Annotated in this window: 52 protein-coding genes and 1 tRNA gene (2 of these 53 running past the window's edge); 19 read left to right on the top strand and 34 right to left on the bottom strand. The window is 71.3% G+C overall.

All coding sequences use genetic code 11. The annotated features are described in order from the left end of the window. From AC07BS_RS16255 to AC07BS_RS16150, 22 genes are all read right to left on the bottom strand, one after another. On the bottom strand, positions 1–96 hold the 5' portion of the coding sequence (locus AC07BS_RS16255; protein ID WP_478642451.1) for a F0F1 ATP synthase subunit gamma. Its footprint begins 825 nt before the window's first position; only the first 96 of its 921 coding nucleotides appear in the window; its start codon is at positions 94–96; the stop codon falls past the left edge of the window. A gap of 2 nt (positions 97–98) precedes the next feature. Then, positions 99–1,670 carry a F0F1 ATP synthase subunit alpha gene (gene atpA / locus AC07BS_RS16250; RefSeq protein WP_478642453.1) on the bottom strand — a complete coding sequence of 524 codons (1,572 nt, stop codon included), beginning with the start codon at positions 1,668–1,670 and terminating at the stop codon, positions 99–101. A 146-nt stretch (positions 1,671–1,816) separates the two neighbouring features. Next, positions 1,817–2,632, bottom strand: a complete 816-nt coding sequence (locus tag AC07BS_RS16245) for a F0F1 ATP synthase subunit delta (protein WP_478642455.1) — start codon at positions 2,630–2,632, stop codon at positions 1,817–1,819. Beyond that, on the bottom strand, positions 2,629–3,189 hold the full coding sequence (locus AC07BS_RS16240) for a F0F1 ATP synthase subunit B (RefSeq protein ID WP_478642457.1): 561 nt from the start codon (positions 3,187–3,189) through the stop codon (positions 2,629–2,631). The genes AC07BS_RS16245 and AC07BS_RS16240 overlap by 4 nt, the downstream gene beginning before the upstream one ends. A gap of 41 nt (positions 3,190–3,230) precedes the next feature. Further along, positions 3,231–3,482 (bottom strand): ATP synthase F0 subunit C, encoded by a 252-nt coding sequence (gene atpE, locus AC07BS_RS16235; protein WP_030367998.1) that lies wholly within the window; start codon positions 3,480–3,482, stop codon positions 3,231–3,233. Positions 3,483–3,558: 76 nt separating this feature from the next. Next, positions 3,559–4,407: a F0F1 ATP synthase subunit A gene (gene atpB, locus AC07BS_RS16230; protein WP_478642460.1), complete on the bottom strand. Its 849-nt coding sequence runs from the start codon at positions 4,405–4,407 to the stop codon at positions 3,559–3,561. A gap of 228 nt (positions 4,408–4,635) precedes the next feature. After that, the gene (locus AC07BS_RS16225; protein ID WP_478642463.1) at positions 4,636–5,073 is read right to left on the bottom strand and encodes a hypothetical protein; all 438 of its coding nucleotides are present in this window, start codon (positions 5,071–5,073) and stop codon (positions 4,636–4,638) included. A 289-nt stretch (positions 5,074–5,362) separates the two neighbouring features. Next, complete coding sequence (locus tag AC07BS_RS16220; protein ID WP_478643187.1) at positions 5,363–6,700, bottom strand: MraY family glycosyltransferase; 1,338 nt, start codon at positions 6,698–6,700, stop codon at positions 5,363–5,365. Positions 6,701–6,800: 100 nt separating this feature from the next. Then, positions 6,801–8,126: a serine hydroxymethyltransferase gene (locus AC07BS_RS16215; protein WP_478932691.1), complete on the bottom strand. Its 1,326-nt coding sequence runs from the start codon at positions 8,124–8,126 to the stop codon at positions 6,801–6,803. A gap of 89 nt (positions 8,127–8,215) precedes the next feature. Further along, positions 8,216–8,869 (bottom strand): arsenate reductase/protein-tyrosine-phosphatase family protein, encoded by a 654-nt coding sequence (locus AC07BS_RS16210; RefSeq protein WP_478642467.1) that lies wholly within the window; start codon positions 8,867–8,869, stop codon positions 8,216–8,218. Next, a complete protein-coding gene (locus tag AC07BS_RS16205) occupies positions 8,866–9,513 on the bottom strand; it encodes an L-threonylcarbamoyladenylate synthase (RefSeq protein ID WP_478642470.1) in 648 nt (215 codons plus the stop codon). The genes AC07BS_RS16210 and AC07BS_RS16205 overlap by 4 nt, the downstream gene beginning before the upstream one ends. Positions 9,514–9,572: 59 nt before the next feature. Continuing rightward, entirely contained in the window at positions 9,573–10,418 is an 846-nt protein-coding gene (gene prmC, locus AC07BS_RS16200; RefSeq protein ID WP_478642473.1) for a peptide chain release factor N(5)-glutamine methyltransferase, read from the bottom strand. Positions 10,419–10,531: 113 nt separating this feature from the next. Continuing rightward, entirely contained in the window at positions 10,532–11,611 is a 1,080-nt protein-coding gene (prfA, locus tag AC07BS_RS16195; RefSeq protein ID WP_478642475.1) for a peptide chain release factor 1, read from the bottom strand. A 120-nt stretch (positions 11,612–11,731) separates the two neighbouring features. Further along, on the bottom strand, positions 11,732–11,950 hold the full coding sequence (rpmE, locus tag AC07BS_RS16190) for a 50S ribosomal protein L31 (RefSeq protein WP_478642477.1): 219 nt from the start codon (positions 11,948–11,950) through the stop codon (positions 11,732–11,734). 134 nt (positions 11,951–12,084) lie between these two features. After that, positions 12,085–13,194, bottom strand: a complete 1,110-nt coding sequence (locus AC07BS_RS16185) for an LCP family protein (protein ID WP_478932687.1) — start codon at positions 13,192–13,194, stop codon at positions 12,085–12,087. Positions 13,195–13,547: 353 nt separating this feature from the next. Beyond that, positions 13,548–15,530 carry a transcription termination factor Rho gene (rho, locus tag AC07BS_RS16180; protein ID WP_478642481.1) on the bottom strand — a complete coding sequence of 661 codons (1,983 nt, stop codon included), beginning with the start codon at positions 15,528–15,530 and terminating at the stop codon, positions 13,548–13,550. Positions 15,531–15,944: 414 nt separating this feature from the next. Further along, positions 15,945–16,859 (bottom strand): homoserine kinase, encoded by a 915-nt coding sequence (thrB, locus tag AC07BS_RS16175; protein ID WP_478642483.1) that lies wholly within the window; start codon positions 16,857–16,859, stop codon positions 15,945–15,947. 244 nt (positions 16,860–17,103) lie between these two features. Further along, entirely contained in the window at positions 17,104–18,186 is a 1,083-nt protein-coding gene (gene thrC / locus AC07BS_RS16170; protein ID WP_478932685.1) for a threonine synthase, read from the bottom strand. Between the two features lie 25 nt (positions 18,187–18,211). Beyond that, positions 18,212–19,504, bottom strand: a complete 1,293-nt coding sequence (locus AC07BS_RS16165) for a homoserine dehydrogenase (protein ID WP_478932683.1) — start codon at positions 19,502–19,504, stop codon at positions 18,212–18,214. 171 nt (positions 19,505–19,675) lie between these two features. Continuing rightward, the gene (gene lysA, locus AC07BS_RS16160) at positions 19,676–21,067 is read right to left on the bottom strand and encodes a diaminopimelate decarboxylase (protein ID WP_478642488.1); all 1,392 of its coding nucleotides are present in this window, start codon (positions 21,065–21,067) and stop codon (positions 19,676–19,678) included. 13 nt (positions 21,068–21,080) lie between these two features. Next, complete coding sequence (nrtL, locus tag AC07BS_RS16155; protein WP_478932681.1) at positions 21,081–21,902, bottom strand: ArgS-related anticodon-binding protein NrtL; 822 nt, start codon at positions 21,900–21,902, stop codon at positions 21,081–21,083. A gap of 44 nt (positions 21,903–21,946) precedes the next feature. Continuing rightward, on the bottom strand, positions 21,947–22,423 hold the full coding sequence (locus AC07BS_RS16150) for a response regulator (RefSeq protein WP_478643189.1): 477 nt from the start codon (positions 22,421–22,423) through the stop codon (positions 21,947–21,949). 122 nt (positions 22,424–22,545) lie between these two features. On the opposite strand from AC07BS_RS16150, the gene AC07BS_RS16145 reads away from it, so the two are divergent. Beyond that, a tRNA-Arg gene (locus tag AC07BS_RS16145) sits at positions 22,546–22,617 on the top strand. A gap of 100 nt (positions 22,618–22,717) precedes the next feature. Here AC07BS_RS16145 and AC07BS_RS16140 read toward each other — a convergent pair. Together AC07BS_RS16140 and AC07BS_RS16135 are read right to left on the bottom strand one after the other, a co-directional pair. After that, positions 22,718–23,548: a polysaccharide deacetylase family protein gene (locus tag AC07BS_RS16140; RefSeq protein WP_478642512.1), complete on the bottom strand. Its 831-nt coding sequence runs from the start codon at positions 23,546–23,548 to the stop codon at positions 22,718–22,720. Positions 23,549–23,704: 156 nt separating this feature from the next. Beyond that, positions 23,705–24,802, bottom strand: a complete 1,098-nt coding sequence (locus tag AC07BS_RS16135; RefSeq protein WP_478642513.1) for a ferritin-like domain-containing protein — start codon at positions 24,800–24,802, stop codon at positions 23,705–23,707. A 111-nt stretch (positions 24,803–24,913) separates the two neighbouring features. Between AC07BS_RS16135 and AC07BS_RS16130 the strand changes: the two genes are divergently transcribed. Continuing rightward, positions 24,914–25,849, top strand: a complete 936-nt coding sequence (locus tag AC07BS_RS16130) for an AurF N-oxygenase family protein (protein WP_478932678.1) — start codon at positions 24,914–24,916, stop codon at positions 25,847–25,849. A 41-nt stretch (positions 25,850–25,890) separates the two neighbouring features. After that, positions 25,891–26,613, top strand: coding sequence for a TetR/AcrR family transcriptional regulator (locus AC07BS_RS16125; RefSeq protein ID WP_478642515.1), 723 nt, complete (start codon positions 25,891–25,893; stop codon positions 26,611–26,613). A gap of 9 nt (positions 26,614–26,622) precedes the next feature. On the opposite strand, the gene AC07BS_RS16120 is transcribed toward AC07BS_RS16125, so the two are convergent. Then, positions 26,623–27,249 carry a hypothetical protein gene (locus AC07BS_RS16120; protein WP_478932676.1) on the bottom strand — a complete coding sequence of 209 codons (627 nt, stop codon included), beginning with the start codon at positions 27,247–27,249 and terminating at the stop codon, positions 26,623–26,625. 57 nt (positions 27,250–27,306) lie between these two features. Further along, positions 27,307–28,356 carry a transglycosylase SLT domain-containing protein gene (locus AC07BS_RS16115; protein WP_478932674.1) on the bottom strand — a complete coding sequence of 350 codons (1,050 nt, stop codon included), beginning with the start codon at positions 28,354–28,356 and terminating at the stop codon, positions 27,307–27,309. Positions 28,357–28,764: 408 nt separating this feature from the next. Between AC07BS_RS16115 and AC07BS_RS16110 the strand changes: the two genes are divergently transcribed. The 14 genes from AC07BS_RS16110 (at position 28,765) to AC07BS_RS16045 (ending at position 44,270) form a co-directional block, all read left to right on the top strand. After that, on the top strand, positions 28,765–29,601 hold the full coding sequence (locus AC07BS_RS16110) for a hypothetical protein (protein WP_478932752.1): 837 nt from the start codon (positions 28,765–28,767) through the stop codon (positions 29,599–29,601). A 12-nt stretch (positions 29,602–29,613) separates the two neighbouring features. Beyond that, complete coding sequence (locus tag AC07BS_RS16105) at positions 29,614–29,928, top strand: hypothetical protein (protein ID WP_478932672.1); 315 nt, start codon at positions 29,614–29,616, stop codon at positions 29,926–29,928. Positions 29,929–29,935: 7 nt separating this feature from the next. Beyond that, entirely contained in the window at positions 29,936–30,703 is a 768-nt protein-coding gene (locus AC07BS_RS16100) for a hypothetical protein (RefSeq protein WP_478932670.1), read from the top strand. Further along, positions 30,660–32,549: a hypothetical protein gene (locus AC07BS_RS16095; RefSeq protein ID WP_478932668.1), complete on the top strand. Its 1,890-nt coding sequence runs from the start codon at positions 30,660–30,662 to the stop codon at positions 32,547–32,549. Before AC07BS_RS16100 ends, AC07BS_RS16095 begins: the two co-directional genes overlap by 44 nt. 3 nt (positions 32,550–32,552) lie before the next feature. After that, positions 32,553–34,073 (top strand): SCO6880 family protein, encoded by a 1,521-nt coding sequence (locus AC07BS_RS16090; protein WP_478932666.1) that lies wholly within the window; start codon positions 32,553–32,555, stop codon positions 34,071–34,073. After that, positions 34,073–35,623 carry a type VI secretion protein gene (locus AC07BS_RS16085; RefSeq protein ID WP_478932664.1) on the top strand — a complete coding sequence of 517 codons (1,551 nt, stop codon included), beginning with the start codon at positions 34,073–34,075 and terminating at the stop codon, positions 35,621–35,623. Before AC07BS_RS16090 ends, AC07BS_RS16085 begins: the two co-directional genes overlap by 1 nt. Before the next feature lie 2 nt (positions 35,624–35,625). Beyond that, positions 35,626–37,380: a type IV secretory system conjugative DNA transfer family protein gene (locus AC07BS_RS16080; RefSeq protein WP_478932662.1), complete on the top strand. Its 1,755-nt coding sequence runs from the start codon at positions 35,626–35,628 to the stop codon at positions 37,378–37,380. Further along, positions 37,377–37,769: a DUF4913 domain-containing protein gene (locus AC07BS_RS16075; protein ID WP_478932660.1), complete on the top strand. Its 393-nt coding sequence runs from the start codon at positions 37,377–37,379 to the stop codon at positions 37,767–37,769. The genes AC07BS_RS16080 and AC07BS_RS16075 overlap by 4 nt, the downstream gene beginning before the upstream one ends. A 55-nt stretch (positions 37,770–37,824) precedes the next feature. Then, complete coding sequence (locus tag AC07BS_RS16070) at positions 37,825–38,973, top strand: hypothetical protein (protein WP_478932658.1); 1,149 nt, start codon at positions 37,825–37,827, stop codon at positions 38,971–38,973. Between the two features lie 14 nt (positions 38,974–38,987). Continuing rightward, the gene (locus AC07BS_RS16065) at positions 38,988–40,475 is read left to right on the top strand and encodes a glycosyltransferase family 4 protein (protein WP_478932656.1); all 1,488 of its coding nucleotides are present in this window, start codon (positions 38,988–38,990) and stop codon (positions 40,473–40,475) included. Between the two features lie 86 nt (positions 40,476–40,561). Beyond that, on the top strand, positions 40,562–41,704 hold the full coding sequence (locus AC07BS_RS16060; protein WP_478932654.1) for a hypothetical protein: 1,143 nt from the start codon (positions 40,562–40,564) through the stop codon (positions 41,702–41,704). A 10-nt stretch (positions 41,705–41,714) separates the two neighbouring features. After that, a complete protein-coding gene (locus AC07BS_RS16055) occupies positions 41,715–43,208 on the top strand; it encodes a glycosyltransferase family 4 protein (RefSeq protein ID WP_478932652.1) in 1,494 nt (497 codons plus the stop codon). Between the two features lie 65 nt (positions 43,209–43,273). Then, the gene (locus AC07BS_RS16050) at positions 43,274–43,561 is read left to right on the top strand and encodes a hypothetical protein (RefSeq protein ID WP_478932650.1); all 288 of its coding nucleotides are present in this window, start codon (positions 43,274–43,276) and stop codon (positions 43,559–43,561) included. A 64-nt stretch (positions 43,562–43,625) separates the two neighbouring features. Next, positions 43,626–44,270 carry a coiled-coil domain-containing protein gene (locus AC07BS_RS16045; protein WP_478932648.1) on the top strand — a complete coding sequence of 215 codons (645 nt, stop codon included), beginning with the start codon at positions 43,626–43,628 and terminating at the stop codon, positions 44,268–44,270. A gap of 8 nt (positions 44,271–44,278) precedes the next feature. Here AC07BS_RS16045 and AC07BS_RS16040 read toward each other — a convergent pair whose 3' ends face one another. The 5 genes from AC07BS_RS16040 to AC07BS_RS16020 are packed head-to-tail and all read right to left on the bottom strand — an operon-like array spanning position 44,279 to position 50,258. Further along, positions 44,279–45,529 carry a styrene monooxygenase/indole monooxygenase family protein gene (locus AC07BS_RS16040; protein ID WP_478932646.1) on the bottom strand — a complete coding sequence of 417 codons (1,251 nt, stop codon included), beginning with the start codon at positions 45,527–45,529 and terminating at the stop codon, positions 44,279–44,281. Next, a complete protein-coding gene (locus AC07BS_RS16035; RefSeq protein WP_478932644.1) occupies positions 45,511–46,266 on the bottom strand; it encodes a GTP-binding protein in 756 nt (251 codons plus the stop codon). Before AC07BS_RS16035 ends, AC07BS_RS16040 begins: the two co-directional genes overlap by 19 nt. Beyond that, complete coding sequence (locus AC07BS_RS16030; RefSeq protein WP_478932642.1) at positions 46,247–46,732, bottom strand: DUF742 domain-containing protein; 486 nt, start codon at positions 46,730–46,732, stop codon at positions 46,247–46,249. The genes AC07BS_RS16035 and AC07BS_RS16030 overlap by 20 nt, the downstream gene beginning before the upstream one ends. Next, positions 46,729–47,277, bottom strand: coding sequence for a roadblock/LC7 domain-containing protein (locus tag AC07BS_RS16025; protein WP_478932640.1), 549 nt, complete (start codon positions 47,275–47,277; stop codon positions 46,729–46,731). The genes AC07BS_RS16030 and AC07BS_RS16025 overlap by 4 nt, the downstream gene beginning before the upstream one ends. Then, on the bottom strand, positions 47,274–50,258 hold the full coding sequence (locus AC07BS_RS16020; RefSeq protein WP_478932638.1) for a sensor histidine kinase: 2,985 nt from the start codon (positions 50,256–50,258) through the stop codon (positions 47,274–47,276). Before AC07BS_RS16020 ends, AC07BS_RS16025 begins: the two co-directional genes overlap by 4 nt. A gap of 106 nt (positions 50,259–50,364) precedes the next feature. Between AC07BS_RS16020 and AC07BS_RS16015 the strand changes: the two genes are divergently transcribed. Next, positions 50,365–51,138, top strand: coding sequence for a hypothetical protein (locus tag AC07BS_RS16015; RefSeq protein WP_478932636.1), 774 nt, complete (start codon positions 50,365–50,367; stop codon positions 51,136–51,138). Between the two features lie 47 nt (positions 51,139–51,185). Here the strand turns inward: AC07BS_RS16015 and AC07BS_RS16010 are convergent, their stop codons facing one another. Continuing rightward, positions 51,186–51,680 carry a MarR family winged helix-turn-helix transcriptional regulator gene (locus AC07BS_RS16010; RefSeq protein ID WP_478642550.1) on the bottom strand — a complete coding sequence of 165 codons (495 nt, stop codon included), beginning with the start codon at positions 51,678–51,680 and terminating at the stop codon, positions 51,186–51,188. Positions 51,681–51,924: 244 nt separating this feature from the next. On the opposite strand from AC07BS_RS16010, the gene AC07BS_RS16005 reads away from it, so the two are divergent. Beyond that, positions 51,925–52,770, top strand: coding sequence for a lysozyme (locus tag AC07BS_RS16005; RefSeq protein WP_478642552.1), 846 nt, complete (start codon positions 51,925–51,927; stop codon positions 52,768–52,770). A gap of 98 nt (positions 52,771–52,868) precedes the next feature. On the opposite strand, the gene AC07BS_RS16000 is transcribed toward AC07BS_RS16005, so the two are convergent. Continuing rightward, a complete protein-coding gene (locus tag AC07BS_RS16000; protein ID WP_478932633.1) occupies positions 52,869–55,718 on the bottom strand; it encodes a M4 family metallopeptidase in 2,850 nt (949 codons plus the stop codon). Positions 55,719–55,954: 236 nt separating this feature from the next. Continuing rightward, positions 55,955–57,453 carry the 3' end of a multifunctional oxoglutarate decarboxylase/oxoglutarate dehydrogenase thiamine pyrophosphate-binding subunit/dihydrolipoyllysine-residue succinyltransferase subunit gene (locus tag AC07BS_RS15995; protein ID WP_478642558.1) on the bottom strand. The gene runs 2,290 nt beyond the window's last position, so only the last 1,499 of its 3,789 coding nucleotides appear in the window; its start codon lies off the right edge, out of view — the gene reads right to left on this strand; the stop codon is at positions 55,955–55,957.

Raw genomic sequence — 57,453 nt, 5'->3', positions numbered from 1 at the left:
GCGCGAGGCGGCGATCATCTCCATCGCCTTGGTGATCTTCTTGGTCGCAGTGACGGACTTGATCCGTCGCTTGTAGACCCGGAGCTGGGCACCCATGCTCAGCCCTCGCCCAGCAGCTTGCCGTCCGAGGTCTCGAACTGCTGCTTGAAGGACGCGATGGCGTCGCCGGCGGCCTGCAGCGTGTCGTCGGACATCTTGCCGCCCTCGCGGATGCCGGTCATCAGACCCTTGTGCTCGCGGTGGAGGAAGTCGAGCAGCTCGCGCTCGAAGCGGCGGATGTCCTCGACCGGGACGTCGTCCATCTTGCCGGTGGTGCCGGCCCAGATGGAGACGACCTGGTCCTCGGTGGAGTACGGGGCGTACTGCGACTGCTTCAGCAGCTCGACCATGCGCTTACCGCGCTCCAGGGCGGCCTTGGAGGCGGCGTCCAGGTCGGAACCGAAGGCGGCGAACGCCTCGAGCTCACGGAACTGGGCGAGGTCCACGCGGAGGCGGCCGGAGACCTGCTTCATGGCCTTGTGCTGGGCGGAGCCACCGACACGGGAGACCGAGATACCGACGTTCAGCGCGGGGCGCTGACCGGCGTTGAACAGGTCCGACTCCAGGAAGCACTGGCCGTCGGTGATGGAGATGACGTTGGTCGGGATGAACGCCGAGACGTCGTTGGCCTTGGTCTCGACGATCGGCAGACCGGTCATCGAACCGGCACCCATCTCGTCGGAGAGCTTGGCGCAGCGCTCCAGCAGACGCGAGTGCAGGTAGAAGACGTCACCCGGGTAGGCCTCGCGGCCCGGCGGGCGGCGCAGCAGCAGGGAGACGGCGCGGTAGGCGTCGGCCTGCTTCGACAGGTCGTCGAAGACGATCAGGACGTGCTTGCCCTGGTACATCCAGTGCTGGCCGATGGCCGAACCGGTGTACGGGGCGAGGTACTTGAAGCCGGCCGGGTCGGACGCCGGGGCGGCCACGATCGTCGTGTACTCCAGGGCGCCGGCCTCCTCCAGCGCGCCGCGCACGGACGCGATGGTGGAGCCCTTCTGGCCGATGGCGACGTAGATGCAGCGGACCTGCTTCTTCGGGTCGCCCGAGCGCCAGTTGTCGCGCTGGTTGATGATCGTGTCGATGGCCAGCGCGGTCTTGCCGGTCTGACGGTCACCGATGATCAGCTGACGCTGACCGCGGCCGACCGGGGTCATCGCGTCGACGGCCTTGTAGCCGGTCTCCATCGGCTCGTGGACCGACTTACGGACCATGACGCCGGGGGCCTGCAGCTCGAGGGCGCGGCGGCCCTCGGTCGCGATCTCGCCGAGACCGTCGATCGGGTTGCCCAGCGGGTCGACGACGCGGCCGAGGTAACCCTCGCCCACCGCGACGGAGAGCACCTCACCGGTGCGCTGCACCGGCTGACCCTCCTCGATGCCGCTGAACTCGCCGAGGACGACCGCACCGATCTCGCGCTCCTCGAGGTTGAGGGCGAGACCAAGGGTGCCGTCCTCGAACCGCAGCAGCTCGTTCGCCATGGCCGAGGGAAGACCCTCGACCTTCGCGATGCCGTCGCCGGCAAGGCTGACCGTACCGACCTCCTCGCGCGAGGCCGCGTCCGGCTTGTACGCCTGGACAAAGTTCTCCAGTGCGTCCCGGATCTCCTCCGGCCGGATCGTGAGCTCCGCCATTTGGGTTCCCTGCTCTCCTTGTTGGGCCCGAAGTAATTCTGGGGGTCTGGGGAGGTTCTCCCATCGCAGTTCACGCTGCTCTGGGCCCCCAGAGGACACCGTCGACCCAACCCGGGCCGTCAGTTTGCTCTTGAGTTGGTGGCTGGTCAGCCGGCCATACGGCGACTCGCGTCCGCGAGCCGGTCCGCGATGGTCCCGTTGATGACCTCGTCGCCGATCCGCACCTGGATGCCGCCGAGGACCTCGGGGTCGACGTCCAGGTTCAGGTGGACGCGTCGCCCGTACATCTTCGCCAGCGCGTCACCGAGGCGCTGCTTCTGCCGGTCGTCCAGCGGCACCGCCGAGGTGACCTCCGCGACCATGCGGTCCCGGCGGTCGGCGGCCAGCTTGGAGAGGGCGTTCAGCCCGCCTTCCAGGCTACGGCCACGCGGCGCGGAGACCAGCCGGACGACGAGGCGCTCGGTGGCCGGCTTGGCCCGGCCGCCCAGCAGCTCGCGCACCAGGGCCGCCTTGGCGGTCCGGTCGGCGACCTTGTCGGTCAGCGCGGCGCGCAGGTCCGGGTTGGCGGCGACGATCCGACCGAAGCGGAACAGCTCGTCCTCGACGTCGTCGAGGTCGCCGGAGCGCTCGGCGGCGACGAGCTCGGCACCGTCGGCCAGCTCCTCGATCGCGTCCACCAGGTCGCGCGAGCGCGACCAGCGGGAGCGGACCATGCCCGCGACGAGGTCGACGCACTCGTCGCCCACCTGGCCGCCCAGCAGGCGCCGGGCCAGCTCGGCCTTGCCCTCGCCGGACTGCGCCGGGTCGGTCAGGACCCGACGCAGCGACACCTCGCGGTCGAGCAGCGCGGTGACGGCCGCGAGCTCACCGGCGAGCTTCACCGCGTCGACGGACGTACCCGCCGTCAGCGCGTCGAGGCTCTCACGTGCGGAGGCGAAGGCCTCCCGGCTCGCTCCGCTCATCGGTTGGCCTCGGCCTTCGTCGTGTCGACCGACGTGCTCTCGAGCGCGTCGAGGAAGCGGTCGACGGTCCGGCTCTGACGGGCGGAGTCCGCGAGGGACTCGCCGACGATCCGGCCGGCCAGGTCGATGGCCAGCTGGCCGACGTCCTGACGGAGCGCGGCCGCGGCGGCCTTGCGGTCGGCCTCGATCTGGGCGTGACCGGCAGCGATGATCTCCTCGCGCTGCCGCTGACCCTCGGACCGCATGTCGGCGATCAGCGCGACGCCCTGCTCCTGCGCCTCCTGGCGCAGACGCGCGGCCTCGTGGCGGGCGTCGGCCAGCTGTGCCCGGTAGTCCTCGAGCACCTGCTGCGCCTCGGTCTGGGCCGCGGCGGCCTTCTCCATGCCACCCTGGATGGCCGCCCGGCGCTCGTCCAGAACCTTGTTGATGTTCGGGAGGAGCTTCTTGCCGAGGAAGAAGAAGACGATGGCGAAGGCGATCAGACCGATGACAAGCTCTGGGATCGGCGGGAGGAGGGGGCTCTCCAGCTCCCCCTCGGACGCCAGCAGGGCGTTCACATCAGTGCCTTTCGTCGAAACAAGTGGTCGTCAGGCCGGGATCAGGACGACGGGTAGACGAACGGCATGACCAGACCGATCAGGGCGAGCGCCTCACAGAAGGCGAAGCCGAGGATCTGGTTGGCACGGATCAGACCGGCGGCCTCGGGCTGGCGGGCCAGGGCCTGGGTGCCGTTACCGAAGACGATGCCGACGCCGACGCCGGGGCCGATCGCGGCGAGGCCGTAGCCGATCGAGCCCAGGTTGCCCTTGATCTCGACACCAGCGGCGATGGTCTGGAGAGCAGCAGACATGCTCGTTCTTCCTTCTCTTTCACGGACCGGTGGGGGTTGGCCACCGGACGATTGTTGGACTGGGCAGGCGAGGTGCTCAGTGGTGCTCGGCGAGCGCGCCCTGGATGTAGTTCGTGGCCAGCAGGACGAAGACGTACGCCTGGACGGCCTGGATGAAGAGCTCGAAGCCCGTCATGACGATGGTCATCACGAACGAGACACCGGCGTAGGCGATACCGACGCCGTTCAGCAGGTACCAGCTGGCGACGGTGAACATCAGGATCAGCAGGTGACCGGCGAACATGTTCGCGAAGAGCCGGACGGCGTGGGTGAACGGCCGGACCAGCACGTTCGAGAAGAACTCCAGGGTCACGGCCAGCGGGAGAACGCCACCCAGCGACTTGTCGTAGCCGGTGATGTTCTTCAGACCGCCGACGAAACCGTGGCGCTTGAAGGTCAGGTACATCCACATGACGTAGACGATCAGCGCGAGCGCCGCCGGGAAGGCGATGATCGAGGTCACGGGGAACTGGGCGACCGGGATGATCGACCAGAGGTTCATGATCCAGACGAAGAAGAACAGCGAGACCATGAAGGGGACGTACTTCTCGCCCTCCTTCTTGCCCAGCGCCTCGTAGACGATGCCGCGGCGCACGAAGTCGTAACCCGCCTCACCGACCATCTGGAGCTTGCCCGGGACGACCTTGGCCTTGCCGAACGCAGCCCAGAAGAAGCCGATCACGAGGATCGAGGTCAGCACCGCCAGGAGCATCGGCTTGTTGAACTCGATGCCACCGACGGTGAAGAGCGGCTCGAAGAGGAACGAGTGGAGGCCTGGGGCCGGGAAGCCGCACCCATCGAAGATGTGGCAATCGGTCTCGAAGGCGAGCAGCGTCTGGTCAGCACTCACCGCGAGCTCCTTCAGCGTGGCGCATAGGTACGGCAACCTCGTTGTGTCGGCGCGGCGCACAGCCGCGGAACGGCACTGGACTGGTCTTGCGGATGGGGGGGCAGGTGATCGGCGCGTAACCGATCGGCGTAACTGGCATCAGCTGCATGGACCGCCGATCGCGTCCCGGGATTCTCGGGAGTTCAGCCGCCTGCGCCCACTGTGCCTCAGATGGCACCGGACGATAGCAGGTGAGCATGCGAGCGCTTATCCCGGGCCTACCTGTCACGACGTGGACCCGGCGGGCGCGGTCTTCTTCGCGTCGGCGGAATCCGGATCCACATAAAAGATCTTGGCCTTCAGATACGCCCGCGTCTGGGCGGCGGTCCACACGAGGACGGCGGCCAGGAGGGCGAAGGCGAAGGCACGGGTATTGAAGAGCGACGTGTCCCGGAAGACCGCGAGAACGACCGCGGAGATCAGGAACTGGGTCACATAGAGCACCAGGCCCATGGCCTGGAACAGGTGCGGGAACGACTTGGCGGTCCGTTGCAGGACGAACAGGCCCATGGCCATGATCCCGCCGCCCACGGCGGTGCCGACGGCGGCACCGATTCCCCCCTTGCCACCGGCGAGCACCGAGGCGGTGACGACGGCGACCATGCCGGCGACGGCGGTCGGGACGGCGCACTGCAGAAGTGTTCGGGCGTCGTTGGACTGCATGAAGGGTTTCTCCGGCGAAGTCGGAAGCAACGATTCGTCGTGGACGAGCGTATCCCCGGGAATGAGGCGCGGCTCGCCACGAAGGACCGCCGCACCACGGTCCTTCGGCTCTATCACTCGGGTTTCGTGAACGGTATCACAAACTATTTGATGAGGTCTTTACCTACATCGTGTGCCGCACGTCACACGCAGGGGTCAATGCCCTGGTCATGGGGCTGACGGAGCACTTCTTCTCTGCTATGCGGAGGCGCTCCCGAGGCCGCGATCGTGACCGGTCGGAGACCTTGCGTCAGGAGACCTTGCGGGTGTGCGCGAAGCGCGAACGGTCGCCGACGGCCGTCGCGCCGTGGAGGCCCGCCGGCACCGGCTCGCGCTCCTCCCGCTCCCCCGCGACCTCGGCGGACGCGGTGGCTCCGGCGGGCTGCTCCCCCGTCGCGGCCGGCACGGCCCGGCGGCGGTAGCGCGGCGGAACGAACCGCTCCGCCCACCGCGGGGCCCGCGGCGTGAAGCGCGGCATCAGCAGCAGCACCAGTCCGACCGCGCTCAGCACGACGACGAGCAGCAGGATCCAGACACTGGCGGAGTTCACGGAATAGGCCACCGCGCCGAAGGCGATGAGGGCCGACCAGAAGTACATGATCAGCACGGCCCGGCTGTGCGAGTGCCCGATCTCCAGCAGCCGGTGGTGGAGGTGACCGCGGTCCGCCGCGAAGGGCGACTGCCCCTTCCAGGTGCGCCGCACGATGGCCAGCAGCAGGTCCGCCACCGGCACCGCGATCACCGTCAGCGGCAGCAGCAGCGGGATGTAGACCGGCACCGTGGCGTGCACCGCGGCCCGCTCGGAACCCGCCCACAGCTTGAGCGCGTCCGGGTCGACCTGGCCGGTGATGGAGATCGCTCCGGCCGCCAGCACCAGCCCGATGAGCATCGAGCCGGAGTCGCCCATGAAGATCCGCGCCGGGTGCATGTTGTGCGGCAGGAAGCCCAGGCACATGCCCATCAGGACCGCGGCGAACAGGGTCGCGGGCGCGGCCGCCTCCAGCCCGTGGCCGAACCACATCCGGTAGGCGTACATGAAGAACGCGGCCGCCGCGATGCACACCATGCCCGCGGCCAGGCCGTCGAGGCCGTCGACGAAGTTCACCGCGTTGATGGTGATCACCACCAGCGCCACGGTCAGCAGCGTGCCCTGCATCGGGGTGAGCGAGACCGTACCCACGCCCGGGACCGGGATGAAGAGGATCGTCAGGCCTTGGAGGACCATCACGCCGGCGGCGATCATCTGCCCGCCGAGCTTCACCAGCGCGTCGACGCCCCACTTGTCGTCCAGCACGCCCAGCAGCCAGATCAGGCCGGCGCCCGAGAGCAGCGCCCGCGGCTCGTTGGACAGCTCGAAGACGTGCTTGAGATTGGACAGGTGCGCCGCCACCAGCAGGCCCGCGCACAACCCGCCGAACATCGCGATGCCGCCGAGCCGGGGCGTGGGTTCCCGGTGCACGTCGCGCGCGCGGATCTCCGGCATGGCACCCGCCAGGATCGCGAACTTCCGCACCGGGCCCGTCAGCAGATAGGTGACCGCCGCGGTGACGCACAACGTCAGCAGGTATTCACGCACGGGCTGCCCCAGGGTTCGCGCCGGACATCACAGCCTCACACCATATTCGCGTCCGCCCCGGAACCGTGAATGCACGGGAAGACGTGCGCTGCCGCCCCGCGGTTGCAAATGATCACATGTGGGAGCGATACGGGGGGAACCCGCCGGCCAGCTCCGTCGCCTCGCCGCGCAGCTCGCCCTCCCGCCCCTCGCCGCGCAGCGCGGCCCCCGTCAGCGCCGCCACGCGCGCCATCTCGGCCTCGCCCATGCCCTGCGTGGTGACGGCCGCCGTGCCCATCCGCAGGCCCCGGGCGCCGGGCCGGGCCAGGCCGCAGGTGTCCAGGACGAGGCCGGCCGCGGCGAGCCGCCTGCGGGCCGTGGAGCCGTCCAGGGCGAGCGGGGCCGGGTCGGCGGTGATGATGTGGGTGTCGGTGCCTCCCGTGGCCACCAGCAGGCCCTCGGCGGCCAGCGCGGCGGCGAGCACCCGGGCGTTGGCGACCACCTGGTGGGCGTACGTCGTGAAGGCGGGCGTGGCGGCCTCCCCGAAGGCGACGGCCTTCGCCGCGACGGTGTGCATCTGCGCCCCGCCCTGGGTGAACGGGAAGAGCGCCCGGTCGATCCGCTCCGCCAGCCGGGCCCCGCACAGGATCAGCCCGCCGCGCGGCCCCCGCAGCACCTTGTGGGTGGTGGCGCAGACGACGTCGGCGTACGGGACGGGGCTGGGCGCCGCTCCCCCGGCCACCAGACCGATCGGGTGCGCCGCGTCCACCACCAGATACGCGCCCACCTCGTCGGCGATCTCGCGGAAGGCGGCGTAGTCGGGGTGCCGGGGGTACGAGATCGAGCCGCAGACGATGGCGCGCGGCATCCGGTCCCTGGCCAGGGCGCGCAGCTCCGCGTAGTCGACGAGGCCGGTGTCCTCGTCCAGCCCGTAGCCCACGAAGTCGAACCAGCGGCCGGAGAGGTTGGCCGGGGAGCCGTGGGTGAGGTGGCCGCCGTGCCGCAGGGACAGCGCCAGCACCGTGTCGCCGGGCTGGAGCAGGGCGGCGTAGGCGGCCAGCACGGCGGCGGTGCCGGAGTGCGGCTGGACGTTGGCGTGCTCGGCGCCGAAGAGGGCCCTGGCGCGCTCGGCGGCGGTGCGTTCGACGAGGTCGACCAGCTCGCAGCCGCCGTGGTGGCGGGCGCCGGGATAGCCCTCGGCGTACTTGTTGGTGAGCGGCGAACCGAGGGCGGCGAGGACGGCGGGCGAGGCGAAGTTCTCGGCGGCGGAGAGCTGGAGGCCGGTGGCCTGGCGCTCGGCCTCGGCGAGCAGCAGCCCGGCGACCTCGGGGTCCTGGCGCCGCAGCGTCTCGAAGCCGTGCCCCCAGGCGGGGGCCCGCTCCTGGGCGGGACGCTGCTCCCCGCTCGGCGCTGCGCCGGGGAGGCCGGCACTCCTGGCGGGGGTGTGGGTGACGGGCATCGCTGGCTCCGGGCTGTGCGGCGCGATGGTCTCAGCACCCACTGTAGGCCCGGCGCGGCACGGCCGCAGGGGACCGCCGCGGGGGGCTCTCAGAAGCGGGCCGGGACTCCCGTGAGCGCGGTGACGACCGGGTCGAGCGCCTGGTTGATCTCGTCGCCGATGGAGCGGAAGAAGGTGATGGGGGCGCCGTAGGGGTCGTGGACCTCGTCGGCCTCCGCGTTGGGCGCCAGCAGCCAGCCGCGCAGCGCGGCCGCGGCCTGCACCAGGGCGCGGGCGCGCTCGACCACGCCGCCGGCCCGCTCGGGGTCCGGCAGCGTCGCGGGGTCTATGGCCCGCACCAGCCGGGTGAACTCCTTCAGCGTGAAGGTGCGCAGGCCCGCCGAGTGGCCCATGGAGATGACCTGGGCGCGGTGGTCGCGGGTGGCGGTCAGGACCAGGTCGGCGCGGATGACGTGCTCGTCCAGCAGCTCGCGGCCGGTGAAGCCGAGCGCGTCGGCGCCGAAGTCGGCCAGGACGGTGGCGGCGTGGGCCTCCATGGGGGCGCCCTCGTGGCCCCAGGTGCCGGCGCTCTCCACCACCAGGCCGCCCGCCGCGGGGTCCCCGAGGCGGTGGGCGAGGGCATGCCGGGTCAGCCGCTCGGTGATCGGCGAGCGGCAGACGTTGCCGGTGCTGACGTGGAGGATGCGGAAAGAGTCGGTGGTGGTGTCCGGTCCCGCTATGCCACGCCCCTGCGGGGCGATCAATTGGCCACCTCGAGGTCGGGTACCACCTCGCGCAGCTGCTCGGCGCTGATGGCGCCGGCGCGCAGCAGGACGGGCACCTTGCCGGTGACGTCCACGATCGAGGAGGGCACGTCGGCCGGGGTGGCCCCGCCGTCGAGGTAGACGGAGACCGAGTCGCCGAGCATCTCCTGGGCGGCGTCGCAGGTCTGCGGGGCCGGGTGGCCGGTGAGGTTGGCGCTGGAGACGGCCATGGGGCCGAACTCGGTGAGCAGCTCGATCGCGACCGGGTGGAGGGGCATGCGGACCGCGACGGTGCCGCGGGTCTCGCCCAGGTCCCAGGTCAGCGACGGCTGGTGCTTGGCGACGAGGGTGAGGGCGCCGGGCCAGAAGGCGTCGACGAGCTCCCAGGCCTGCTCGGAGAAGTCCGTGACCAGGCCGTGGAGGGTGTTCGGGGAGCCGACGAGGACGGGCGAGGGCATGCCCCGGCCGCGGCCCTTGGCCTGCAGGAGGTCGCCGACGGCCTCGCGGCTGAAGGCGTCCGCACCGATGCCGTAGACGGTGTCGGTGGGCAGCACGACCAGCTCGCCGCGGCGCACCGCGGCGGCGGCTTCGCGCAGACCGGTCTTGCGGTCGGTCGCGTCGCTGCAGTCGTATCGCCGTGCCATGTAACGCGCCTCCTGGGTCGGTGTGTGGTGTCGTGCGGCGGTCCCGTTCGCCGGGGCCGTCATGGCAGCGCCTTGCGGGCGGTCGCGAAGCGCGGCCGGTTGTTGAGGTCCGGGTGGTCGGCCGCGTCGGCCCAGCCCCGCTCCTCGGTGAAGATCCACGGCACCTGGCCGCCCTGGGTGTCGGCGTGCTCGATGACGACGACGCCGCCGGGGCGCAGCAGGCGGTGCGCGGTGCGCTCCAGGCCGCGGATGGTGTCGAGGCCGTCCTCGCCGGAGAACAGCGCGAGCTCCGGGTCGTGGTCGCGGGCCTCGGGGGCGACGTGCTCCCACTCGGTGAGCGGGATGTACGGCGGGTTGGAGATGACCAGGTCGACCTGGCCGTCGAGCTCCGGGAGGGCGGTGAGCGCGTTGCCGTGGTGCAGCTGGACGCGGGAGCCCTCGATGTTCTTGCGGGCCCAGCCGAGCGCGGTGTCGTCGAGCTCGACGGCGTGGACGCGCGAGCGCGGCACCTCCTGGGCGAGGGCCAGCGCGATGGCGCCGGAACCCGTGCACAGGTCGACGATGAGGGGCTCGACGACGTCCATGGCCCGTACGGCGTCTATGGCCCAGCCGACGACCGACTCGGTCTCCGGCCGGGGCACGAAGACACCCGGGCCCACCTGGAGCTCGAGGTAGCGGAAGAAGGCACGGCCGGTGATGTGCTGGAGCGGCTCGCGCGCCTCGCGGCGCGCGACGGCCTCCCAGTAGCGGGCGTCGAAGTCGGCGTCCTTGACGTTGTGCAGCTCGCCGCGCTTGACACCGTGGACGAAGGCGGCGAGCTCCTCCGCGTCGAAGCGCGGGGACGGTACGCCGGCGTCGGCCAGCCGCTGAGTGGCTTGTGCCACCTCCGCTAGCAGCAGGTTCACGTTCTTCCTCTCGCGTCGGCGCTGCGGCGCTCCGCGCCCGCCGGGCGGGCTCGTCTCGTCGGCACCCGGTCTTGCGCCCTGTCTATCGCACTCGCGGACCCGTCGGGCCCGGCTCAGCTCGCGGCGGCGAGCTTGGCGGCCGAGTCGGCGTCGACGCAGGCCTGGATCACGGGATCCAGCTCGCCGTCGAGCACCTGGTCCAAGTTGTACGCCTTGAAGCCCACCCGGTGGTCCGAAATCCGGTTCTCCGGGAAGTTGTAGGTGCGGATCTTCTCGGAGCGGTCGACGGTGCGCACCTGGCTGCGGCGCGCGTCGGCGGCCTCGGCCTCGGCCTTCTCCTGGGCCGCGGCCAGCAGCCGGGAACGCAGGATGCGCAGGGCCTGCTCCTTGTTCTGGAGCTGGCTCTTCTCGTTCTGGCAGGAGGCGACGACGCCGGTCGGCAGGTGGGTGATGCGCACGGCCGAGTCGGTGGTGTTGACGGACTGGCCGCCGGGGCCCGAGGAGCGGTAGACGTCGATCCGCAGGTCGTTCATGTTGATCTCGACGTCGACCTCCTCCGCCTCGGGCGTGACGAGCACGCCGGCCGCGGAGGTGTGGATGCGGCCCTGGGACTCGGTGGCGGGCACGCGCTGGACGCGGTGGACGCCGCCCTCGTACTTCAGCCGGGCCCAGACGCCCTGGCCGGGCTCGGTCGCGCCGTTGCCGCCCTTGGTCTTCACCGCGACCTGGACGTCCTTGTAGCCGCCCAGCTCGGACTCGGTGGAGTCGATGATCTCGGTCTTCCAGCCGACGCGCTCGGCGTAGCGCAGGTACATGCGCAGCAGGTCGCCGGCGAAGAGGGCCGACTCGTCGCCGCCCGCGCCCGCTTTGATCTCCAGGATGACGTCCTTGTCGTCGCTGGGGTCGCGCGGGACGAGCAGCAGGCGCAGCTTCTCGGTGAGCTCCTCGCGCTGCTTGTCCAGGTCCTTCACCTCGGCGGCGAAGTCCGGGTCGTCGGCGGCGAGCTCGCGGGCCGTCTCGATGTCGTCGCCGGTCTGCTTCCAGGAGCGGTACGTGCCGACGATCGGGGTCAGCTCGGCGTAGCGCTTGTTGAGCTTGCGTGCGTTGGCCTGGTCGGCGTGCACGGCGGGGTCGGCGAGCCGCTTCTCGAGGTCGGCGTGCTCACCGATCAGTTCCTCGACTGCCTCGAACATCAAGATTCCCTAGCTGCTGGACGTGAGGGGCGGGGCGGGCCGGCGGCCTGCCGGACGACAAAGCGCCGGTCCGGTGGCCCAGCCGTGACTGGGCCACCGAGGACCGGCGCCTGCGGGTCGCTACTTCTTGGCAGCGGCCTTGCCGAAGCGGGCCTCGAACCGCGCCACGCGGCCACCGGTGTCGAGGATCTTCTGCTTGCCCGTGTAGAACGGGTGGCACTCGGAGCACACGTCGGCGCGGATGTTGCCGCCGGCGACGGTGCTACGGGTGGTGAACGACGCGCCACAGGTGCAGCTGACCTGCGTCTCGACGTACTCCGGGTGGATGTCGCGCTTCAAGGGGTTCTCCTAGGTTCGGGAGGGCACCGGGTCGCAGGGCGGGATTGCCTTACGTGAACCGGGGCCGACGTACCAGTCTGCCAGTACTGGCCGTATCCCCCAAAACGGGGGGCCGGGGCGGGATATTCCCGTGTCTACTTCACCACGTCGTCGGCCTCGGTCCGGGTGCCGGCGGCGTCCTTGAGCGCGGAGGCGGGGATCTCCTCGTCGGCGCGCAGGGCCTTCCAGACCTGGTCGGCCTGCTCGGTGATGGGCACCACGCGGTCGGCGTCGCGGGGGTCGGCGCCGACGGGCAGCGTGACCATGTGCATGTCGTCCGAGCCGATGCCCTTGAGGCCGGTGGAGAAGCTGTAGAGCTTGTTCACCGAGTTCAGGTCGCGGTCGGTGGTCAGCGCCTTGGTGGCGGTGTCCGCGATGCCGTAGAGCTTGGTGGGGCTGGTGAAGAGGCCGCCGGACTTCACCTGGTCGAGCAGGGCCTTGATGAAGGCCTGCTGGAGCTTGATCCGGCCGAGGTCGCTGCCGTCGCCCACGCCCTTGCGGGTACGGACCAGGCCGAGGGACTGCTCGCCGCTCAGGGTGTGGGTGCCGGCCGCGAGGTCGAGGTGGCTGGATTTGTCGTGGATGGCCCGGGTGGTGGTGACCTCCACGCCGCCCAGCTTGTCGATGAGCTTCCGGAAGCCGGCGAAGTCGACCTCCAGATAGTGATCCATCCGGATGTCGGTCATGGCCTCGACGGTCTTGACCGCGCAGACCGCGCCGCCGACGGAGTAGGCCTCGTTGAACTGGGCCCGCTTCACCGCGGGGCTGGTCTTCCCGTCCGGCATGACGCACGCGGGGCGGGCGACCATGGTGTCGCGCGGGATCGAGACGACGCTGGCCTTCTTGTGACCCGCGTAGACATGGACGATCATCGCCGTGTCGGAACGGGAGCTGCCCTCGTCCCGGCCGTACTCGCCATTGGCGCCGGCGCGGGAGTCGGAGCCGAGGACGAGGATGTCCTGGGAGCCGTTGTCGACGTTGTCGGGGCGGTTCTTGCCCAGGGCCGCGTTGATGTCGACGCTGTGCAGGTTGCCGTTGAGCTTGAAGTAGACGACGCCGAGTCCGGCGCCTCCGGCCAGGACCACGGCGGCCGCGGTCCAGGCGGCTATTCGGCGTTTGCGGCGCACGGGCGGCTTGCGCCGGCGGCCCTTGCCGCCACGACGGCGGTGGTTCCCACCCCGCGGGCTGCTGATGTCGTCGGCCATGCGCTCCTCAGTCCTTCTCTCTGACGTGCCCCCTGCTGCTTGACGGGGAAGTCTGCGACAGGGTTGCACAGCGGGTTCTGAGGACGGTCTGAGGAAAAATCGGTCGCACGGACCGCCCGTACCGCCGCTTCTACCCCTTTCACCTGGGATTTCGGTCATTGCGGGGGCATGGGATCCGGCCATTCGCACACGGTGCCGCTGTGGCGGATGTCTCAAAAGATCACAGAAAGATCACGATGTGCGCGAGGGGTGCGCGAGACCCCCGGGACACACCGGACGCGAGGGCCGAAAACGACGGGAGCCTCCCCGTCACAGGTGTGACGGGGAGGCTCCTCGAGTGCCGCGGGACGCGATCAGTCGTTGCCGTTCGGCGTGGACGGCGTCGTCTTGGCGATCTGCATCAGGAACTCGGCGTTGGATTTCGTCTGCTTCATCTTGTCCAGAAGCAGCTCGATGGCCTGCTGCGAGTCGAGCGCGTGGAGCACCCGGCGCAGCTTCCAGACGATGTTCAGCTCCTCGCCGCTGAGGAGGATCTCCTCCTTGCGGGTGCCGGACGGGTCGACGTCCACGGCCGGGAAGATGCGCTTGTCGGCGAGCTTCCGGTCGAGCTTGAGCTCCATGTTGCCGGTGCCCTTGAACTCCTCGAAGATCACCTCGTCCATGCGCGAGCCGGTCTCGACCAGCGCGGTGGCCAGGATGGTCAGCGAGCCGCCGTCCTCGATGTTGCGGGCGGCACCGAAGAACTTCTTCGGCGGGTAGAGCGCCGTGGAGTCGACACCACCGGACAGGATGCGGCCCGAGGCCGGCGCCGCCAGGTTGTAGGCGCGGCCCAGACGGGTGATCGAGTCCAGCAGGACGACCACGTCGTGGCCCAGCTCCACCAGGCGCTTGGCGCGCTCGATGGCCAGCTCCGCGACGGTGGTGTGGTCCTCGGCCGGGCGGTCGAAGGTCGAGGAGATGACCTCGCCCTTGACCGACCGCTGCATGTCGGTGACCTCTTCCGGACGCTCGTCGACCAGGACGACCATCAGGTGGCACTCGGGGTTGTTGGTGGTGATCGCGTTGGCGATCGCCTGCATGATCATGGTCTTACCGGTCTTCGGCGGGGCCACGATCAGACCGCGCTGGCCCTTGCCGATGGGGGCGACCAGGTCGATGATGCGGGTCGTCAGCACGCCCGGGTCCGTCTCCAGCCGCAGGCGGTCCTGCGGGTAGAGCGGGGTGAGCTTGCCGAACTCCGGACGGCCGCGGCCGTTCTCCGGCGGCATGCCGTTGACCGAGTCCAGACGGACGAGCGCGTTGAACTTCTCGCGCCGCTCGCCGTCCTTCGGCTGCCGGACCGCACCGGTGACGTGGTCACCCTTGCGCAGGCCGTTCTTGCGGACCTGGGCGAGGGAGACGTAGACGTCGTTCGGGCCCGGCAGGTAGCCGGAGGTCCGGATGAAGGCGTAGTTGTCGAGGATGTCGAGGATGCCCGCGACCGGGATCAGGACGTCGTCCTCGGAGACCTGCGGCTCGCCCGCGAAGTCCTCGCGGCCACGACGGCCACGACGGTCGCGGTAGCGGCCACGACGGCCGCGACGGCCGCCCTCGAAGTCGTCCTCGTCCTGCGGGCCGCCCTGCGGGGCGCCCTGCGGGGCACGGTCGCCGCGCTGCTGGCGGTCGCCCTTCTGCCCGGCCTCGCCGTCGCGGCCGCCACGGCGGTCGCGGTCGCGCTGGCCGCGCTCGGCGCGCTCACGGCGCTCGCCCTTCTGGCCGCGCTCGGCGCGGTCCTGGCGCTCGCCCTTGGCGGCCTTGCCCTCGGCGGTGTCGACGGCGGCCTCGGCCTTGGCCTCGGCGCGCTCCTCGGTACGGACGTCGGTCCGCGTCTCGGCACGGGCCTCGGCGGCGGCGGCCGGCTCGGGGCTGCCCGCGGCGGCGGTGGCACGCCGGCGGCGGCGCTCGCCGGCCGGGGCCTCGTCGCTGCTCGGCTGGCCCGGGATCTCGATCTGCTGCGGCGCGGCCGCGGCCTTCTCGGCCGGCTTCTCCGCGGCGGCCTCGCCCGTACGGGCGCGAGAGGTGGTACGGCGCTTCGGCTTGGTCTCGGCGGCCGGGGCCTCGGCCTTGGCGGGCGCGGCGCCGCCGCCGGCCTGCTTCTCCTTGATGACCTCGATCAGCTGGCCCTTGCGCATCCGCGCGGTGCCCTTGATGCCGAGGCCGGAAGCGAGCTGCTGGAGCTCGGCCAGGACCATGGCGTCGAGGCCCGTGCCCGAACGGCGCCGCTTGGGGGCGGCGGGAGCGTCCGTGGCGGGCGCGGAGGCAGCGTTCACGCCCATCAGATCGGTGGTGTCGCTCACGAAGGGGTCCTTCCCTGGAGCGGGCGTCGGCCTGTCTGGCTCGGCGACCGGTTGTGCTGTCCGGCTGCGGTCCTGATCTTCGGACCGGGCCGGGGCGGTGGTCCGCCGGGATTGCGGCGGAAGAATCAGTGCGGTGGTGCCGGCGTGATGAATGAGGGAAGGGCACGACATAACGCTTCACTCATGTCGCCCACGCCGATTCCGGAGCGTGCTCGCAACTGCTCAGGCAGGCTGCTCAGGCAGTTGGGGAGGCTCCCGGAAGAAAAGCGGTCCCTGATCGGGACACACAGCACCCAGCCGATGTGGCTTCGAGTGCAGACTTGAGGTTAACACTACCGGATCCCACAAACATTCCCCCTCTCCAAGACCGGCAACCGCGTTTCTCATGGGCCCGGATCTTCCGGACTCCACAGGTCAGGCGAGCGGCAGCACGCTCGTCCCCCCGGCGTCGAGGGTCAGCCGATTGGCCGCCCATCCCTCGCCCGCCAGCCGTGCGACCTTGTCGGCCGCACCGTCCTCGACCAGCGCGAGCACCGTGGGCCCCGCGCCGGAGATGACCGCGGGCACCCCGTCCGCCCGCAGTCGGTTGACCAGGGCCACGCTCTCCGGCATCGCCGGAGCGCGGTATTCCTGGTGGAGCCGGTCCTCGGTGGCCGGCAGCAGCAGCCCGGGACGCCTGGTCAGGGCCTCGACGAGCAGTGCCGCGCGCCCCGCGTTGGCGGCCGCGTCCACATGGGGGACGCTGCGCGGCAGCAGACCGCGCGCGGTTTCGGTCAGTACGGGCCTCGACGGCACGAAGACCACCGGAACGATGGAATCCGCAGGGTCCATCCGAATGGCCCGGGCGACCCCGGACTCCATCCAGGCGAGGGTGAACCCGCCGAGCAGACAGGCGGCGACGTTGTCGGGGTGGCCCTCGATCTCGGTGGCCAGCTCCAGCATGGCCGCGTCGTCGAGCTTCTCGGCCCCGCCTATGGTCACCGCGCGGGCGGCGACGATGCCCGCGCAGATGGCCGCGGACGAGGAACCGAGGCCCCGCCCGTGCGGAATGCGGTTGGCGCAGACGACCTCCAGACCGCGCGGCTGGCCGCCGAGCAGGTCGAAGGTGGTGCGCAGGGACCGTACGAGGAGATGACTCTCGTCGCGCGGGAGGGTGTCGGCTCCCTCACCGGCGATGTCGACGTGCAGCCCGGATTCCGCCACCCGGACCACGACATCGTCGTAGAGCCCCAGGGACAGGCCGAGGGCGTCGAAGCCGGGACCGAGGTTTGCGCTGGTGGCGGGGGTGCGCACTCGGACGGCGGCGGCGCGGAACGCGGGACCGGCCATCGCTCGATGACTCTCCTTGGTGTGGCCGTGGTTGATGGCGTGCGACATCCGCAAGGGCCGCGACGGCGATACCGCGTGGGGACGGCACGGTCAGCGACGGGGCGGAGTGTGCACAGCCTATCGAAGGAAGGTTCAGTGGCGACATAGGGCGCACAGGAGGCGCACGATGCGTGTCGCACTGCTACCTGTGCATCTGTCGGTTTTGCGACCGGGTGCCCGGTAGCGGGCACCCGGTCACGACGGGTCAGAGCAGCCCGAGCTCGCGGGCCGCGACGCCGGCGTCCACCGGCACCGTCCGCGGCTGCGGAGCGCCCGCCACCGCCCAGTCCGGGTCCTTGAGGCCGTTTCCGGTCACCGTGCACACGATGCGCTGGCCGGGGTCGACGAGCCCCAGCTCGGCGGCCTTGAGCAGACCGGCCACCGACGCCGCCGAGGCGGGCTCCACGAAGACACCCTCCTGCGCGGCCAACAGCCGGTAGGCGGCCAGGATCTGCCGGTCGGTCACCTCGTCGATGAGACCGCCGGACTCGTCGCGCGCGGCCTCCGCGTTGGCCCAGGAGGCCGGGTTGCCGATGCGGATGGCGGTGGCGATGGTGTGCGGGTCCTTGACCGGCTCGCCGCGCACGATCGGCGCCGAACCGGAGGCCTGGAAGCCCCACATCCGGGGGGTGCGGCCGGCGATGCCGTCCGCGGCGTACTCGCGGTAGCCCCGCCAGTAGGCCGTGATGTTGCCCGCGTTGCCGACCGGCAGCACATGGATGTCGGGCGCGTCGCCGAGGGCGTCGACGATCTCGAACGCGGCCGTCTTCTGGCCCTCGATGCGCACCGGGTTGACCGAATTGACCAGCGCCACCGGGTAGTTGTCGGACAGGCCGCGGGCGAGCGTCAGGCAGTCGTCGAAGTTGCCGTCGACCTGGAGGATGCGCGCGCCGTGGACGAGCGCCTGGCCCATCTTGCCGAGCGCGATCTTGCCCTGCGGCACGAGGACGGCGCAGACCATGCCGGCGCGCACCGCGTAGGCCGCGGCGGAGGCGGAGGTGTTGCCCGTGGAGGCGCAGATGACGGCGCGCGCTCCCTCTTCCTTCGCCCGGGTGATGGCCATGGTCATACCGCGGTCCTTGAACGAACCGGTCGGGTTGGCGCCCTCCACCTTGAGGTGGACCTCGCAGCCCGTGCGCTCGGAGAGCACCTGGGCGGGGACGAGCGGGGTGCCGCCCTCGCGCAGGGTGACGACCGGCGTGCCGGCGCTGACCGGCAGACGGTCGCGGTATTCCTCGATGATGCCGCGCCACTGGTGGGTGCCGGGGCGGCTGTTGCTGGCAGACATGTTCTTCCTGATCCCCTTACTCGCCTTACTCGCCCTCGACCCGCATGATGCTCGCGACCCCGCGGACCGTCTCCATCCCGCGCAGCGCCCCGACCGTCGCGGAGAGCGCGGCGTCGGCGGCCCGGTGGGTGACGACGACGAGGGAGGCCTCGCCGCCCTTGCCCTGCTGGCGGACCGTGTCGATGGACACGCCGTGCTCGGCGAAGACCGTGGCCACCTGGGCCAGCACGCCCGGTTTGTCGGCCACGTCCAGGCTGATGTGGTAGCGGGTGACCACGTCGCCCATCGGGCTCACCGGCAGCCGGGTGTAGGCGGACTCACCGGGTCCGGTGGACTGGGCGAGCTTGTTGCGGCAGACGGCGACGAGGTCGCCGAGGACGGCGGAGGCGGTCGGCGCGCCGCCCGCGCCCGGGCCGTAGAACATCAGCTGCCCGGCCGCCTCGGCCTCGACGAACACCGCGTTGTAGGCCTCGCGGACGGAGGCGAGCGGGTGGCTCAGCGGGATCATCGCCGGGTGGACACGGGCGGTGACCGACTGCCCGTCGGCCGCGCGCTCGCAGATGGCCAGCAGCTTGATGGTGCAGCCCATCTCCTTCGCGGAGGCGAAGTCCGCGGCGGTGACCTCCGTCATGCCCTCGCGATAGACATCGTCGAGGCGCACCCGGGTGTGGAAGGCGATACCGGCCAGGATCGCGGCCTTGGCGGCGGCGTCGAAGCCCTCGACGTCGGCGGTCGGGTCGGCCTCGGCGTAGCCCAGCGCGGTGGCCTCGTCGAGGGCCTCGGAGTAGCCGGCCCCGCTGGAGTCCATCCGGTCGAGGATGAAGTTGGTGGTGCCGTTGACGATGCCCAGCACCCGGTTGACCTTGTCGCCGGCGAGGGACTCGCGCAGCGGGCGGATCAGCGGGATCGCGCCGGCGACGGCGGCCTCGTAGTAGAGGTCGGTGCCGTGCTGCTCGGCGGCGGCGTGGAGCTCCGCGCCGTCCTGGGCGAGCAGCGCCTTGTTGGCGGAGACGACGCTCGCGCCGTGCTCGAGGGCGGTGGTGATGAGGGTGCGCGCGGGCTCGATACCGCCGATGACCTCGATGACCACGTCGATGTCGCCGCGCTTGACGAGGGCGGTGGCGTCGGTGGTGATCAGATCGGCGGGCACCCCGGCGCGCACCCGGTCGGGACGGCGCACGGCGATGCCGGCGAGCTCGACCGGCGCTCCGACGCGCTGCGCGAGGTCGTCCGCGTGCGTCGTCATGATGCGCGTCACCTCGGAGCCGACCACTCCACAGCCCAGCAGCGCCACCTTCAGCGGACGCGTACGCATCATCCGACCTCGTTTCTCATACATCTTCGGTGGGTAACAGTCTCACTCACCGGACGGGGGATTCCTCCCCCGGTCCAGTATCCGAGACCCGTTTCTCTGTTTTCGGTTGTTTTCACGACGACGTTTCACGCCGGCCGTTTCACGCCGGCCGTTTCCGTGGGCCGACGTGTTCCGTCAGCCGACGTCGAGACGGAGGAGGTCCTCCTCCGTCTCCCGTCGGACGATCACTCGCGCCTCGCCGTCGCGGACGGCGACGACCGGGGGCCGCAGCGCGTGGTTGTAGTTGCTCGCCATCGAGCGGCAGTACGCGCCGGTGGCCGGCACGGCGAGGAGGTCCCCGGGGGCCACGTCGGCGGGCAGGAAGGCGTCGCGCACGACGATGTCGCCGGACTCGCAGTGCTTGCCCACCACCCGGGTGAGCATGGGCTCGGCGGTGGAGGTGCGGGAGGCGAGCGCGACGGAGTACTCCGCGTCGTACAGCGCGGTACGGATGTTGTCGGACATCCCGCCGTCGACGCTGACGTACGTCCGCAGACCCGGCAGTTCCTTGACCGTGCCCACCTCGTAGAGCGTGAAGGCCGTCGGGCCGACGATCGCACGGCCCGGCTCCACGGAGATGCGCGGCACGGCCAGCCCGGCGGCCGCGCACTCACGGGTGACGATCGCGCGCAGGGCGGCGGCGATCTCGTGCGGCTCGCGCGGGTCGTCGTCGGAGGTGTACGCGATGCCCAGGCCGCCGCCCAGGTCGATCTCGGGCAGCTCGACGCCGTGCTCGTCGCGGATCTGCGCGAGCAGCCCGACCACGCGGTGGGCGGCCACCTCGAACCCGGAGGTGTCGAAGATCTGCGAGCCGATGTGGGAGTGGATGCCGACGAGCTCCAGGCCGTCGAGCTTGAGCGCCCGCCGCACGGCCTCTGCGGCCTGCCCGCCGGCGAGCGGGAGCCCGAACTTCTGGTCCTCGTGGGCGGTGGCGATGAACTCGTGGGTGTGCGCCTCGACGCCGACGGTCACCCGGATCTGTACGCGCTGCCGCCGGCCGAGCCGCTCGGCGATGTGCGCGACGCGCACGATCTCCTGGAAGGAGTCGACGACGATCCGGCCCACGCCGGCCTCGACCGCGCGGGTGATCTCCTCGGTGGACTTGTTGTTGCCGTGGAGGGCGATGCGCTCGGCGGGCATCCCGGCCCCGAGGGCGGTGGCGAGCTCGCCGCCGGAGCAGACGTCGAGGTTGAGGCCCTCCTCGTGCAGCCAGCGCACGATCGCCCGGGAGAGGAAGGCCTTGCCGGCGTAGAAGACGTCGGCGTCCGCGCCGAAGGCCTCGCGCCAGGCGCGGCAGCGCGCGCGGAAGTCGGTCTCGTCCAGGAAGTACGCGGGCGTGCCGAACTCCTCGGCCAGCCGGTCGACGCCGATCCCGCCGACGGTGACGACGCCGTCGGCGTTCCGGTCGACGGTACGGGCCCAGACGCGCGGGTCGAGGACGTTGAGGTCGGCGGGCGGCGGCGTGTAATGGCCCTCGGGAAGGACGTCGGCGTAGCGGGGCCCGGCGGGGTGGGCGGAACGGCTCATGGTGGCGATCCCCTTACAGATGTGCGGGTGCGGTGATGCCGAGCTGGTGGAGGCCGTCGGCGAGCACCGCGCCCGTGGCCTCGGCGAGGGCCAGGCGGGCACGGTGGACGACCGAGGGTTTCTCGTCACCGCGCGGCAGCACCGGGCACGCGGCCTGCCATCGCAGGAAGGCGTCCGCGACCCGCTCCAGATGCCGGGCGAGGCGCTCGGGGGCGCGCGTCGCGCCGACCCGGGTGTGGTCGCCGAGGGCGGCGAGGAGAGGTGCGGCGGCGGTGTCGTCGCCGAAGTCGCCGGGGGCGGCCGCGAAGCCGAGGTCCCGGGCGTTACGGGTGAGGGCGCGGGTGCGCGCGTGGGCGTAGCGGACGCGGAAGAGCGGATTGCTCTCGCGCTGGACGAGCAGCAGCTCCCGGTCCAGACCGGGCGGCGTGACCATGCTCCAGCGGGCGGCGTCGGAACCGAGCCGGGCGACGAGCGCGGCGCCGGGGGCGAGCGGCAGGGGCTCGCCGTGGAGCCCTCCGGCCAGCAGCTCGCGGACGATGCCGGGGCCGGGGAGCTCGGCGAGGGTGATGTTCAGGAATCCGGGCCCGGCGATGTCGACCCGGGCGATACCGGGCCGGGCGGCGAGCCGCCGCCGGAGCACCTCGGCGACCTCGCGGGCGGGCCGGCCGGTGTCCTGGGCGACGCGCAGGGCGACGTTGGTGGCGTAGTCGCCGCACCCCGGCCGCGGGGGGACCCGCACGCTGACCCGCTCCGGCACGACGGCGGGCAGCTCGTCCGCCTCGACGGCGCGGCGCACGGTGTCCAGCACGGTGCGGGTGAGATCGGCGGGGGTCACAGGGCAAGCCTAGGGGAGAGGGTGCCCCGCACCGCGAACCGGTTTCACCCTGCGGGACGGACGACGGGCTCGGGGTCGCCCGGCGCCCCCTCCCCCGCGGGCCGTCCCGCCAGCCTCCGTACCAGCCGCACCATCTCCTGCGGCTCGAACGGCTTCGCCAGGAACGCGTCCACACCGGCCGACCGCCCGCCCTCCACCTCGAAGGGGGTGCAGGCGCTGATGATCGCGAGCGGGATGTCCCGCGTCCGTACGTCGGCCCGCAGCCGAGCCGCCGTGCGCAGCCCGTCGAGCCGGGGCATCACCACGTCCAGGGTCACCACGTCGGGTCGTACCCGGTGCACGATCTCCAGGCACTCGGCACCATCGGCCGCGGTCACGACCTCGAAGCCTTCGAGCTCGAGGTTGACCCTGATCAGCTGCCGGATGACCCTGTTGTCGTCCACAACAAGGACCCGGCCGGACAAGCCAGGCACACCCCGAGAGTAGGCGCGCCTCCGCCCCGCCGTCCGGCTTTTCCCCACTTCCACCCCGCCCGGGCGACCCGCCCGCCTCCCCGTCCTCTTTTCGATCACTGTTGCCGGACACCCCACGGGAGCTGGTAGTGTTCTACCCGTCGCCGCGAGCGAGAGCCACCGGCCGACACGCCCCCGTAGCTCAGGGGATAGAGCAACGGCCTCCGGAGCCGTGTGCGCAGGTTCGAATCCTGCCGGGGGCACTTCACTTGAAGTGCCGGAAGACCCCGCCGTCAGCAGAGATGCTACGAGCGGGGTCTTTTGCGTATCCGGTCAGATCTTGCCGTTCCAGACCTTCCCGCCTCAGATCTTGGGGAAGTCGAAGCCGTACCCCTCCCCCTTGAGCCAGGTGATGCAGCGGGACAGGGCCTCGACGCTCTGGCTGCGTTCGCCGCCGCCGTCGTGGAAGAGGATGACCGGGCCGCTGGAGATCTCGCGTTTGACCGTCTCGACGATGCGGTCCACGCCGGGGCGCTGCCAGTCGTGGGTGTCGACGTTCCAGCCGAGGGGGCGCATGCCGTTCGCCGCGGCGACGCCCCGGCTGTAGGGGGTGAAGGCGCCACCGGGGGCGCGGTAGTAGCGGACCTTCGCGCCGCCCGCCACGGACTCGATCATCTTCCGGGCGTCGAGGACCTGCTGCCGCTGGTAGTCCTCGGAACGTTTGTCCATCGCGGTGTTGTGATCCACGGAGTGGTCGCAGAGCCGGTGGCCCTCGGCGACGACCTTCCGGACGAGGTCGGGGAAGGCCTTGGCGGACGGGCCGATCATGCAGAAGGTGGCCTTGACGCCGTTCTCCCTCAGGACGGCGAGCGTCCTGGGGGTCCACTTGGGGTCGGGGCCGTCGTCGATGGTGAGGGCGACGGTCTTCCCGCCGCGCTCGGTGTCGTGGGTCATCTCGGGCGACACCGGGCCGGTGGGTTCCGGGGCGCCCTGGGAGCCGGTCGGCGTACCGGCCGGGCTCCCGGTGCCGGCCGGCGGCGGGGACGGGGTGGACCCCGTCGCGCTGGTCGGGGGCCCGGACCTGCCGGAGTCCTCCGTCGCGACGGCCACCGTCCCCGATATCACCCCCGCCAGCGCCACCACCCCTCCCGCCGCGATCGCGATGTGCCGCCGGTGAGCGGTCAAGCGAGCCATGGACGTGTCCCCCCAATCCCCCGAAGCGCACGTGAAAGGTTCCTGCCCGCGTAGACGGCCGTTTACCGCATTCCGTTCCGGAACACCGCATCTCTCACGGCTTTTGGACAGAACAGTCACGGAGTCCTCAGAAGAATCCCGGAGTTGTCACGACCGTTACGCTTCCGCGATCGTCTCGGCGACCTCGGCGGTACGGGCGGCCTCCTCCTCGGCGAATCGGCGGGCGTCGAGTTCCTCGGCGATCTCCTCGTCCTCGGCCATCAGCCGGTCCAGGCTGGCGTCGCCCATCTCCAGTACCCCCATATCCACATAGGCACGCTGGAGCCTCTCGCCCCACAGACCGATGTCCTTCACACACGGCACAATGCGACTGAAGAGCAACTTCCGGAAGATCCTCAGGAATTCGGACCGCTCGCTCAGCACGGCCGCCTCGGCGGCCGGCACGCCGAAGTCGGCCAGGACCTCGTCCCCGCGCAGCCGGTCCCGCATCAGGTAGCAGCCCTCGATCACGAACTCCTCGCGCTCCCGGCGCTCGGCCTCGGAGAGCTGCCGGTAGTAGTCGCGCAGGGCCATCCGGCCGAAAGCGACGTGCCGCGCCTCGTCCTGCATCACATAGGCCAGGATCTGATGGGGCAGCGGTTTCCTCGTGTTGTCGCGCAGCATTCCGAAGGCAGCGAGCGCGAGCCCCTCGATCAGCACCTGCATTCCCAGGTACGGCATGTCCCAGCGGGAATCGCGCAAGGTGTCGCCGAGCAGCGCCTGAAGGCTGGAATTGACCGGATAGAGCATTCCGATCTTCTCGTGCAGGAATCTGCTGTAGATCTCCACATGCCGGGCCTCGTCCATGGCCTGGGTGGCGGCGTAGAACTTGGCGTCCAGATCCGGCACGGACTCCACGATGCGGCTCGCGCACACCAGGGCACCCTGCTCACCGTGGAGGAACTGGCTGAACTGCCAGGAGGCGAAATGGCGGCGCATGGCGCGCCGGTCGCGCTCGTTCATCCGGTCCCAGTACGGCGTGCCGTACACCATGAGGTTCTCGTCCGGGACGCCCAGCGGGTCGTACGGATCCACGTCCAGGTCCCAGTCGATGCGCCGGTCCGCGTCCCACTGCTTGTCCTTGCCCTTCTGGTAGAGGGCGAGGAGCCGCTCGCGTCCGTCGTCGTAGTCCCAGGCGAAGCGGGCGGCGCCCGAGGCGGGGACCTCCCAGAGGGCGGCACCGGGGTCGTGGATGTAGGGCTCGCGCGTCGTCATCGTCGCGCCTCCTGTCTCGTGCGTCATGGCGTCGGGGGTTGACCCGCCTTGCTGACACGCAGTCTCATAAGAACGTACCCCGGGTAACCCCAATCTGAGGTGGAATCGGCCATGACCACGGCCCCTGATCGGCACTCCCTCACGTCCCAGGACCCACTCGGTCCCCTCACGGACCGGGAACGCGTCGCCGAGCGCCTGCTCACATCCTCCGCCCGGCACTCCTACGACCCCGACACCGAACTCGACTGGGACGCCCCGTTCGAACCCGGGAAGTGGCTCCTGCCGCCGGAGCTCATATCCCTCTACGACACGCCGTTATGGCGCCGGATGCCGGAGGAGCGGCGCATGGAGCTCGCCCGGCACGAGCTCTCCTCGCTCGCCTCGCTCGGCATCTGGTTCGAGATCATCCTGATGCAGCTGCTGGTCCGTCACATCTACGACAAGCCGGTCACCAGCGCCCACGTCCGCTACGCCCTCACCGAGATCGCCGACGAGTGCCGGCACTCGAAGATGTTCGCCCGGCTGATCCATACGGTGGGCGGCCCCACCTACCCCGTCAGCCCCCTCCACCACAATCTCGCCCGGGTCCTCAAGACCGTCTCCACCACGCCCGGCTCCTTCGCCTGCACCCTGCTCGGCGAGGAGATCCTCGACCACATGCAGCGGCTGACCTTCCCCGACGAGCGCGTCCAGCCCCTCGTCCGCGGCGTCACCCGCATCCACGTCGTGGAGGAGGCCCGCCATGTGCGCTACGCGCGCGAGGAGCTGCGCCGCCAGATGGCGACGGCCCCGCGCTGGGAGGCCGAGCTCACCCGGATCAGCGTGGGCGAGGCCGCCCGCGTCTTCTCCCTCGCCTTCGTCAACCCCGCCGTCTACACCGACGTGGGCCTCGACCGCCGCGAGGCCGTGTCCCAGGTGCGCGCCAGCGGCCACCGGCGCGAGGTGATGCGGGGCGGCGCCCGCCAGCTGACGGACTTCCTCGACGACATCGGCCTGCTGAGGGGCGTCGGCCGACGGCTGTGGCAGAGCTCGGGCCTGCTGGCCTGACCCGGCGGTCCGGCGCGCCCCGGCCCGTTACGCTGCCAGGCATGACCAGCAGCGGAACCGCCTCCTACCGCAGGCTCAGCGTCCCCGAACGCCGCGCCCAGCTGATCGGTGCCGCGCTGGAGCTCTTCGCCCACCGGGCGCCCGAGGACGTCTCGGTCGACGACGTCGCGACCGCCGCCGAGGTGTCGCGGCCGCTGGTCTACCGCTACTTCCCCGGCGGCAAGCCCCAGCTGTACGAGGCCGCCCTGCGCAGCGCGGCCGACGACCTCGAACTGTGCTTCGCCGAACCCCAGACCGGTCCCCTGACCGGCCGCCTGACCGCCGTCCTCGACCGCTACCTCGCCTTCGTCGACCAGCACGACGCCGGCTTCGCCGCCCTGCTGCAGGGCGGCAGCGTCGCCGAGACCTCGCGCACGGGCGCCATCGTCGACGAGGTCCGCCGGTCCGCCGCGGCCCAGATCCTCACCCACCTGTCGGTCCCGGAACCCGGCGTACGCCTGCGCATGATGGTCCGCACCTGGATAACGGCGGTCGAGGCGGCCTCGCTGATCTGGCTGGACGAGGAGAAGCAGCCACCCCTGCCCGAGCTGCGGGACTGGCTGGTCGACCACTTCATGGCCCTGCTGACGGCCACCGCGGCGAGCGACCCCCAGACGGCCTCCGTGGCCCGCAAGGCCCTGGCCCTGGAACCCCCCGACGGCCCGGTCACCACCCTGGCCCGCCGCACGGCCCCCCTCCTGGAGGAAGCGCCGCACCTGCTCTGACCCGCGACGCTACTCCGCTCCGCCCCGCAGTTCCCGCATGCCGGCCCGGACCTTCCGGGCCGCCCTGCTGTCGTGGCCGGTGACGGTGACCAGCATGGCCATCAGCTCCTCGCCGATCGCGAGGGCCTCGGCCGGGTCCGTGACGCTCATCCACAGGTGGGCGGCCCGCTGCGCCGATCCCTGGGTGAGCTCGTGGCCGGGGCCCCAGGCCGCCATCTGGAGACCGGTGGTGTGCAGGTACCAGCGCACCGCGACACCGGAATCCCCGGCCAGGTGAGCGAGCCAGCCGCGCAGCTCCCGGACGTTGACGGTGTGGGTGTGCGCGGGGCCGTACTGGGCCGTGATCTCCTCGTCGAGCCTCTCGGCCTCGACGCCGGCCTCGGCCAGGCGTGCCACGTCGGCGGGATCGGCGAAGGCGGCGACGACGGCCTCGATGCGGGCACGGAACGCCTCGGGGGGTGGCGGAGGGGCGGAATCCTCTCCCGACCGGTCGGCCGACTCCACCACCTCGGGTTCGCCTGAGGCCGGGTCGGGGGCCGGGTCCCCGGCATGCTCGCGCGCCGGATCGACCCAGAAGTCCGGCGTGACGACGCCCCAGGGGGCCATCACCCGGTCGTCATCGGGTGCGAAGTGCATGGAGTGCATCATGTGTCCTTGATCCGAGACGCTGCCGACATCACCTGAAGAAACGTTTCATCCGGCGTGCGGGAAGACAGGCGGGGTCCAGCCGACGTACTTGGCGCCCCACTTCTTCTCGATCATGTCGGCGTCCACGACGTCGATGTAGCCCTGGCGGAGGATGTCGTTGGAGACGATCTGGCCGTTACCGAGGTAGACGGCTATGTGCCCGGCCCGGCTGCCGGTGTCCCAGTACATGAGGGCGCCGGGCGGGGGGTTGCGATCGGTGTGCTGCATGGCCTTGGGTACGACGCTGTAGTGGTCGATGGCGTAGTTCACGCCGGAGACGTTCCAGCCGTAGACGATGGCGGTGAAGGCCAGGCACCGGTTGTACCACTCACCGGACGACCTGTCGCCAGCGTGGCCCTTGGCCCACGTGATGGCCTCGTCGACACTCCGGGGGTTGTTCAACGACCAGGTCTGCTCGCCATCGGTGAAAGAGCCGCCACCGCCTCCTGCTTCTGTCCATTCTTTGGACTTGGCCATGATCTCGGTGACGTAGCCGGTGGTCTCCCGGATATTGGGGATGCCCCGGGCTTTCTCGACGCGGCCCCAGCCGGCGTTGTAGCCGGCGAGGGCGAGTTCGATGGGTGAGCCGTTGTAGTCGGGGTGTGCTTTGGCGTCCTTGAGTAGATCGCACATCATCTTGCCCTGGGACGGTATGGCATCTTCCGGATCCCAGACATCCCGTTTTCCGTCGCCGTTGCCATCGACCCCTTCGGATTCCCAGGTGCTGTCGATGAACTGGGCTATGCCCCTGGCGAGCGGGTTCCCTTGATCGTCTCTGGACTGGGCGGTGGGATCGAATCCCGACTCGGCCCACAGCTGTGCGGCCAGGACCGAAGCGGGCAGGCCTTCCTTACAGGAGTTGGCGGCGGCCTGTATGAGACCGGCGTACTGAGGGGGAACTCCCCCTTTTCCTGTCTTGATGCCTCCGGCTCCGCCGAAGTTGAATCCCTTTTTGCCATCGAGAGACGCGACGAGCAGGATGACGCCCAGCCCGAGTGCCACCGGCCCCAGGGCCAATGCGCCGAGCGCGAGCAGCGCCCCCCGTTTGACGTCCATTCAGTCCCCCCTCGGCTGCCGGCCCTCGACGAAACCCTCAGGGCCGCGCTCTCCCCAAACCGCGGCATCGGGCCGGGGCTATCAGCCTCCGAGCCCATCGGTGTCAGATTGTCGCATCCCGTTTGCATCTCGAAAGCCCACCCCCTGGAGCACGGCATGCACCCCAAGCAGACCGAACAGGGCAAATGGCGCTAAATGGACGGTGGAGGTGCAACTCTGCACCCAGAGTGGGCATCTGACGCTAAGTCGACAATCTCATCTGGTCATCCCCGGCACAGAACCGACCTTAGACTGATCACACGTGGAGCAGCTCAGGGGAATTAGCTGCGTATGTAGTTGCAATTCGGGGGAACGTTGGCCAGGAAATCGCAATCGCCCCTGACGCTGCCCGCACAAGCGCGCTTGTTCGTGCCGGTTATGGGCGCGGTGGGCGGCAGCGGTCGGTCCACCACAGCAGCCCTGCTGGCCACCTCGCTGGCGGCCACGGGATCGACCGTCGTCCTGGACACCAACCCGCGCCTCACCTCGCCGTGGCCCGCTTGGCCCGCCGAGCCGGGCGCCGGCCTGGCGGCCATCCCACCGGACCAGCCCCTGACGCACCGCCAGGTCATGGCCGCCGCCTCGCGCTGTCACGGGCCCGAAGGGGCGGTGTGGCAGGTCCTCACCGACCACCAGGACTGGGCAGGCCCACTGCTGCCACTCCCGGCCGACCCTGCTGCCTGGTACCAGCTCTCAGCCGCCGGCAGATGGCAGGCCGTCGTCGCCGACACCGGCCACCCCATCGCACATGACCTTGTCGCCGCCAGATCCCAGGGACACGCCGGAGTGACCACCGTCTGGTGCTCCCTTCCCTTCGCCGTGCCGGTCCTGTGCGCAGCCGCCACCGGCCCAGGCGTGCACGCGCTGCAGTCCGCGGTACAGGCCGCAATCGCCGAGGGCCTGCCGTTGCAGCGCACAGTGGTCGCCCTCGTCGCCACAGGGGAAGGCCGCCTTCCGGCCCAGGTCCGCGCGGCCGCCACGATGCTGCAGACACGTGTGGCAGCCGTGGTCCACGTGCCCTACGACCCGCAGGTACGCAGCTCCGGCATGTCCCAGCCCGGCCGCCTGAAGCCCCACTCGCTCGCGGCCGGCACCGAACTCGTCCGCGCGGTCCTCACCGCGGCCCACACGACATGGGGAGAGCCACTCCCCCCAGCCGCGAGACCGGCCTCCGCGCATTCTCAAGATCCACAACACACAGCCTGAAGAGGTGGCCCCATGAGCCAGCTGATGAACGCGATGACCACCGTCCTCGCCGACGAAGTCGTGCCCCACTACAAGCCGGAGGTCCCCGGCACCCTCCAGACCCCCACGGGCAAGATCCTCGGCTGGACGGCAGGCATCGGCCTGTCGATGGCCGTGCTCGGCGGGCTGTGCGGCTGGGCCTGCGTGGCCATCGGCCACAACACGGAGCGCGGTGGCCTCGCCGCCCGCGGCAAGCAGGCGATCGTCTGGTCCCTCATATCCGGCGTCGGCATCGGGGTGACCAGCGGCCTTGTCCTCGCCTTCTACAACATGACCCAGAGCGGGTGACCCGGCGATGGACTTCGACGGTAAGGCTCGCAAAGCCCGCCTGCGCCTCGCAGCCATTAGCGCCGGCGCAGTGGCCGTCCTCGTGGCAGGAGGACTCCTGCTGGCTTCCACTACAGGGGGCGACACCTCAAATCGGTCACCTTCACCATCCACAATGAAGGGCTCAGGGAAGGACGGTGCTGGTCCAAGCCAGCCGCAGAAGCGCTTGACGCCCCAGACTGCCCACCCCTACCGGCTGTCCAAGTACCGGGCAAACAAGGACGGCATCGGCGTGGGATTCGAACACACCAGCATGGGAGCTGTTTCTGCCGCCGTGGCTTACTGGGAGGGCCTGGACGTCCTGAACGACTCATTTGCACAGAAACAATGGAGTGCCATTACCTCTAAAGACTCTCCGGAAACTGTCCAGCGGGGGGTTTCTGAGGTTCGCAAGCTTCGAGAGAAGGCCGGCCTGCCTCCTTCGGGGGAAGTGCCCGCTGGACTAGCAATCAGCACTCACGTGAAGGCGGTACGGGATCGCGCTCTGGATGATTCGGGCGACGCTGTAGTGGTCTGGCTGAACTATGATCGATATGCAGCGACCCCCGACAAAGCAATTGACGACGATCCACTCAGGGATCAGCTGGACGTGCTGATTGTCAAGTGGGAAGGCGACGACTGGAAGGTCACCAGCGAATCAAAGTACACCCGCTTGATGCCGAAAGCCGTTTCGTATTCTCCTGACAGTACATATGCCTTCGCTGCTGGATGGCGGAAAGTTGCGTCGCGTGACTAGGTTCGCTGCGCGGATCGGAGCGCTCCTAAGCAGCCTTCTGATCGTCATGGCGGTCTCCACGTCTATGGCACTGGCCAACCCTAAGCCACCCGAGCCCATCCCGGACAGCATAGATGGGGCCACTGCCGGCGTCAGCAAGACTACTGGAGAGTACTGCGATAGAGCAGTTCCAGACCCCAAAAAACCGGCGGAAGATTGCCGTCAACTCAAAGACAACGAGGACCCGAGACTTTTGGAGGCGGGGAGCGACCCGGGTAGTTCCAAGGAGGACAAACGCAAGCATGAACTTGCCCTGCTGAAGAGCTGGCAGGAGACCGCCAAAGGCAAGGATGACTACGAGAAGCTCAATAAATATCTCACTGAATGCGTAGAGAAGAAAGGAGGTGCTTTTCAGGATTGCCTACGCGAGGGCGAGGGGTACGCGCCGGCTCTGATTAAGTCGCCGGGCGATTGGATAGCCGAACAAATCTCCAAGATGGCTGCGGACGCACTCAAGGCAGCAGCTGCCGCGATCGGCGCGTCCGTCGTCTGGCTCCTGAAGGAATTCGCCTCCGCCTTCAATGATTTCTCTACCATCGATCTGAGCAAGTCTGGGATCGGGCCGATCATGGGCGTCATGACTGGTGTCTCCGCCTTGGTCGCCGCGTTCCTGATGCTGGTCCAGTTCGGGAGGCTGGCCGTCTCCCAGCAGGGAGGTCCGCTCGTCACAGCGATCACCGGGCTCGCGAAGTGGGCTGTGATCCTCTCTGTCTACGTGGCTGCCACACAGGTCGCGCTCAAGTGGTCCGATACCTTCAGCACCGCGCTCATCAACTACAGCCTCGGAAACGGTAAGGGCAGCGACGGAAGCGCGACGGCGGCAATGCAGGAGCGGCTCGGCACGCTGTTCTCGGCTCTGGTGGCCGGCTCCGGAGGTGGGGCTCTGATCGGTGGCAGCAGCGGTGTCGTGGCGAACGCGGTAGGCGTGATCATCGTGGTCGGCGTTCTGTGCATCGTGGCCGTTGGTGCGCTGTGGGTGGAGATGCTGCTGAGGCAGGCCGGAATCATGGTCCTGCTCGTTGTCATGCCGCTGGTGCTGGCCGGTCAGATCGCCGATGAGACCCGTGAGTGGTGGCCGAAGGCCCGCAACGCGCTGGTCACGCTGATTCTCATGAAGCCGGTGATCGTCATCTGCTTCAGCATCGGGTTCGGCATGATCAAGGACAGCAAGGGGATGCAGAACGTTTTTGTTGGGCTGCTGACCTTCATCCTTGCGGCGTTCGCCTGGCCGGTGCTGGCGAAGTTCATGACTTTCACATCCAACGGCTCGGGAAACTCAGTGGCTTCCGGAGTGCTCGGCTCGATGGGACCGAACGTCTCGTCGATGTTCGGCGGTGGCCAGGCCTCTCCCGCCGGGCCGGGGACAGCGAGCGGTGGAAGCGGCTTCACCAAGGCTGTCGAGGAGGACAACGCGGCAGCCGCCGGCAGCAGCTCTGGTGGCAGCTTCTGGTCGAAGGCTTCGATGGGCTCCAGGATGCGTGGCTCGGGGAGTTTCGGTTCCCAGCTTCGCGCCAGCGGCAGCATGGGGCTGCACGTCGCGGTGGCCGGTAAGGACATGCTGGTGTCCGCCGGTGCGAACACCGCGGCGCACGCGGGTCTCGATCAGGCCGCGCAGGGCGGGCCGCAGGGAATCGTGCCGCCGCGATCGCGGGCGTCGGAGTCCGTGCCCGGACCTTCTCCCGCGCCGTCGCCGTCGCGGGAGAGTGACCCGCCGCCGGCCCCGGCCGCGACTCCGGCCGCAGCGCCCGCCCAGGCCGCAGAGAGCGTCCCGCCCGCACAGCACGCCCAGACCTCGGAAGGAAGCTGATCCGTGTCGGCCCCGAATCTTTACAGCGGATGGCAGTCGGAGCGCTCCGGCTTCATCGGCAACCTGTCCGGGCTGGGTTTCTCGCTGGTGGCGGCCGCTTCGGTCGTGGCGCTGATCCCCATCTACCTGCACAGCTGGGGCGCCGCCTTTGTCTGTCTCCCGCTCGCCGTGCTGCTGCTCCTGCTCGCCTACGGGCGGGTGCTGGGGCTGAGTGCGGACGAATGGATCGCTCTCGCAGTTAGGCACCAGATCGCTGTGGCGACCAAACGGAACATCTTCTTCTCCGGGGTTTTCGCCCCGCGTACCAAGGACGGGCAGCAGCCGATGGACCTGCCCGGCGTGCTGGCCCGTCTGCACCTGCTGGAAGCGCCTGACGGGCTGGGCGGGACCTTGGGCATCATGCACAACCCGGTCGACGGTACCTACACCGCGATCTGCAAGGTGTCCTTTCCAGGTCTGGCACTGGTGGACACCGACAAGCAGAACGCGCGGGTCAAGGCGTGGGCGGCTTACCTGCGATCGATGTGCAAGGAGGGCGGCGCGATCACACGCATCAGCGTCCACCAGCGCTCGCTGCCCGATGACGGCGCGGCGCTGCGGAGCTGGACCGAGCGTCATATCTCCCCCGACGCCCCGGCCGAGGCGGTCCAGGCGCTCGATGAGCTGATGGTCGGTGCCGGTCCGACGGCGACGGTGCGTGAGACGTACCTGGCGGTGACGCTGGCATCGTCGCGTGCCCGCCTGGCCATCAAGGGCGCCGGCGGCGGGCAGATCGGTGCGGCCGCGGTGCTGGTGCGCGAAGTGCAGGCCATGCACAGCTCACTGTCGAGCGCGGGTCTGCAGGTCCTGGAATGGCTGACCCCTCGAGCTGTGGCTCAGACCATCCGTACCGCCTATGACCCCGAGGCCCAGCAGGCACTGTCCGCCAGGAACACGGCGGCGGAGAACCCGGGGTGGACGGGTGCGCCGCGCGGGGTGGACCCGGCGCTGGCGGGGCCGGCGGCGGCCGAGAGCGGCTGGGGCCTGTACCGGCACGATGGGGCGTGGACGGTCAGTTACCAGGTCCGCGGGTTTCCCCGGAGCGAGGTCTACGCGACGTTCTTGCAGCCGCTGCTGCGGCCGCGGGCCAATGCGCGGCGTTCGATGAGCCTGGTCTACGAGCCGGTCGGACCCGCCAAGGCCCGCCAGGAGCTGGCGCGGGAGAAGACCAAGCGCGACACAGCGCGCAGGTTCCGGGCCAAGACGGGCCGGGCGGAGTCGGAGGACGAGCGGCTGGAAGCCGCCACGGCGCGGGCCCAGGACATGGCCCGGGCCTCGGGCCACGGCGTGGTGCGACTGACAGCGATGCTCGCCGTGACCGTCACGGACCTGGAGCAGCTGGAGACGGCGTGCGCCGAGCTGCAGGCCGATGCCTCGGATGCCGGGCTGGAACTGAGGCGCGTGTGGGGCGCGCAGGACTCCGCGTTCGCCATCGCCGCTCTGCCTCTCGGCCAGGGCCTTCCGGAGAGGAGACTGGGGATCTGATGGGCCTGTTCACCCGCCGTACCACCGACGGCGACACCAGCCTCAAGGCCGCCCCACTGGCTGAGCTGCTCAGCACCGCCTCCGAGCCTGAGGCGGTACCGGCGCAGCTCAGCGCGCGGGAACTGCGCCGCTCGCGTCTGCTGGAGGACCCGCAGACCGCGATGCGGGTCGCCCCGAAGAAGGGATGGGCCCAGCCGTTCGCCGGCCGGGCGGCCTCGGTCGCCAAGGCGGAGGTGTTCCGTGCGGACACCGACCGGGCCAGCGGCATCTACCCGTTCCTGCACGCCGCGAGCCTGCCTCCGATCGGCGTGTACATCGGCTGGAACACCCTGACCATGCAGGCCTTCTCCGCGCACCCCGCGGCGTGGGTGAGGGAAGGCCTCGCGACCAACCCGAACGTCATGGTCACCGGCATCCCCGGCTCGGGGAAGTCGGCACACATCAAAGCCCTGTGCTTCCGGCTCATGGCCCTGGGACACCGCACCCTGATCGCGGGTGACGTCAAGGGCGAGTACCAGGCCCTGTGCCGGCACCTGGGGGTCGAGCCGGTCCGGCTCGGCCCCGGCCTGCCCGGCCGCCTCAATCCTCTGGACGCGGGACCGCTCGGCTACGACCTCGACGAGGCCGGCGGCGCCGACCTCCAGGCCCGGCTCAAGGAAATCCACCGCCGGCGCCTGACGCTGCTGCAGGCCCTGCTGGAGCTGCAGCTCAAGCGGTTCCTGCGCCCGCAGGAAGAGGAGTGCCTGGACATCGCACTGCGCGAGGTGACCGGTGAGTTGTACGGCCAGAGCGTACTGTCGGTACCCACCCTTCCGCTGGTCTACGAGCGGCTCAAGGACCCCACCGAGGCGATGGCACGGGAGCTGCGCGTGCGCGGCGACGACGTGCAGACCGCACGCGAGCAGATGGCCTCCCTGCGCTCGGCGCTCGGCGGCATGATCACCGGCCACCTCGGCGGCCTGTTCGACGAGAAGACCAGCATTGGCCTGGACTGGGACGCCCCGATCCAGTCCGTGGACATCTCCGCCCTGCAGCACTACGGCGACGAGACGGTGGCCATGGTGCTCACCTGCGTCTCCTCCTGGGCCCAGTCCGCCATCGACCGCCCCGGTGGCCGGCCCTGGATCGTGGTCCGCGACGAGCTGTGGCGCCAGATGCGCAGCGGCGGCGCGGCGATGGTCCGCAAGGTCGACGCCGACCTGCGCCTCTCCCGCGCCACCGGCACGATCCAGCTGCTGGCCACCCACCGCCTCTCCGATTTCGAGGCAGTCGGCGCGGCCGGCTCGGAGGCCGTGGCGATCGCCAAGGACCTCATCGCCTCATGCGAGACCCGCATCCAGCTCGCCCAGGACACCAAGCCGCTGAACCTGACCCGTGAGGCGATCGGTCTCACGGACGCCGAGTGCGACCTGATCAGCTCCTGGGGTGCCGGACAGCGCGGCCGTGCCCTGTGGAAGGTCGGACGCGGCGGCGGATCCCACGCCGTCCAGCTGATGCTCTCCCACACCGAGAAGCGCCTGTTCGAAACCGACGAGCGGATGGTGATCTGACCATGAATTCCAGCGGTAAGCCATCGTCCTCCCCTGCGGGCGGCGACTCGCTCCTGGTGCCCGTGCTCGTGCTCACCGGGGCCGCGGCGCTGGCGTGCACCCTGCTCACGGCGCCCCTGGCGGCGTTCCTGGCCGGGCGCGGCTGGCCGGAATGGGTGTACGACGACCCGGCGACCACCGCCGTCATGGCCATCGTCCGAGGTCCGGGGTCGGCCTACGCGCCCGCTCCGCCCGCTTGGCTCTTCTGGGCTCTGACGATCCTGCTCTTCGCCGGGATCGGTGCCTTCGCGGTGCGCGTGCTCGGTCGCCGCGGCAAGAAGCCCTCCGGACTGGCGGGCCGACGCGAGCTTGCCGGCATGCTGCCCAAGGGGGCGGCGGAACGCGCCCGACAGCTGCGGCCCGCCCTCGCCGGCACGAAGCGCCTGGACCCCGACGACACCGGAAACCTCCTGGGGAACCTCGAACCGAACGGCCCCGAGCTGCGGTCCTCCTTCGAGGACGTGGAGCTCGACCTGATGGCTCCCCGGGCCGGAAAGTCCACCGGCATCGCCGTGCCCCGTGTGCTGCGGGCGCGGGGATCCGTGCTCCTCACGTCGAACAAGGCCGACGTCTTCAGCGTCACCAGGGCCGAGCGGGCCGCGGTCGGCACGGTGTGGACGTTCGATCCGCAGGGCATCGCCCACACCCGGCGCGAGATGTGGTGGGACATGCTCGCCGACGCGTCCACCATCGAGGGCGCCCGGCGGCTGGCCGGCCACTTCGTGGGGGCGGTGAACGACGACGCGTCCAAGCGCGACTTCTGGATCTCCGCCGCGCAGAACACGCTCACCGCGCTCCTCCACGCGGCCAATCAAGGGAAGCGGCAGGTCACGGACGTCCTGGCCTGGCTGGCCGACCCCGCGGACCGTACGCCCGTCGATCTGCTGCGCGACGCGGGCATGGTCGCCCTGGCCGAACAGCTCCAGGGCACCATCCGGGGCGCGGTCGAGACGCGCGACGGCATCTACGAGACCGCCCGCCAGTGCGTGGCCTGCCTCCTCGATCCGAAGATCGCCGCCTGGGTGACGCCCGACCCCCAGGTCGCGCAGTTCCGGCCCGAACTGCACGCGCTGAGCCGGGACACGCTCTATCTGCTGTCGAAGGACGGCGGCGGATCGGCCGCGGGCGTCATCGCCGCGGCGGCGGACTCCGTCCTGCGCGCAGGCGTCACGGCCGCCGAGCGGATGGGCGGACGTCTCGACCCGCCCATGACGGCCGTCCTCGACGAGGCCGCGAACGTCTGCCGGATCTCCGACCTGCCCGACCTCTACTCCCACTTCGGCTCCCGCGGCATCAACGTCGTCACGCTGCTGCAGAGCTACCGGCAGGGCAGCCGCGTCTGGGGCGAGGCCGGGATGGACGCGCTGTGGGGCGCCGCCACCATCAAGCTGCTCGGCGCGGGCCTCGACGACGCGGACTTCATCGAGAAGGTCTCCCGGCTCGTCGGCGAGCACGACGTGAAGACCATGAGCTACTCCAAGAGCGAAGGCAACCGCTCCACTTCCACCTCGTACCGGCTGCAACGCGTGATGCCCGCCGACCGGATACGCGCCCTGCCCAAGGGCACCGCGCTCCTGCTCGCCACGGGTGTGAAGCCGGCCCTCATCCGGCTGCGCCCCTGGTACAAGGAGCCGGGCGCCGACCGGATCCAGACGGCGGCCCAGGCCGAGGTCAAGGCGATCACCGCACGTGCCACAGAGGGGATCTCCCACATATGAGCGGCTTCGACACAGAAGCGGAGCGGGCGGGGTCGCCCTTCATCCTGTTCCTGGAGGGCGAGGACCAGCGGGCGGCCATGGAGGGCCTGTCCTTCTGGGTGACTGAACTACTGCTCCCGGTGTACGGGAGGGAGGTCACGTCCCGTTCGCCCTGGTGCCCGCGCTGGTGGGAGCACCTGGAAGCGGTGGCCCAGTTGCACGCGCTGTGGCTCGCCTGGCAGGAGCTCACGGGCCCGGACGGAGGCCTGACCGGTCCGGCGATGTGGCACCGCGACTACCTCGGGCCGGTGATGCAGGCGCTGCGCGACCCCGACGGGCCGTTCGCGGGGTGCCGGGCCGGTGGGCACCGGTCGAAGGAGACACCCACGGCCGAACCGTATCCGGTGTGAACACGCGCTACAGGCCCGTCGAATCGGGCGGCCACATCTTCGAAGGAGAGAGTGCATGAGCGGACAGAAGGAATTGGCGAACGATTACGAACGTCTCTACTCGGCCGCAGCGCGGATGCTGTGGGCCGAGCGGACCCGTTCCTGGCATGACGCCGATTCGGAATGGCCCATGGAACGGAGGGCGGCGTGGGGGATCTTGGAACAGATCCTGCTCGACGCCGAGGCCGCGCTCGGCGCGCCCCGGCCCGGTGAGGCCTCCGACCCCGCACGGCACGTGATCTCGCGGCGCGCCCCGGGGGACGTGGACCGTCCGCTGACCTTCGACGAAGCGGTACGGGACTGGAAGCGGCGACTCGCGGACGATCCCGGCTTCCTCGTCGAGCGCCGGGAGCCGTACCCCGACTACTACATGGAGCCCGGCTCCTGTGTGATCGTTCCCTCCTCACCGTACTTCGTGATGATCGACGTCTTCCCGGAGCTGTTCCACCGGCTGGCCCCTGGCCGGCCGGGGGTGGTCGTCGGGCCCGGTGCCGCCGACCTCGCCGCGGTGGCGCACGAGGCCGCGGACGCGCTGCGCACGCCCCTGGGCGTGGCCACGCCCACACCCCACCCGGGAAGCGCTCCCTGGATCTCTCCCGTCTCCCGCCGGGTGTCGGACCTGCCCGACCTTCCGGAGCGCTTCGAGGCTCTGCGCCGTGCGGCCTGGTACGCGGCGGAGGTGACGCCTTCTCCGGAGGAGCTGAAGGGAACGCTGGACTTCACGGTGGAGCTGCGCGCTGCCATGGCGGCTGCCGACATCCAGCAGATGCTGACCGGCCGACCGGCGCCGGCATGGCGCGAGGAGTATCCGCAGATCGACCCGGCACGGCACGGGGTCGTGGGGCTCGTGTCCGGTGATTCCGGAGAGGCACGCCCGGTGCCTTTCGAAGAAGCAGCCGCCACCTGGCGCGGGCTGAACGCCAAGGGCTCCCTCCCGTGGACGCCCAAGGAGTACCAGCGGCAGTACTACCCGGACCGGGGCGAGACCGAGAACGTGGTGATCTCGGCGACCCGTGCCCTGGTCTTCGCCGAGATCCTCGACGAATACGCGGCACGCCTGACGCCGGGGCGCGACCCAGGGCTCATCCACTACAACGCCTACGAGCTCGGCCAGTTCCTCACCTGGGGGATCGGCCGCGAGCTGAGCGCCCACTCCGGATTCTGAGGACAGAGCGGAATATGGCGGACAAGAAGTACCGCATTCTCGTCGTCTCCGACATCAGCGGCATGGGTGGCGGTGGCGTTCCGGTGTTCAACCAGCACATCACCGAGGCCCTCGCCAAAGAACACGATGTGACGCTGTTCACCGCCGACCCGGATACGCGGCCCCATCAGGGCGCGCGGATGGTCTCGACTCCCGCGAGCCCGGAGGGTGTGGAGGGCCGCGTGTGGTTGGCGTTCCAATCCACCCTCGATCCTCGCGCCCATGGCCTTCCGGACCCGCGGGAACACCCCTTCGACCTGATCGTCGGCCATTCCCGGTTCTCCGGGCCGGCCGCGGCCGAGCTGCGGGACCGCTGGTACCCGGACGCAAAGGTCGCGCACTTCCTGCACACCAGCCCGGAACGGCTCGCCGAGGTCAGTTACGCCCACGATCCGGCACATGCACAGGCCAAGGCCGCCCGGGATTCCCGGGTCGAGCGCGAGGTGATGGACCGGGCGGACGTGGTCGTCGGCGTCGGCCCGCTGCTGACCGCGGAAGCCGAACGGCTCTCCTCAACGGGGCAGCACGTGCCCGACTCGCACCAGCTCGTCCCCGGCGTGAAGATCGAGGAGCTCGTGCGGCGCGGGCCGCACGAGGGCCGCCTCAACCTCCTGCTCATGGGGCGGACGGACGACCCGCTGAAAGGCGTCGACGACGCGCTGCGCGCCGTGAAGATGCTGAACGACAAGGGCATCGACGTCCACCTCACCGTACGTGGCGCCAATCCCGAGAAGCTCGCCGAAATCGTGGAGGCAGCCGAACGGCGGGGAGGCAAGGGCAACGTCACCGTCAAGCCGTTCACCACGGACGGCAACGAGCTGAAGGACGACATCATCACCGCCGACGCGGTCATCATGCCGTCCAGGCACGAGGGTTTCGGCCTCGTGGTTACGGAGGCCGCGGGACACGGCGTGCCCGTCCTGGTGAACCAGGAGAGCGGCGCCGCACAGTTCCTCGGCGACAAGTCGAGGATCGCGCCCGAGATCGGTCAGCCGTGCATCGTCCCCGAGCCGGCGAACCCTGATTACCGGGACCGCGCCTGGGCCAAGGCCATCGGCGAACTGAGGGCCGACCTCCCCCAGCGCCGCGAGAACGCCGAGCGGCTCCGCGAGGCGCTCAAGGCGTACTCCTGGGACCACGCGGGCAAGGCCCTGGTCGATGCCTCCATGAAGGCCACGCCCCTGGCGCAGCAGAAGCCGCTCGCGCAGGGCCAGGCGCAGCGGAAGGCGACCGTGCAGGGCCCCGACGGCAAGCTCCTGGTCAGCGGCGTGACGGCCGGGCCCGCCGCACCGCCGGGCCCACGGAGCGCCCTCGCCAAGGCCGCCAATCTGGTCTCCCCAGGAGTGCGACCGCCCACGGCCCGGCCCCAGGCGCCGCGCCCCACGCAGGCTCCCGCCCCCGCGGCCCGCCCGTTCCACCTGCCGCCGACGCAGCCCGGACCGGGCAGGAGCCCCGGCCGCTGACCGGACCGTCGCCGTCCGCCCCTGGAGGACGGCACCCCATAGCCTGGCGGCTTCGGGCCGGGCGAGTTGATTCAAGGAGAGGACACATGGGCGAACAGCTGAATGTGGCGGACGCGTACGAGCGCGTCTATTCGACGGCGGCCCGGATGCTCTGGGCGCAGGAATACGCGGCCTGGCGTACGGAGAGCTCGGGCTGGCCGGCCGAGCGGCGTGCGGCGTGGCAGGCCCTGGAGGACGTCCTGCTCGACGCGGACGCGGCCCTGGGCGCACCGCTGCCCGGCGAAGCGTCCGACCCCGCGCGGCATCTGATCTCGCGTCGCGCCCCGGGGCCGGTGGACCGTCCGCTGAGCTTCGACGAGGCGGTACGGGACTGGAAGCAGCGGCTGGCGGACGATCCCGGCTACGTCGTGGAGCGTCTGGAGCCCTACTTCGACTACTTCATGGAGCCGGGCGCATGTGTCGTGGTGACCCCCGCCCGTCACCTTGTCATGACCACTATCTTCCACGAGCTCTTCTACCGGGTGGCACCCGGGCGACCGGGAATCACCCTCGGCACGGATGCCGCGGAGCTGAGCGCAGTGGCACACGAGGCCGCAGATGCCCTGCGAGCGCCTCTGGGTCTGGCGACCCCGCTGCCGCACCCAGGCTCCGCCCCGTGGATCTCCCCCGCATCCCGCAGCGTCGCCGACTTGCCCGACCTTCCCGCGCGGTTCGAGTCGCTACGCCGCGCGGCCTGGCTCGCGGCCGAGTCGGTGCCGTCCTTCGAGGAATTGAAAGCGGCGATGGACCTCTCCGTGACCGTCGCCGCCAGCAAGGCGGCCGGCGACCTTCTGGGGCTGTTGTCCGGCCACGCGGTGCCGATGTGGCGGGAGGAATACGAGGAGATCGACCCGACGCACCATGGCGTCGTAGGACTCAATTCCGACGATGCGGGCCCGCACCCCGTGTCCTTCCTGCAGGAAGCCGCGCATTGGCGGAAGGCGTTCGCCAAGGGGTCCGCGCCATGGACACCCAAGGAATACCAGCGGCAGTTCCACCCCGATCGCGGCGAAACGGATGTCGTGCTGTCCGCGACCCGAGCGCTGGTCTTCGCAGAGTTGCTGGACGAGTACGCGGCCCGGATCCACCCGGGGCGGCGGACAGGCCTCATTCACTACAGCGCATACGGGTTCGGCCAGTTCCTTCTCGGTGACATCGGCCGTGAGCTGAGCGAACACGTGGGATTCTGACGGGGACGTCGTGGCGAACAACCGATACAGAATCCTCGTCGTCTCCAATCTCAGCGGCATGGGGGAGGGCGGGATTCCCGTTTTCAACCAGCACCTCACCGAAGCCCTCGCCAAACAGCACGACGTGACGCTGTTCACCGCGAAGCCGGACACCATTCCGCACGAGGGCGCGCGCATGGTCTCCACGCCCGACCGGCCCGACGAGGACGTCGAATGGCATGACTGGCTCAAACAAAACGTCTCTCAGGATCCGCGGAATCATGGACTCCCCGATCCCCAGGAGCGCCCCTTCGACCTGATCATCGGTCACACTCGCTTCTCGGGACCGGCCGCTACCGAGCTACGGGACCGGTGGTACCCCGACGCCCGGGTCGCGCACTTCCTGCACACCAGCCCCGAGCGGGTCCCCTGGGTAAAATATCCGGACGACCCGGAGAAGGCCCAGTTCAAAGCCGTTCTGGACTCCGGGACCGAGCGCGAGATGATGGAGCGGTCCGACGTGGCCGTCGGTGTCGGGCCCCTGCTCACCAGGGAGGCCGAGCGGCTCGCGTCCTCAGGACAACATGTGCCGAGTTCACACCAGCTCATACCAGGTGTGAAGATCGAGGAGTTGGTCCAGCGCGCGCCGCACGAGGGACGGCTCAACCTCCTGGTCATGGGACGGACAGACGATCCGCTGAAGGGCGTCAATGACGCACTCCGCGCGGTGAAAAACTTGAACCAGATGGGCTTCGACGTACACCTCACCATCCGCGGTGCGGACCCCGAGAACTTCGACGAAGCAGTGCAGAAAGCCAAAACACTGGGAGGCGCGCAGAACGTCACCGTCAAACCCTTCAGCAACCAGCCCGAGGACCTGAAGAAGGACATCATCGCCGCCGATGCGGTGATCATGCCGTCGAAGCACGAGGGATTCGGCCTCGTGGCCACCGAGGCGGCGGGTCACGGTGTGCCCATCCTCGTCAACCAGGAGAGCGGTGCGGCGGAGTTCCTCGGGGACGCGGCCCGCATCGACCCCCGGATCGGCCGCCCGTGCATCGTCCCCGAGCCCGATGATCCGCTTCAGCGGCCCGGCACCTGGGCCAAGGCCTTCCAGGAATTGAAGGCCGACCTCCCCCAGCGCCGCGAGAACGCCAAGGAACTGCGCGAGGCGCTCAAGGCCTATTCGTGGGACCACGCCGGCGAGTGCCTGGTGGAAGCGGCGATGAAGACCACTCCCAAGCCCCGGCTGGCTCAGGAGGGGCAGAAGCCGCAGAGGCTGGCGACCGTCCAGGGACCGAACGGCAAACTGCTCGGCGGCGGCGAGGCGAGTCCGGACGCACGGCCGAGGACACCCGGCCCGCAGAGCAATCTGGCCAGAGCGGCCGGCATGGCCTCACCGGGGGCACGCCCCGCGCAGGCCGCCGCTCAGGGGCCGCGGCCCGACCGGCAGGGTCCGGCCGCCGCGCCCCGTACGTTCCACCTGCCGCCGACCCAGCAAGGCGGCCAGGGCCGGAGCCGGTAGGCGTCAGCCGGCGCCGGTGCCGGTGCCGGGCCACGGCATCGGCGCCGAGGAGCGAGACTGAAGGGGTGAGAAGCGAGAACACGCCCTTCGAGGGTGGGCCCATGGACGGGCGGGTGCTGCCTGTGTTGCTGGGGCATACCGGGCAGCCGCCCAAGGTCTACCGCATCCCCGTGCCGGCCGGCGAGGAGGGGGCCGCGCCCACCGTCCTCGTCTACCGGCGTGTCCAGGCGGGGACGACCCGCCGGCTCGGGCTGCCCGCCGGCTGGAAGTATGTGTACGAACCGGAGGGGGAGGCCGAGCCCCGTATCCGGTGGCCCTGGTCACGGCCCGCCCCTCGCCCGCCGCACGGGTGACTCCCCGGCCCGGCCCGCCCGCTGTGCCCGGATTAGTCATACCGCGCATGGCACGATCGGCCCCATGCCGTGCACCCCGCGCCTCGGCCGTGTCGTCTCCGCCGCCTCCGCCGCCGTGCTCGCGGCGAGCTCCGTGCTCGCCGTGCCCGCGCCGACGGCGGGCGCGGCTCCCGTCGGGGCGGCCGACCAGCCGGTGAGTGCCCTGCTGACCCGTCTCCGGATGCTCTACCAGCGGGCCGAGCAGGCCACCGAGAGCTACACCGTCACCGGGCGGAAGCTCCAGGAGCAGCGGGCCGAGGCGGACCGGCTCGCCAAGGAGCTGTCCGACACCCGGCAGGCGCTGGAGGCCGGGCGCGAGGCCGCCGGGCGGATCGCGCGTGAGCAGTACCGGGGCGCCCGCGCCCTCTCCCCCGCCCTGCAGTTCCTGCTCGGCGACGACCCGCGGCTGGCCATGGAGCGCCGTCACGCCGTCGCCCGCGCGGCCGGGCACCGGGCGGTCGTCGTCGGGCGGCTGCGGGCCGGCGAGCGGGAGGCCGTCGTCCTGGCCTCCCGGGCCCGCGCCGCGCTCGACGCCCAGCGGACGCTCGCCGCCGCGCACAAGCGCCAGCGCGACCGGGCGCGCCAGCAGCTCGGCGAGGTCGAGCGGCTGCTCGCCTCGGTGACCAGGGAGCAGCTCGCCCGGTTGCGCCGCCTCGAGCGCGGCGTCTGACGCGTCCCTCAGCCGACCGCCGCCTCCGCCATGAACGCCTCCGCCCTCGCCGCGTCGAAGAAGTAGTCCTCGAAGTCCGCCGGGTCGTCGTAGCCGTTGGCGAACCGGTCGGCCACGTGCTGCGCGCCGCCCGCCGCCGCGATCAGGCCGCGGACGTGCCGGGCCGGTGAGCCCAGCATGGCGTTGGTCCACCGGGTGACGTGCCGGGCCGAGGCCCAGTAGCGCTCGAAGGCCATCCGCATCCAGTCGGCGTCGAACGGCTCGTCGCCCCGCTCGACGATCGAGGCGAGGTACGAGGCGGCGCACTTGGCGGCCGAGTTGGAGCCCTGGCCGGTGAGCGGGTCGTTGACGACGACGGCGTCCCCGGCCCCCAGGGCCAGCCCGCCCGAGGGCAGTCGCCCGACGGGGTCGCGGACGGTCGGGGTGTAGCGCCCGGCCAGGGTGGCGTGGGCGTCGGTGAGCTCGACGGCGGTGGCGCGGCCGTACTCCCAGGGGGCGTAGCGCTCCAGCAGCTCCAGCGTCCGGGCCAGGTGCTCGCCGGGGCCGTCGACGTGGTGGAAGACGTCCAGCGGGCCGCCCGGCACGCCCTCCCAGAAGAGGATGTCGGCGCGCCCCGAGGTGGTGAGGGCGGGGATGACCCAGAGTTCGCCGGCGCCGGGGACGAGGTTGCAGCGGGCCGCGTCGTACTCCGGGTGCTCGGCGCGGGGGCCCAGCCCATGGACGTACGCGAGGGCCAGGGAGCGCTGCGGCGCGGCGTACGGGGAGCGGGCGGGGTCGCGCGGGAAGAGGGAGACCAGCTCGCCCTTGCCGGCCGCGATCAGCACGAGGTCGTAGCGGGGCGCGAGGAAGTCCAGGTCGGAGACGGTGGCGCAGTGGATGACGATCCGGCCGCCGCGCTCGGCGAAGGTGTCCAGCCAGCCGGCCATCTTCACCCGCTGGTCGACGGACTGGGCGGGGCCCTCGAGCCGCCCGACCCAGTCGATCAGCCGCTGCACGCCGGGCACCCCGGGGAGGGTCCCGGCGACCGACAGGCCCAGGCCCTCGACGCGCGGGGCGAGGGCCTCCCAGAAGTTGAGGCCCAGCTCGCGCTCGTAGCGCAGGGCCGTGCGGAACATGATCTGCGTCGACATCACGCGCCCGGCGCGGATCTCCTCGGGCGTGCGGTTGGACATCACGGTGACGTCGTAGCCCTTGGACTGCAGGCCGAGGGCCAGCTGGAGCCCGGACTGGCCGGCTCCGACTATGAGGATCCGTCGCACGGTCTGTGTTCGCCTCCGATCGGGTGACTACACCGGGTTGACGCCGTGGGCGCCGGCCGGGCCGGGGACACCCCGTGCGGCCGGGACCCCGGGGCGCCCGGTGAGGCGTCCAGGGCCCGGCCGACGAGGGTCAGCAGGGTCTCGACCACGTCGATCCGCCGCCGGGCGTCCATGACGAGCACCGGTACGTCCGGTGCCAGCGCCAGCGCCTCGCGCACGACCTCCGCCTCGTGCCGGGGCGTGCCCTCGAAGTGGTTGACGGCGACGACGTAGGGCAGGCCGCCGCTCTCGAAGTAGTCGAGGGCGGGGAAGCAGTCGGCCAGCCGGCGGGTGTCGACCATGACCACGGCCCCGATGGCCCCGCGCACCAGGTCGTCCCACATGAACCAGAACCGTTTCTGGCCCGGCGTGCCGAAGAGGTAGAGCACCAGGTCGGCGTCGAGGGTGATCCGCCCGAAGTCCATGGCGACCGTGGTCGTCGCCTTGCCCGGGACCCCGGCCGGGTCGTCGACGCCCTCGCCGGCCGTCGTCATGACGGCCTCGGTGCGCAGCGGGGTGATCTCCGAGACCGATCCGACGAAGGTGGTCTTGCCGACGCCGAAACCGCCCGCGATGACGATCTTCGTGGCGGAGGGGGCCCGGGTGAGGTCCGTCTGCCAGCGGGCCGCGGCACCGCCCGGCGCCCCGTCTCCCTCCGCCGGGCCGTCGGGAGACGTGTCAGAGTCTGCGTAGTCCACTGAGCACCCTTTCCAGCAGCGCGCGGTCGGGCCTGCCGGCGGCGTGGCCGGGGCCGTAGACGCGGATCCTTCCCTGGTCGGCCAGTTCGCCGAGCAGCACCCGTACGGCGCCCAGCGGCATCTTGAGCAGCGCGGACACCTCGGCGACCGAACGCACCCGGCGGCACAGCCCGACGACGGCCCGCGCCTCGGGCAGCACCCGGGAGGCCAGGCCGCCCGTCCCCGGCCCGTCGGCGCCGTGCTCCGCTCCCGGGCCCGGTGGGGCGGCCGGGGCCGCCACGAAGGTCTCGACGAGCAGGAGGTGACCGCAGCGGGTCCGTCCGCCGGTGAGGGAGTACGGGCGGACGCGGGCGCTCCGCGGACCCGCCGGGCCGGTGCCGGCCCGAAGGGCCCACACCGCGGTCCGGGCGGGGGCCCGCGCGGGCGTCCGCGCGGGCACGCGCGGGGCGGCCGCGGCCGTCGTCATCCGACGGCCTCCACCGACTGCCGCAGCTCCCGGCGGAGTTCGGGGGTCAGGACGTGTCCGGCCCGGCCCACGAAGAGCGCCATGTGGTACGCGACGACGCCCATGTCGCAGTCGGGCGCGGTACGGACGCCGAGCAGCGAGCCGTCGCTGATCGTCATGACGAACAGCCCGCCGCCGTCCATCGCCACCATGGTCTGCTTGACCGCGCCGCCGTCCATCAGGGTCGCGGCGCCGGTGGTCAGGCTGCCCAGGCCGGCGACGATGGTGGCGAGGTCGGCCGAGGAGCCGCGCGGGCCGTGGCCCCCCGCGTCCCCGCCGCCCCGCGCTCCGGCGTGCGCCGCCGGAGCCTGGTGCTCCGCCGTGGAGGAGAGCAGCAGCAGGCCGTCGGAGGAGACCACGGCGACGGACAGCACGCCCGGCACCTCCTCCACCAGGTCGGCCAGCAGCCAGCGCAGACCGCGGGCCTCGTCGCTCAGCCCCAAGGCCGTGACGCCGGTGGTGGGTGCGGGGGTTACCGGCGTCGCCCCCTGGGAAAATGCAGTCAACCGCGTGCCTCCTCGACAGTGCCGCCCTCGTCCGGCGCCCCCGCTCGGTTCCGATCAGTACCACGCTCACGCCCCGTCAACTCCGCCTCGGCGTCCCGGCGTCCGTCCCGGGCGCCCTGCTGGAAGCCGGCGAGCTTGCGCCGCAGCGCCTCGGCGTCCACGCCGTGCCGCACGCTCAGCGGCACGGGCTTGCGGGCCACCACCCGGGGCGTGCGCCGGGGCAGCGACGGGCCGGCGCCCGCCCCTCCCTGTCCCGGCCCCTCCGGACGCTCCTCCGGACGTAGCCCCTCCGGACGTAGCGCCTCCGGGCTCAGCGGCTCGGGGCGCAGGGCCTGCGGGCGTGCGCCCGGGGCGTGGGTCGACGCCGGGTGCGCCGACGGGGGGTACGACGCCTGGACGTGCGGCGCGGAGGCGCTCTGCCCCGGCGCGTACGACTCCGGATACGCCCCCGACGGGTGCCCGCCGCCCTGCCCTGGCACCCCCGCGTGCGCCCCTCGCGCCCCGTACGTCCCGGGCGCGGACGACGGCCCGCCCCCACCGATCCGTCCCGCGTGCTCCGCGCCCCCGCCGGCCTCCCCGTACTCCGTCCGCGTCCGCGGCGCGGCCTGCGTCGGCACCGTCAGGCGGGCGTGGCGGCCCACCGCCGGGGGCGGGTCGTCGTCCGCGCCCGGGGGCCGCCCGGCCGCCGGGCCCGGCATCTGCCAGGCGGGGCCGGGGACGTGCCGGACGGTGGTGAGCTGGATCGTCTGCTCGTCCTGCTCGACCCACGGCCCGGACCGCCGCTGCCCCGGCGCGGCCGGGTGCTGCGGACGGCCGGGCAGGGTGTGGGAGTTGGCCTCGGCGACGGCGCCCGGCAGGTCCAGGGGCGGCGCGATACGGGCGGCGCCGGGGACCGGGGGCGCGCCGGCCGGGTCGCCGAGGGAGGGCGGGTCGGCGGGCAGGACGTGGCAGGGCAGGACGACCACGGCCGTGATGCCGCCGGGGCGCTGCTCCCTGAGCTGCACCCGGACGCCGTGCCGGGCGGCGAGCCGCGCGACGACGTAGAGGCCGAGCCCCATGACGGGCTCGGCCCGCTCGTCGCCGGCGGCGCCCCGGGGGTCCGGATCGGCCTCCGCGAGCAGGGCGTTGAGCTCGGCGAGCCGCTCGGGGGCCATGCCGATGCCCTCGTCCTGGACGGAGAGCATGACCTCGCCGTTCTCCAGCAGCCAGCCGGAGACCTGCACCTGCACGTCCGGCGGGGAGAACGAGGTGGCGTTCTCCAGCAGCTCGGCCACCAGGTGGCTGATGTCGTCGGCGGCGAAGCCGGCGAGCTGTGCCCGGGCCGGCAGGGAGTGGATGCGGACGCGTTCGTACCGCTCGATCTCGCTGACGCCGGCCCGCAGGACGTCCAGCAGGGGGACGGCGCCCGCGTGCCCGGCCTGCTGTCCGTCGCCGGCGAGGACGAGGAGGTTCTCGTTGCAGCGGCGCATCTGGGTGGCGAGGTGGTCGAGCTTGAAGAGGACCTCCAGGCGGTCGGGGTCCGCCTCGTGGGCCTCCATGGACTCGATGACGGTCAGCTGCCGCTCGACCAGGCCGAGCGTGCGGCGGGTGAGGCCGACGAAGGTGGAGTGCACCCGGCCGGACTGCCCGGCCATGCGCTCGTCGAGCTCCTGGAACCGGGCGCGCAGGGCGTCGCGCTCGTCCGCGAGGTCCTGCCGGGCCACGTCCAGGCGGTTGCGCTCGCCCTCCAGGAGGGCGACGCGCTCGCGCATGCGCGCCACGGTGCCCTGGAGGACGTTGACCGAGCGGGCGATCTCGGCGAACTCGTCGTCGCGGCCCCGGAAGGAGACCGGCTCCTTGGTCACGGGGTCGGCGCACACCCGCCGGGCGCCGAGCCGCAGCGCGGAGAGCGGGCGGGTGACCGAGCGGGCGGACCGGACGCCGGCGGTCAGCACGACCAGCAGGCACAGGGCGGCCAGCGTGCCGCGCACCTCCAGGGCGGTGGCGTCGTGGTCGCGGAGGCCGGCCAGGCGGGCCATCTCCTCGGTGGCCAGACCGGATTCGAGGCCGCGCATCCGGTCGAGCCGCTCGGTGAGGGCGACGCGGGCGGGGCCGGGCCGCTCGGCCTCCGCGGCGGCGGGCTGCGGCCCGGTGGCGAGCCGGTCCAGCAGGGCCCGGCCGGCCGCGGTGGCCGGGCCGTCGGCGGCGCGGGCGAACTCGGAGCGCAGCGGGCCGGGGGCGAGCTGCCGGAAGTCGGCCAGCGCGGCCTGCTCGCGCAGGGCGGCCCGCTGGGCGAGGAGGCCCGCCCCGGGCCGGGTGCCGCGGGCGGCGAGCGAGGCGAGGAGGAGGCCGCGGGCGGCGGAGTCCTCCTCGACGACGCGGCCGAGCGCGGGCAGGGCCGTCGCCGCGTCGGAGCGGGCGCGGGCGGGCAGCCGGTGGGCGAGGGAGGCGGACAGGCCGTGGAGGGCCTGGACGGTGGCGGTGTAGGCCGCGAAGACGGTCTCCGGGGCGGCGCTGCCGGTCAGGGCGGTGCGGCGGAGCTCGGGGAGGGCGTCCAGGCGGCGCTGCACGGAGGCGGACGCGGTGGGACGGAACTCCTCGATCCGCCGGTCGACGCGGGCGCGTTGGTCCTCGGAGGCGCCGGCGGGGCCACCGCCGCCGGGGCGCCCGGCGGCCGCGTACTCGGTCATGGCGTCGCGCTCGTCGGCCAGCGCGTGGGCGAGCGCGACCGCGCCGCTGGCGGTCGTGGCGAGCCCGGCCAGCCGGCGGGAGTCGCCGAGGTCGCGCAGGGCGTCGGCGATGCCGAACGCGCCCGCCCCCAGGGTCGTCAGCGAGACGAGGGCGACGGAGGCGATGAGCCGGTTGCGCACGCGGGCGGTGCGCTCGGGCACCCCCGCCGCGCGCTGTTCGCGCTGGCCGCCGCGAAGTCGCTTCTTCCGCACCGGTGCTCGCAATCTGCCGTCGTCCGTGTCCCACACCTGGTGGCCCCTGACCGGTGGCACCGACCGCATCCCCCCGGCAAGTGCCCACTCAGGTAAACAGCCCGGCGCGCCGGAAGGATGCGCGCCAACCGGCGGGGAAAATCCGGGCATCCGGCACACTGGTCGCATGCGCATCGAACTGGCCACGCAGCCCGGGGATTCGCTCCGTCCGAACGAGGACTTCGTCTCGGCGGCCCTGCCGGCCTCGGGGTCCGGCGGGGCCCTGGTCCTGCTCGACGGCGTGACGCCGCCGCCGGACGGCGCGACGGGCTGTACGCACGGAGTGCCCTGGTTCACGGCCCGGCTCGGCGGCGCGCTGCTCGAACTGGCGGCCTCACGGCCGGACATGACGCTGCGCGCCTGCCTGGCGGAGGCCGTCTCCCGTACGGCCGCCGCGCACCGGGACGGCTGCGATCTGTCCCACCGGCGTACGCCCCAGGCCACGGTGGTCGTCGCGCGCTGGGACGCGACGGAGGTGGAGCACCTGGTGCTGTCGGATTCCGTCCTGCTGCTGGAGGGACCGACCGGGGAGGTGCGGGCCGTGCTGGACGACCGGATCGCCCGGCTGGCGGCCCGCGGCCCGGTGACGGACGCGCTGCGCAACGCGGAGGGCGGCTTCTTCACGGCGGCCGCCGACCCCGCGGTGGCCGCCCGGGCGGTCACCGGCAACACGCCTCGTACGGACGTACGAGCCCTGGCCGCGCTCAGCGACGGGGCGGCGCGCTGGGTGGAGGTGTTCCGGGAGGGCGGCTGGCGGGAGTGCCTCTCGGTGACGGCGAAGGACGGGCCGCGGGCGCTGATCGAGCGGGTGCGCGAGGCGGAGCTGGCCGATCCGGAAGGCCGGACCTTCCGGCGCGGCAAGCCGCATGACGACGCGGCAGCCCTTTACGCTGAATTGTAATGAGATGCGCTCTTTGTCCGGCTACCGGACCGTCCACCATGCCGCGGCTACGCCTCCGCCCGCTCGTTGAGCTGGTGGAGCAGCCGGGCCAGCTCGGCGATCTCGGTGCGGTCCCAGTCGGCGAGCTTGCTCATGTACAGCGAGCGCCGGGCGTCACGCACCCGGGTGAAGCGGACGCGGCCCTCCTCGGTGATCTGGACGAGGGAGGCCCGGCCGTCGGCGGGGTCGGGCTCGCGGCCGATCAGCCCGAGGTCGTGGAGGGCGCGCAGCTGGCGGCTCATCGTGGCCTTGCCGACGCCGAAGTAGGCGGCGAGGTCGGTGGCCCGCTGCTGGCCGGCCTCCTCCAGCCGGACGAGCAGGCCGTACGCGGCGGGTTCGAGGTCCGGGTGGACGGCGCGGGCGAGCTCGCCGGAGGAGGCGCGGGCCCGGCGCAGGAAGACCGACAGCTCGCGCTCCAGGGCGAGGAAGGCCGGGTCGATTCCCGTGCCGTCGCCCGGGCACGGACCGTCCGCACGACCGGACGGGGTACTGGTCTCGCGCACGTGGGGCCCTCTCCTGGGTGTTCGGCGTCGTCGGCGTTTTCAGCCGCTGAAAGTTCTCGTAGGCCGCGGCACGTCGCCGCAGCTCCGCCAGTATTTCGCAGGATTAGACCAACGGCAGCACCCCGGGTCCGTTTCGGGGGGCGCGAAGGGGCCCATAGCTTGATTAATGACATGGTCACACCAATATGACCGTTCGTCGGACCTCTCCAGCCCACTCCCCCCACCCTGGTCTCGGAGGCAGCTCATGCCCGTGCACCACTCCGGCCCGGGCCGCCGGACACCCCCCACCACGGCGGCCCTCCTCCTCTCCCTGCTGACGGCGCTCGCACTGGTCGTCACCCTCCCCACCGCCATGGCGGCGCCCGGCGGCGTCAGACGCCCGGTCCACCCCGAGCGGGACTGGATGGGATCCACCATCCGGGCCCACGAGGACTCGCGCGCGCTCCCCACCGGCTCCGCCCTCGCCTACGTCGAGGGCGTGGACGTCAGCAGCCACAACGGCAAGGTCTCCTGGTCGAAGCTCTGGAACAGCGGCGCCCGCTTCGCCTATGTGAAGGCGAGCGAGGGCACCAGCTACACCAACCCCAACTTCGGGTCGCAATACAACGGCGCGTACCGGGAGGGCATGATCCGGGGCGCCTACCACTTCGCGCTCCCGGACAACTCCAGCGGCTCCGCGCAGGCCGACTTCTTCGCCGACCACGGCGGCGGCTGGTCCAGCGACGGCAAGACGCTGCCCGGCGTGCTCGACATGGAGTACAACCCCTACGGCAGCCAGTGCTACGGCATGTCCGCCGGCCGCCTGGTCGACTGGATCGAGGACTTCTTCTCCACCTACCGCGACCGCACCGGGCGCGACGCGGTGCTCTACACCTCCACCACCTGGTGGAAGAAGTGCACCGGCAACCACAGGGGGTTCAGCGGCTGGAACCCCTTGTGGATACCGCGATACGGCTCGTCGTCCGGTGACCTCCCGGGCGGCTGGGACTTCTACACGTTCTGGCAGTACACCGACTCGGGGCCGACGGTCGGTGACCACAACCGCTTCAACGGCTCGTACAGCCGTCTCCAGGCGCTCGCCTACGGCTGAAGCCCACGACCGCACGAGCGGGCCCCCGGCACCATCGGCGCCGGGGGCCCTGGCGGTTCCACCGGTCCGGACCGCGTCCGGCCGGCGTCACCGGCGGGTCAGCCGCAGCTGCCCGCCGGGCGGGTGCGGGTGACCAGATCGGTGTAGCCGGTGGTGCCGTCGAGCCACACCACCTGACGGCCGCCGGCCGCCGCGGCCGCGATCTGCTCGCCGCGGTTGCAGGAGACCCGCGCCCGGGGCCCGCCGTCCACGCCGAACTGCCACAGCTTGGCCATGGTCTCGTTGCGGTAGCGGCTGTCCGGCACCTGGGCCGTCACCGTCACCGCGTCGTCCGAGGCGGTCAGGTCGAACGCGTACAGCGCGTCGGCACCCTGCTCCTTGTTCAGGTCGACCGTGCCCGTACCGTCCACGTTCGCCCGCCGCACCGCCGTCTGGCCCTGGTCGACGACCTCGTCGGCCAGCCAGTAGACGTGCTTGGCGGTGACCGCGGTCTGCCCGATGCTCTCCGGGGTGCCGAGCTGCGTCATGAGCTTCCGCGTACCGCCGCGCAGGTCGAGCACCTCGACGCCGGTCCGGTAGGAGTCGCCCTCCGGGTAGACCTTGACGTAGGCCAGCCGGCCGCCGCCGAGGGACGGCAGGGCCGAGCCCAGCTCGGCCTTCCGGTCGTCCACCCAGGTGGGCTCCCGGTCACCCTGACGCAGGTACCCGGCGTGCCGGGCGCCCGAGGTGTCCATCGTCTCGAAGGCCACCACCGGCCCGTCGACCCGTACGCCGCGCACGAGGTCGGTGGTGCTGTAGAGCTTCTTCACCGGGCCGCCGGCCAGCGGCCGGGACAGCACCTCGACGCCCTGCGCCCCGTACGCCTCCCACACCACGGTCTTCCCGTCGGTCGCCGGGTTGACGTGGAAACGGCCGTCGTTGGGGCTCAGCGGCTTGGCCGCGCCCTTGCCGTCCGTGCGGCCGGCCCAGACCGAGTAGGCCTCGGTGCCGTCGTCGTTGGAGCGGGACGCGGCCCACCAGCCGCCGCCCGCGCCGACCGTGGTGTCGGCGGTGTTGAGCCGGGCGGAGAGGCGGTCGGTGTCGACGCCGAGGGCCTCCTCCCAGTTGGGCACGACGCCGTGGGCGCTGAACGACCGCTTGACGACGTTCAGGTCCTTGGTGGAGACCTTGAGCGCCTTGGCGGCCGCGAGGACCGCGGCCCGGCCCTCGGTGAAGCCGTCCAGCGGGGTCATGTACTCGGTGAGCGCCTTGTAGACGATCCTGTCGGCGAGCGTGCGGCCGACGTCCTCGCGGATGTCCCACAGGGCGCCGGAGAAGATGGTGGAGTTGAGGTGCACCCCGCCGTTGTCGTTGCCGAAGCCGACGCCGAGGAAGTTCTTCGACGTCGTGGCGCCGTCGTTGAGGTCGCGCAGCGCGCACGCGCGGCGGGACTTGGTACGGCACAGGTCGCCGCCGAGCAGGCCCGCGTCGGGGTCGTCCATCGACATGCCGGCCGCGTCGACGGCGATGGCATTGCCGAAGTAGTCGGCGACGGCCTCGTTGAGCGCGCCGGACTGGCCCGCGTAGACGAGGTTGGCGCTGTTCTCCACCACGCCGTGCGTCATCTCGTGGCCGACGACGTCCAGGTCGGCCGAGAGCGTCTTGTACTCCTTGTCGCCCGAGCCGTACACCATCTTGGTGCCGTCCCAGAAGGCGTTGACGAACGGCATCCCGAAGTAGGTCACACCCACCAGGGAGTTGATGGTGCCGCCCCGGCCGTCGAGGCTGTCGCGGCCGTGGACCTTGCGGTAGTAGTCGTAGACCTTGTCCGCGGCCCAGTGGGCGTCGACCGCGCCCGCCTCGGTGGCCTCCTTGGGGAACGCCGGGTCCTTCGACCCGAACTCCTTGATCCCCTCGGGCCACTTGCCGGACGCCTCGTTCGCGTCCTTGTCGCGCGCGTCCCAGGTGGCGATCAGGTTCTTGCTGGTGTCCCACATGCGGGCGTGGTCGCGCATGACGTACTCGCCACGCGCGGTGTCGAAGTACAGGCCCAGCTCGACCGTGGTGCCGTCGTACTTCACGCCGGAGCCCGTGACGCCCGGGTGGCGCGGGCCGGCCTCCTCCGCGGGCGCCCGGCCGTTGCCGGGGGCGGCCGCGGCCGTGCCCGTGACGGGGGTCTGCCGGGGCGCGCCGAAGGTTTTGATGGCACTGTACTGGAGCACCGGGTAGCCGGCCTTGGCGTCGATGTACACCTCCCGCAGCACCGGCTCGCCGGTGGCCGGGTCGGTGCCCCGCACGGTGACGTGGTGGGTGAGCACACCGGCGCCCCGGGGCAGGACGACCAGGCCGCGCGCGGTGCCGGTCAGGGACGGGGCCGCCGCGACGCCCTTGCCGCCGCGCGCTCCGGCGGCGGCGGACGCGTCCACGCGCTTGGCTCCCAGCCGGGCGAGGGTCGCCCCCACGGCCCTCCGCACGGCCAGGTCCTCGCCGATCTCCGGCGTGGTGTCCGCCTTCAGGGCGGTGAAGTACTTGCCGGAGGTGCCGGTGACGACGCGCTTGCCGTCCTTCCGCTCCATCCGGACGACGTACTGGCCGCCGAGGACGTCGACGCCCTTGTACTTCTGCTGGAGGCGGACCGTCTCCGACGACCCCGCGGCCGTCGTCCCCACCGGTCGCAGGTCACGCGCCGGGTCCGGGATGCGGTAACGATCCTTCTTCTCCGCCAGGTGGCCGCGCGCGGCATCCGCCGCGCTGCCGCTGCCCGCGGCCTTCTCCCTGATGCCGTCGACGAGGGACGGCGTGGAGGTCCCCGTCCCCGGGACGACGTCGGTGCCGGAGCCGGCCGGGGCCGCGAGGGCCTGGCCGGGCAGCACCGAGACGACGAGGGCGGCAGCGCCCAGCAGCGCCGCCGCCCCCGCTCTCCCACCGTCGATCGCCGGTCTTCCTGAACGTGCTCTGGGCTTACGCAAGGATTCCCCCTCCGTACGTGCCGGAACGCCGAACATCTGTGGTCGGGGGACATGGAAGCGGTGAGACGGGAAGAGATCAATGGGGCGTCAGAGCCGATGGACGACTTTCGGCCGCGGGGCGCGGCCGCTCAGCGCGGTCGCGGGAGACCCGGCCCGGACACGCGACCGGCCCCCCACCGCGCGAGCGGTGGGGGGCCGGTGAAGCCGCCGCGGGCGCTTCACGCGCCCGCGTCGGATCAGGCCTCGAAGACCTCGGCGACCAGTGCCTGCTGCTCCGCCTGGTGGCGCTTGGCCGAGCCGACCGCCGGGGAGGAGGAGTGCGGGCGGGAGATGCGGCGCAGGCGCTCACGCGCCGGGATGTCCGCGCCGACCGCCAGGTCCAGGTGGTCGATCAGGTTGAGCGCGATGAACGGCCACGCACCCTGGTTCGCCGGCTCCTCCTGCGCCCAGATGTATTTCTCGGCGTTCGGGAACTTGGCGATCTCGGCCTGGAGCTCCGCACCCGGCAGCGGGTAGAGGCGCTCGAGGCGGATGATGGCGGTGTCGGTCGCACCGCGCTTGTCCCGCTCGGCGACCAGGTCGTAGTAGACCTTGCCGGCGCAGAAGACGACCTTGCGGACATCCTCGGCCTTGACGTGCTCGTCACCGATGACCGGGCGGAAGCCGCCGGTGGTGAACTCCTCCGCCTTCGACGCCGCGGCCTTCAGACGCAGCATCGACTTCGGCGTGAAGACGATGAGCGGCTTGTGGTGCGGGTTGTGGACCTGCCAGCGCAGCAGGTGGAAGTAGTTCGACGGCAGCGTCGGCATGGCGACCGTCATGTTGTTCTGCGCGCACAGCTGCAGGAAGCGCTCGACGCGGGCCGAGGAGTGGTCCGGGCCCTGGCCCTCGTAGCCGTGCGGCAGCAGCAGGGTGACGCCGGAGGTCTGGCCCCACTTCTGCTCGGAGGAGGAGATGAACTCGTCCACCACCGACTGGGCGCCGTTGACGAAGTCGCCGAACTGCGCCTCCCACATCACCAGCGCGTCCGGGCGGGCCAGCGAGTAGCCGTACTCGAAGCCCATCGCCGCGTATTCGCTGAGCAGCGAGTCGTAGACGTTGTAGCGGGCCTGGTCCTCGGACAGGTACAGCAGCGGGGTGAAGTCCTCGCCGGTCTCCCGGTCGACGAGCACCGCGTGGCGCTGGCCGAAGGTGCCGCGGCGGGAGTCCTGGCCGGCGAGCCGGACCGGGGTGCCCTCCATCAGCAGGGAGCCGAAGGCGAGGGTCTCGCCCATGCCCCAGTCGATGGTGCCGTCCTCGACGCTGGTCGCGCGGCGCTGCAGCTGCGGCAGCAGGCGCGGGTGCACCGTGACGCCCTCGGGCAGGTTGACCTGCGACTCGGCGATCCGCTTGATGGTCTCCTGGGAGATCGCGGTGGACACCGCGACCGGGAAGCCGTCCACCGGCGGGGCCGGGACCTCGGCCGGGGCCGGGGTGGTGTCGGCCTCGCGGACCTCGACGAAGACCTTCTCCAGCTGGCCCTGGTAGTCCTGCAGGGCCTGCTCGGCCTCTTCCAGGGTGATGTCGCCGCGACCGATGAGGGACTCGGTGTAGAGCTTGCGCACCGAGCGCTTCTTGTCGATCAGGTCGTACATCAGCGGCTGGGTGAAGCCCGGGTTGTCGGACTCGTTGTGGCCGCGACGGCGGTAGCAGATCAGGTCGATGACGACGTCCTTGTTGAACGCCTGGCGGAACT

This window comes from Streptomyces sp. NPDC044063 (assembly GCF_056434285.1).
This window is presented reverse-complemented; position numbering and strand designations above follow the sequence as displayed.

Excerpts from the sequence above, each read along its gene's own strand:
- atpA (WP_478642453.1), bottom strand. The coding sequence starts at position 1,670 with ATGGCGGAGCTCACGATCCGGCCGGAGGAGATCCGGGACGCACTGGAG.
- AC07BS_RS16245 (WP_478642455.1), bottom strand. The coding sequence starts at position 2,632 with ATGAGCGGAGCGAGCCGGGAGGCCTTCGCCTCCGCACGTGAGAGCCTC.
- atpE (WP_030367998.1), bottom strand. The coding sequence starts at position 3,482 with ATGTCTGCTGCTCTCCAGACCATCGCCGCTGGTGTCGAGATCAAGGGC.
- AC07BS_RS16225 (WP_478642463.1), bottom strand. The coding sequence starts at position 5,073 with ATGCAGTCCAACGACGCCCGAACACTTCTGCAGTGCGCCGTCCCGACC.
- AC07BS_RS16215 (WP_478932691.1), bottom strand. The coding sequence starts at position 8,126 with ATGCCCGTCACCCACACCCCCGCCAGGAGTGCCGGCCTCCCCGGCGCA.
- AC07BS_RS16205 (WP_478642470.1), bottom strand. The coding sequence starts at position 9,513 with ATGGCACGGCGATACGACTGCAGCGACGCGACCGACCGCAAGACCGGT.
- prfA (WP_478642475.1), bottom strand. The coding sequence starts at position 11,611 with ATGTTCGAGGCAGTCGAGGAACTGATCGGTGAGCACGCCGACCTCGAG.
- AC07BS_RS16185 (WP_478932687.1), bottom strand. The coding sequence starts at position 13,194 with ATGGCCGACGACATCAGCAGCCCGCGGGGTGGGAACCACCGCCGTCGT.
- thrB (WP_478642483.1), bottom strand. The coding sequence starts at position 16,859 with ATGGCCGGTCCCGCGTTCCGCGCCGCCGCCGTCCGAGTGCGCACCCCC.
- thrC (WP_478932685.1), bottom strand. The coding sequence starts at position 18,186 with ATGTCTGCCAGCAACAGCCGCCCCGGCACCCACCAGTGGCGCGGCATC.
- AC07BS_RS16165 (WP_478932683.1), bottom strand. The coding sequence starts at position 19,504 with ATGATGCGTACGCGTCCGCTGAAGGTGGCGCTGCTGGGCTGTGGAGTG.
- lysA (WP_478642488.1), bottom strand. The coding sequence starts at position 21,067 with ATGAGCCGTTCCGCCCACCCCGCCGGGCCCCGCTACGCCGACGTCCTT.
- AC07BS_RS16140 (WP_478642512.1), bottom strand. The coding sequence starts at position 23,548 with ATGGCTCGCTTGACCGCTCACCGGCGGCACATCGCGATCGCGGCGGGA.
- AC07BS_RS16135 (WP_478642513.1), bottom strand. The coding sequence starts at position 24,802 with ATGACGACGCGCGAGCCCTACATCCACGACCCCGGTGCCGCCCTCTGG.
- AC07BS_RS16130 (WP_478932678.1), top strand. The coding sequence starts at position 24,914 with ATGACCACGGCCCCTGATCGGCACTCCCTCACGTCCCAGGACCCACTC.
- AC07BS_RS16125 (WP_478642515.1), top strand. The coding sequence starts at position 25,891 with ATGACCAGCAGCGGAACCGCCTCCTACCGCAGGCTCAGCGTCCCCGAA.
- AC07BS_RS16120 (WP_478932676.1), bottom strand. The coding sequence starts at position 27,249 with ATGCACTTCGCACCCGATGACGACCGGGTGATGGCCCCCTGGGGCGTC.
- AC07BS_RS16115 (WP_478932674.1), bottom strand. The coding sequence starts at position 28,356 with ATGGACGTCAAACGGGGGGCGCTGCTCGCGCTCGGCGCATTGGCCCTG.
- AC07BS_RS16105 (WP_478932672.1), top strand. The coding sequence starts at position 29,614 with ATGAGCCAGCTGATGAACGCGATGACCACCGTCCTCGCCGACGAAGTC.
- AC07BS_RS16100 (WP_478932670.1), top strand. The coding sequence starts at position 29,936 with ATGGACTTCGACGGTAAGGCTCGCAAAGCCCGCCTGCGCCTCGCAGCC.
- AC07BS_RS16095 (WP_478932668.1), top strand. The coding sequence starts at position 30,660 with ATGCCTTCGCTGCTGGATGGCGGAAAGTTGCGTCGCGTGACTAGGTTC.
- AC07BS_RS16085 (WP_478932664.1), top strand. The coding sequence starts at position 34,073 with ATGGGCCTGTTCACCCGCCGTACCACCGACGGCGACACCAGCCTCAAG.
- AC07BS_RS16080 (WP_478932662.1), top strand. The coding sequence starts at position 35,626 with ATGAATTCCAGCGGTAAGCCATCGTCCTCCCCTGCGGGCGGCGACTCG.
- AC07BS_RS16075 (WP_478932660.1), top strand. The coding sequence starts at position 37,377 with ATGAGCGGCTTCGACACAGAAGCGGAGCGGGCGGGGTCGCCCTTCATC.
- AC07BS_RS16070 (WP_478932658.1), top strand. The coding sequence starts at position 37,825 with ATGAGCGGACAGAAGGAATTGGCGAACGATTACGAACGTCTCTACTCG.
- AC07BS_RS16065 (WP_478932656.1), top strand. The coding sequence starts at position 38,988 with ATGGCGGACAAGAAGTACCGCATTCTCGTCGTCTCCGACATCAGCGGC.
- AC07BS_RS16060 (WP_478932654.1), top strand. The coding sequence starts at position 40,562 with ATGGGCGAACAGCTGAATGTGGCGGACGCGTACGAGCGCGTCTATTCG.
- AC07BS_RS16045 (WP_478932648.1), top strand. The coding sequence starts at position 43,626 with ATGCCGTGCACCCCGCGCCTCGGCCGTGTCGTCTCCGCCGCCTCCGCC.
- AC07BS_RS16030 (WP_478932642.1), bottom strand. The coding sequence starts at position 46,732 with ATGACGACGGCCGCGGCCGCCCCGCGCGTGCCCGCGCGGACGCCCGCG.
- AC07BS_RS16015 (WP_478932636.1), top strand. The coding sequence starts at position 50,365 with ATGCGCATCGAACTGGCCACGCAGCCCGGGGATTCGCTCCGTCCGAAC.
- AC07BS_RS16005 (WP_478642552.1), top strand. The coding sequence starts at position 51,925 with ATGCCCGTGCACCACTCCGGCCCGGGCCGCCGGACACCCCCCACCACG.